The 56425-nt window shown below is 71.9% G+C and carries 49 protein-coding genes and 2 tRNA genes (2 of these 51 cut by a window edge); 18 read left to right on the top strand and 33 right to left on the bottom strand.

Features of this window, described 5'->3' with window-relative positions; translation table 11 throughout:
• The 6 genes from ACF1BN_RS15145 to nirB form a co-directional block, all read right to left on the bottom strand.
• Nucleotides 1-1510, bottom strand: the 5' portion of a protein-coding gene (locus tag ACF1BN_RS15145) for a molybdopterin oxidoreductase family protein (RefSeq protein ID WP_392332069.1). 803 nt of this gene lie to the left of the window's left edge; only the first 1510 of its 2313 coding nucleotides appear in the window; it begins with the start codon at nt 1508-1510; the stop codon falls past the left edge of the window.
• Nucleotides 1511-2635, bottom strand: a complete 1125-nt coding sequence (locus ACF1BN_RS15140; RefSeq protein WP_392332068.1) for an MFS transporter — start codon at nt 2633-2635, stop codon at nt 1511-1513.
• 87 nt (nt 2636-2722) lie between these two features.
• Nucleotides 2723-3544, bottom strand: a complete 822-nt coding sequence (gene pflA, locus ACF1BN_RS15135; RefSeq protein WP_392332067.1) for a pyruvate formate-lyase-activating protein — start codon at nt 3542-3544, stop codon at nt 2723-2725.
• 147 nt (nt 3545-3691) lie between these two features.
• Nucleotides 3692-5962, bottom strand: a complete 2271-nt coding sequence (pflB, locus tag ACF1BN_RS15130) for a formate C-acetyltransferase (RefSeq protein WP_392332066.1) — start codon at nt 5960-5962, stop codon at nt 3692-3694.
• A 175-nt stretch (nt 5963-6137) separates the two neighbouring features.
• A complete protein-coding gene (locus ACF1BN_RS15125; RefSeq protein ID WP_392332065.1) occupies nt 6138-7559 on the bottom strand; it encodes a NarK family nitrate/nitrite MFS transporter in 1422 nt (473 codons plus the stop codon).
• A gap of 417 nt (nt 7560-7976) precedes the next feature.
• Complete coding sequence (gene nirB, locus ACF1BN_RS15120) at nt 7977-10910, bottom strand: nitrite reductase large subunit NirB (RefSeq protein WP_392332064.1); 2934 nt, start codon at nt 10908-10910, stop codon at nt 7977-7979.
• A gap of 267 nt (nt 10911-11177) precedes the next feature.
• On the opposite strand from nirB, the gene ACF1BN_RS15115 reads away from it, so the two are divergent.
• The 4 genes from ACF1BN_RS15115 (at nt 11178) to ACF1BN_RS15100 (ending at nt 15217) form a co-directional block, all read left to right on the top strand.
• Nucleotides 11178-11876, top strand: coding sequence for a sirohydrochlorin chelatase (locus ACF1BN_RS15115; protein WP_392332063.1), 699 nt, complete (start codon nt 11178-11180; stop codon nt 11874-11876).
• Between the two features lie 34 nt (nt 11877-11910).
• Nucleotides 11911-13134 (top strand): low temperature requirement protein A, encoded by a 1224-nt coding sequence (locus tag ACF1BN_RS15110; protein ID WP_392332062.1) that lies wholly within the window; start codon nt 11911-11913, stop codon nt 13132-13134.
• Between the two features lie 77 nt (nt 13135-13211).
• Nucleotides 13212-14297 carry a P1 family peptidase gene (locus ACF1BN_RS15105; protein ID WP_392332061.1) on the top strand — a complete coding sequence of 362 codons (1086 nt, stop codon included), beginning with the start codon at nt 13212-13214 and terminating at the stop codon, nt 14295-14297.
• Nucleotides 14298-14440: 143 nt separating this feature from the next.
• Nucleotides 14441-15217, top strand: coding sequence for a DUF6227 family protein (locus ACF1BN_RS15100; RefSeq protein WP_392332060.1), 777 nt, complete (start codon nt 14441-14443; stop codon nt 15215-15217).
• A gap of 139 nt (nt 15218-15356) precedes the next feature.
• On the opposite strand, the gene ACF1BN_RS15095 is transcribed toward ACF1BN_RS15100, so the two are convergent.
• Nucleotides 15357-16895 (bottom strand): MFS transporter, encoded by a 1539-nt coding sequence (locus ACF1BN_RS15095; RefSeq protein ID WP_392332059.1) that lies wholly within the window; start codon nt 16893-16895, stop codon nt 15357-15359.
• A 61-nt stretch (nt 16896-16956) separates the two neighbouring features.
• On the opposite strand from ACF1BN_RS15095, the gene ACF1BN_RS15090 reads away from it, so the two are divergent.
• Entirely contained in the window at nt 16957-17916 is a 960-nt protein-coding gene (locus tag ACF1BN_RS15090) for a helix-turn-helix transcriptional regulator (protein WP_392332058.1), read from the top strand.
• A gap of 314 nt (nt 17917-18230) precedes the next feature.
• Here ACF1BN_RS15090 and ACF1BN_RS15085 read toward each other — a convergent pair whose 3' ends face one another.
• A complete protein-coding gene (locus tag ACF1BN_RS15085) occupies nt 18231-19235 on the bottom strand; it encodes a sigma-70 family RNA polymerase sigma factor (RefSeq protein ID WP_392332057.1) in 1005 nt (334 codons plus the stop codon).
• Between the two features lie 388 nt (nt 19236-19623).
• Here ACF1BN_RS15085 and ACF1BN_RS15080 point away from each other — a divergent pair, with 388 nt between their 5' ends.
• Nucleotides 19624-20634, top strand: coding sequence for a questin oxidase family protein (locus ACF1BN_RS15080; RefSeq protein WP_392332056.1), 1011 nt, complete (start codon nt 19624-19626; stop codon nt 20632-20634).
• 145 nt (nt 20635-20779) lie between these two features.
• Here the strand turns inward: ACF1BN_RS15080 and ACF1BN_RS15075 are convergent, their stop codons facing one another.
• Nucleotides 20780-21568: a dioxygenase gene (locus ACF1BN_RS15075; protein ID WP_392332055.1), complete on the bottom strand. Its 789-nt coding sequence runs from the start codon at nt 21566-21568 to the stop codon at nt 20780-20782.
• Nucleotides 21569-21673: 105 nt separating this feature from the next.
• On the opposite strand from ACF1BN_RS15075, the gene ACF1BN_RS15070 reads away from it, so the two are divergent.
• Nucleotides 21674-22186 carry a MarR family winged helix-turn-helix transcriptional regulator gene (locus tag ACF1BN_RS15070; RefSeq protein WP_392332054.1) on the top strand — a complete coding sequence of 171 codons (513 nt, stop codon included), beginning with the start codon at nt 21674-21676 and terminating at the stop codon, nt 22184-22186.
• Nucleotides 22187-22377: 191 nt separating this feature from the next.
• Here the strand turns inward: ACF1BN_RS15070 and ACF1BN_RS15065 are convergent, their stop codons facing one another.
• Both ACF1BN_RS15065 and ACF1BN_RS15060 read right to left on the bottom strand, forming a co-directional pair.
• Nucleotides 22378-23919: an MFS transporter gene (locus ACF1BN_RS15065; protein ID WP_392332053.1), complete on the bottom strand. Its 1542-nt coding sequence runs from the start codon at nt 23917-23919 to the stop codon at nt 22378-22380.
• A gap of 280 nt (nt 23920-24199) precedes the next feature.
• Nucleotides 24200-24859: a TetR/AcrR family transcriptional regulator gene (locus ACF1BN_RS15060; protein WP_392332298.1), complete on the bottom strand. Its 660-nt coding sequence runs from the start codon at nt 24857-24859 to the stop codon at nt 24200-24202.
• Nucleotides 24860-25252: 393 nt separating this feature from the next.
• Between ACF1BN_RS15060 and ACF1BN_RS15055 the strand changes: the two genes are divergently transcribed.
• A complete protein-coding gene (locus tag ACF1BN_RS15055) occupies nt 25253-26524 on the top strand; it encodes a M6 family metalloprotease domain-containing protein (RefSeq protein ID WP_392332052.1) in 1272 nt (423 codons plus the stop codon).
• Between the two features lie 9 nt (nt 26525-26533).
• Here the strand turns inward: ACF1BN_RS15055 and ACF1BN_RS15050 are convergent, their stop codons facing one another.
• On the bottom strand, nt 26534-28294 hold the full coding sequence (locus ACF1BN_RS15050; protein ID WP_392332051.1) for a class I adenylate-forming enzyme family protein: 1761 nt from the start codon (nt 28292-28294) through the stop codon (nt 26534-26536).
• A gap of 80 nt (nt 28295-28374) precedes the next feature.
• Here ACF1BN_RS15050 and ACF1BN_RS15045 point away from each other — a divergent pair.
• A tRNA-Arg gene (locus tag ACF1BN_RS15045) sits at nt 28375-28447 on the top strand.
• Nucleotides 28448-28518: 71 nt separating this feature from the next.
• On the opposite strand, the gene ACF1BN_RS15040 is transcribed toward ACF1BN_RS15045, so the two are convergent.
• The 14 genes from ACF1BN_RS15040 to ACF1BN_RS14975 all read right to left on the bottom strand — a co-directional run bounded on the left by ACF1BN_RS15040 (nt 28519) and on the right by ACF1BN_RS14975 (nt 36426).
• Complete coding sequence (locus ACF1BN_RS15040; protein ID WP_392332050.1) at nt 28519-29664, bottom strand: tyrosine-type recombinase/integrase; 1146 nt, start codon at nt 29662-29664, stop codon at nt 28519-28521.
• Nucleotides 29664-29867 carry a helix-turn-helix domain-containing protein gene (locus tag ACF1BN_RS15035; RefSeq protein ID WP_392332049.1) on the bottom strand — a complete coding sequence of 68 codons (204 nt, stop codon included), beginning with the start codon at nt 29865-29867 and terminating at the stop codon, nt 29664-29666. The genes ACF1BN_RS15040 and ACF1BN_RS15035 overlap by 1 nt, the downstream gene beginning before the upstream one ends.
• A gap of 2 nt (nt 29868-29869) precedes the next feature.
• Nucleotides 29870-31273 (bottom strand): replication initiator protein RepSA, encoded by a 1404-nt coding sequence (gene repSA / locus ACF1BN_RS15030; protein ID WP_392332048.1) that lies wholly within the window; start codon nt 31271-31273, stop codon nt 29870-29872.
• Nucleotides 31270-32010 carry a DNA methylase gene (locus tag ACF1BN_RS15025; protein WP_392332047.1) on the bottom strand — a complete coding sequence of 247 codons (741 nt, stop codon included), beginning with the start codon at nt 32008-32010 and terminating at the stop codon, nt 31270-31272. Before ACF1BN_RS15025 ends, repSA begins: the two co-directional genes overlap by 4 nt.
• Nucleotides 31962-32159 carry a hypothetical protein gene (locus ACF1BN_RS15020; protein WP_392332046.1) on the bottom strand — a complete coding sequence of 66 codons (198 nt, stop codon included), beginning with the start codon at nt 32157-32159 and terminating at the stop codon, nt 31962-31964. The genes ACF1BN_RS15025 and ACF1BN_RS15020 overlap by 49 nt, the downstream gene beginning before the upstream one ends.
• On the bottom strand, nt 32152-32394 hold the full coding sequence (locus ACF1BN_RS15015; protein WP_392332045.1) for a hypothetical protein: 243 nt from the start codon (nt 32392-32394) through the stop codon (nt 32152-32154). Before ACF1BN_RS15015 ends, ACF1BN_RS15020 begins: the two co-directional genes overlap by 8 nt.
• Nucleotides 32395-32399: 5 nt before the next feature.
• On the bottom strand, nt 32400-32582 hold the full coding sequence (locus ACF1BN_RS15010; protein ID WP_392332044.1) for a hypothetical protein: 183 nt from the start codon (nt 32580-32582) through the stop codon (nt 32400-32402).
• A 95-nt stretch (nt 32583-32677) separates the two neighbouring features.
• Nucleotides 32678-33226 carry a GGDEF domain-containing protein gene (locus ACF1BN_RS15005; RefSeq protein ID WP_392332043.1) on the bottom strand — a complete coding sequence of 183 codons (549 nt, stop codon included), beginning with the start codon at nt 33224-33226 and terminating at the stop codon, nt 32678-32680.
• A 5-nt stretch (nt 33227-33231) separates the two neighbouring features.
• On the bottom strand, nt 33232-33549 hold the full coding sequence (locus ACF1BN_RS15000) for a SpdD-like protein (RefSeq protein ID WP_392332042.1): 318 nt from the start codon (nt 33547-33549) through the stop codon (nt 33232-33234).
• 12 nt (nt 33550-33561) lie between these two features.
• Nucleotides 33562-33717, bottom strand: coding sequence for a hypothetical protein (locus ACF1BN_RS14995; RefSeq protein ID WP_107645442.1), 156 nt, complete (start codon nt 33715-33717; stop codon nt 33562-33564).
• A gap of 20 nt (nt 33718-33737) precedes the next feature.
• Nucleotides 33738-33926, bottom strand: a complete 189-nt coding sequence (locus ACF1BN_RS14990; protein WP_392332041.1) for a mobile element transfer protein — start codon at nt 33924-33926, stop codon at nt 33738-33740.
• A 21-nt stretch (nt 33927-33947) separates the two neighbouring features.
• Complete coding sequence (locus ACF1BN_RS14985) at nt 33948-34661, bottom strand: DUF2637 domain-containing protein (RefSeq protein WP_392332297.1); 714 nt, start codon at nt 34659-34661, stop codon at nt 33948-33950.
• Nucleotides 34662-34741: 80 nt separating this feature from the next.
• Entirely contained in the window at nt 34742-36091 is a 1350-nt protein-coding gene (locus tag ACF1BN_RS14980; RefSeq protein WP_392332040.1) for an FtsK/SpoIIIE domain-containing protein, read from the bottom strand.
• 2 nt (nt 36092-36093) lie between these two features.
• Nucleotides 36094-36426, bottom strand: a complete 333-nt coding sequence (locus ACF1BN_RS14975; RefSeq protein ID WP_392332039.1) for a hypothetical protein — start codon at nt 36424-36426, stop codon at nt 36094-36096.
• A gap of 186 nt (nt 36427-36612) precedes the next feature.
• Here ACF1BN_RS14975 and ACF1BN_RS14970 point away from each other — a divergent pair, with 186 nt between their 5' ends.
• Both ACF1BN_RS14970 and ACF1BN_RS14965 read left to right on the top strand, forming a co-directional pair.
• A complete protein-coding gene (locus ACF1BN_RS14970; RefSeq protein ID WP_392332038.1) occupies nt 36613-36930 on the top strand; it encodes a putative quinol monooxygenase in 318 nt (105 codons plus the stop codon).
• Entirely contained in the window at nt 36921-38162 is a 1242-nt protein-coding gene (locus tag ACF1BN_RS14965) for a helix-turn-helix domain-containing protein (RefSeq protein WP_392332037.1), read from the top strand. The genes ACF1BN_RS14970 and ACF1BN_RS14965 overlap by 10 nt, the downstream gene beginning before the upstream one ends.
• A 457-nt stretch (nt 38163-38619) precedes the next feature.
• Here the strand turns inward: ACF1BN_RS14965 and ACF1BN_RS14960 are convergent, their stop codons facing one another.
• On the bottom strand, nt 38620-39585 hold the full coding sequence (locus ACF1BN_RS14960; protein ID WP_392332036.1) for a hypothetical protein: 966 nt from the start codon (nt 39583-39585) through the stop codon (nt 38620-38622).
• 1000 nt (nt 39586-40585) lie between these two features.
• Here ACF1BN_RS14960 and ACF1BN_RS14955 point away from each other — a divergent pair.
• Both ACF1BN_RS14955 and ACF1BN_RS14950 read left to right on the top strand, forming a co-directional pair.
• Nucleotides 40586-40651, top strand: a tRNA-Arg gene (locus tag ACF1BN_RS14955).
• A 273-nt stretch (nt 40652-40924) separates the two neighbouring features.
• Nucleotides 40925-41311: a hypothetical protein gene (locus ACF1BN_RS14950; RefSeq protein WP_392332035.1), complete on the top strand. Its 387-nt coding sequence runs from the start codon at nt 40925-40927 to the stop codon at nt 41309-41311.
• 51 nt (nt 41312-41362) lie between these two features.
• Here the strand turns inward: ACF1BN_RS14950 and lepB are convergent, their stop codons facing one another.
• The 3 genes from lepB to ACF1BN_RS14935 form a co-directional block, all read right to left on the bottom strand.
• A complete protein-coding gene (lepB, locus tag ACF1BN_RS14945) occupies nt 41363-42139 on the bottom strand; it encodes a signal peptidase I (RefSeq protein ID WP_392332034.1) in 777 nt (258 codons plus the stop codon).
• Between the two features lie 89 nt (nt 42140-42228).
• A complete protein-coding gene (locus ACF1BN_RS14940) occupies nt 42229-43917 on the bottom strand; it encodes an MFS transporter (protein ID WP_392332033.1) in 1689 nt (562 codons plus the stop codon).
• 744 nt (nt 43918-44661) lie between these two features.
• Nucleotides 44662-47322, bottom strand: coding sequence for a serine hydrolase (locus tag ACF1BN_RS14935; protein ID WP_392332032.1), 2661 nt, complete (start codon nt 47320-47322; stop codon nt 44662-44664).
• A 162-nt stretch (nt 47323-47484) separates the two neighbouring features.
• Here ACF1BN_RS14935 and ACF1BN_RS14930 point away from each other — a divergent pair, with 162 nt between their 5' ends.
• The 3 genes from ACF1BN_RS14930 to ACF1BN_RS14920 all read left to right on the top strand — a co-directional run bounded on the left by ACF1BN_RS14930 (nt 47485) and on the right by ACF1BN_RS14920 (nt 49983).
• Nucleotides 47485-48192 (top strand): GPP34 family phosphoprotein, encoded by a 708-nt coding sequence (locus tag ACF1BN_RS14930; protein ID WP_392332031.1) that lies wholly within the window; start codon nt 47485-47487, stop codon nt 48190-48192.
• A gap of 420 nt (nt 48193-48612) precedes the next feature.
• Nucleotides 48613-49473: a helix-turn-helix domain-containing protein gene (locus ACF1BN_RS14925; RefSeq protein ID WP_392332030.1), complete on the top strand. Its 861-nt coding sequence runs from the start codon at nt 48613-48615 to the stop codon at nt 49471-49473.
• Between the two features lie 309 nt (nt 49474-49782).
• A complete protein-coding gene (locus ACF1BN_RS14920; protein ID WP_392332029.1) occupies nt 49783-49983 on the top strand; it encodes a DUF397 domain-containing protein in 201 nt (66 codons plus the stop codon).
• 196 nt (nt 49984-50179) lie between these two features.
• Here ACF1BN_RS14920 and ACF1BN_RS14915 read toward each other — a convergent pair whose 3' ends face one another.
• Complete coding sequence (locus ACF1BN_RS14915) at nt 50180-51031, bottom strand: hypothetical protein (protein ID WP_392332028.1); 852 nt, start codon at nt 51029-51031, stop codon at nt 50180-50182.
• Nucleotides 51032-51113: 82 nt separating this feature from the next.
• Here ACF1BN_RS14915 and ACF1BN_RS14910 point away from each other — a divergent pair, with 82 nt between their 5' ends.
• Nucleotides 51114-51899: an SDR family oxidoreductase gene (locus ACF1BN_RS14910; RefSeq protein ID WP_392332027.1), complete on the top strand. Its 786-nt coding sequence runs from the start codon at nt 51114-51116 to the stop codon at nt 51897-51899.
• Nucleotides 51900-52089: 190 nt separating this feature from the next.
• On the opposite strand, the gene ACF1BN_RS14905 is transcribed toward ACF1BN_RS14910, so the two are convergent.
• Complete coding sequence (locus ACF1BN_RS14905; protein ID WP_392332026.1) at nt 52090-53184, bottom strand: ADP-ribosylglycohydrolase family protein; 1095 nt, start codon at nt 53182-53184, stop codon at nt 52090-52092.
• A 169-nt stretch (nt 53185-53353) separates the two neighbouring features.
• On the opposite strand from ACF1BN_RS14905, the gene ACF1BN_RS14900 reads away from it, so the two are divergent.
• Nucleotides 53354-54415, top strand: coding sequence for a tyrosine-protein phosphatase (locus ACF1BN_RS14900; protein ID WP_392332025.1), 1062 nt, complete (start codon nt 53354-53356; stop codon nt 54413-54415).
• A gap of 22 nt (nt 54416-54437) precedes the next feature.
• Here the strand turns inward: ACF1BN_RS14900 and ACF1BN_RS14895 are convergent, their stop codons facing one another.
• Nucleotides 54438-56425, bottom strand: partial view of a bifunctional FO biosynthesis protein CofGH gene (locus ACF1BN_RS14895; RefSeq protein WP_392332024.1) — the 3' portion only. The gene runs 634 nt beyond the window's last position; 1988 of the gene's 2622 nt are visible here — the last part of the coding sequence; the start codon falls outside the window, past its right edge — the gene reads right to left on this strand; the stop codon is at nt 54438-54440.

Below are 56425 nucleotides of genomic sequence, written 5' to 3'. Positions count from 1 at the left end.
TGTGCTTGACGACGCGGGCCTCGGCGTTCGCCATCACGCCCTCGTCCTCGGCCCAGACGGTGACGGGGAAGACGACGTGGGCGTTGGCCGCGGTCTCGGAGAGGAAGAAGTCGAACTGGGCGTGGAACTGGAGGGTGTCGTACCCCTCCTTGACCGTGGCGTAGTTCGGCAGGGAGACGAAGGGGTTGTTGCAGATGCCGATGAGGCCGCGGATCTCGGCGCGCTGCATCTGCCAGACCATCTCCATCATGGAGGTTCCGGCGGGCGGGAGCTCGGACTCCTCGATGCCCCAGATCTCGCAGATCTGGCGGCGGTGCTCGGGGTTGGAGATGGAACGCCCGCCGGGGAGGAGGTCGGACTTCTGGCCGTGCTCGCGGCCGCCCTGGCCGTTGCCCTGGCCGGTGATGGTGCCGTAGCCGGCGCCGGGCTTGCCGATGTTCCCGGTGGCGACGCAGAGGTTGATGATGGTGAGGCAGTTCTCGACGCCCTGGGAGTGGTGCTCGACGCCGCGGGCGTGCCAGGCCATCGCCTTCCCCGCCCCGGCGAACATGCGGGCGACCTGGACGATCTGCTCCTCGGGGACGCCGCAGATCTGCGCGGAGCGGGACGGCGGGTATTCGGCGACGGTGGCCCTGACCTCGTCCCAGCCGGTGGTGTGGCCGGCGAGGTAGGCCTCGTCGGTGAGCCCTTCCGCGACGATCACGTGCAGCACCGCGTTGAAGAAGGCGGAGTCGGTGCCGGGCTTGAGGGCGACGTGGACGTCGGCGGTGCGGGCGATGGCGGTCTGCCGGGGGTCCACCACGATCAGGCTCGCGCCCCGGTCGCGGGCGCCCCACAGGTACTGGGTCATCACCGGGAAGCACTCGCCGACGTTGGACCCGGCGATGAGGAGGCAGTCGGTGAGGAGGATGTCGGAGAAGGGGTTGCCGGCCCGGTCGATGCCGAAGGCGAGCTTGTTGGCGCCGGCGGCGGAGACCATGCAGAGGCGGCCGTTGTAGTCGACGTGCTTGGTCTTCAGGGCGACGCGGGCGAACTTGCCGACGAGGTAGGTCTTCTCCGAGTAGAGGCTGGCGCCGCCGAGGAGCCCGAAGGAGTCGTTGCCGTACTCGCCCTGGATCCGGCGGATCTCGGCGACGGTGTGGTCGAGCGCCTCCTCCCAGCTGACCGGCCGGAACTCCTCGTCCCGGTTGCGCCGCATCAGCGGGGAGGTGAGCCGGTCGGGGTGGTTGACCTGCTGATAGGCGTTGATGCCCTTGGGGCAGAGCCGCATCCGGTTGATGTCGTGGTTGCGGGGCTCGACGCCGAAGACCTTGCCCGCGCGGTCGACACGCAGGTACATGCCGCACTGCACGCCGCAGAAGCAGCAGTGGGTGGGGACGAGGGTCTCCCCGTTCTGGTCGGCGTGCCAGCGGTCGGCGGGGATCCCGCCGGCGTCCCGGAAGTTGCGGGTGCCGGGCGGCGCGACGGACGGGTCGAGCGGCAGCGCGCGGGAGGGGTCGGTCGCGGTCACTTACTTGAAGCCCTTCTTGACGTGGGTGAGGTAGGCGTTGCCGCGCAGGACGCGCTTGCAGCGGGGGCAGTACTCGGCCCATTCGTCGAAGTCGAGCTTGAGGTCCTTCATGGTGCCGCGCAGGTTGTCGACGTAGTCGGGGGTGTCGATCGGCTCGTGGCAGCGGCGGCAGGTCTGGAGTTCCTCGTCGGCGCCGTCCTTGCGGCGGGAGGTGTACTTGAAGAGCTGCATGCCGACGGCGGCGGGCCGCTGGACGATGTGGAAGAACTTCCCGAAGGGGATGTAGATGAGGGTGAAGACGACCGAGACCATGTGGAGGATCGCCAGGAACTCGTAGCCGCCGCCGTGCAGGAAGATCGACGAGAAGGTGAGCAGCAGGCCGGTGACCGAGATGACGATGAGGGCGATCAGCGGGATCAGGTCGTAGGCGAAGCGCTGGCCGGTGATGGCGCCCCGGTCCTTCATGCGCCGCCACAGGAAGTAGGAGGCGCCGGCGATGACGAGGACGGCGGCGATGTCCAGGCCGTGGAACATGAGCCAGCCGATGGCGTTGAGCGCGTTGAAGCCGAGGACCTTGAAGCCCCAGATCCGCATCTCGTAGCCGGGGCCGTCACCGCTGTCCGAGGTGAAGGTGAACCAGCCCCAGGTGAGCGGGAAGGTGATGAGCGCGGCGAGGATGCAGCCCCAGAAGAGGAGCTGGTGAGCGGCCCAGCGGGCGTGCGAGCGGGCGCCGAGGAACTTCTGGAAGCCGAGATAGGTGGCGATCATCCTCGGCAGCGCGGTGGGGGCCTTGCGGAAGTTCGCTGCGGAGAAGAAGGAGCGCCAGCCCTGGCGGAAGAGGCGCCGGGCGCCGGGGGCGGAGATCCAGACGGTGTACCGGTAGGCGACGCCGAAGGCGAGGAAGACGGTGGCGACGGCATAGGGCAGCAGCGCCGAGTCGAAGTCGCGGAGCAGCCGGCTGCCGAAGACGATCGCGAGGATCAGGAGGGCGGAGACGACGGTGCCGGCGAGGACGGCGCGGCGGCGGACGGCTGCGGGGGTCTGGCGCGCGCGGCCGTCCGGGACCGGGGCGGACGCCTCCGGCTCGGGGGTGGTGGGCTCGGCGGTCTGCGGTGGCTCGGTCACGGAGCCACGGTAGGACGTATGTGCACTTTGGGCCCGTTTTGAGCCCCTGGGGAGTGAACGCGTCGCGCCCGGCGGAGGCCGGCGGGCTCAGACCGCGTTCAGGCCGTGGGACCGGAAGACCTCACGGACGGCCGCGACCTGCCCGGGGTCGGGCGACGGGGTGTCATGGAGGGTGAACGGCATGTCCAGCGCCTGCCATTTGGCCTCGCCCAGCTTGTGGAAGGGGAGGACGTCGACACGGGACACGTTGCCGAGTCCGCCGGCGAAGGCGGCGACGCCCTCGACGTTGGCGGGGTCGTCGGTGAGACCGGGGACGAGGACGAAGCGGACGTGCACGTCCTGCCCGAGATCGGCGAGACGGCGGGCGAAGTCCAGAGTGGGCTCCAACGGCCGACCGGTGACCTTCCGGTACGTCTCCGGGTCCCAGGACTTGATGTCGAGGAGGACCAGATCGGTGTCGCGAAGCAGGGCGTCGGTGGCGCGGGCACCGAGGAAGCCGGAGGTGTCCAGGGCGGTGTGCAGGCCGAGCTCGTGCTTCATGCGGTGCAGCAGCTCGCCGGTGAACACGGGCTGGAGGAGCGGTTCGCCGCCGGAGACGGTGGCACCACCGCCGGAGGCGGAGATGAAACGGACGTACTTGGCCGCCTCGGCGATCACGTCGTCGGCGGAGGTCCGCTTGCCGTTCCGCATCCTCCAGGTGTCCGGGTTGTGGCAGTAGAGGCAGGTCAGCGGGCAGCCGGAGAGGAAGGTGACGAAGCGGGTGCCGGGCCCGTCGACGCCGGTGGACAGGTCCCAGGAGTGCACCGAGCCCTCGGACGGACGGTGGGTCGCGGCGGCGGCCGGGGTGACCGCCCGGACCGGGGCGGCGACGGGGCGGACGGGGATGTCCGGTCCGAGGAGCGTGACCATGGCAGGGCCTCCTGAGGGAGGAAGAGGTGGGTGGTGGGGTGGGGAGGGGGAGGGGGGAGGGGCCCCCTCCCCCCCCTTCTGCGTTGCGCGCCGCGCCGCGCCGTACCGCGCCGCGCCGTGCCGTACCGCGCCGCGCCGTGCCGTCGCTCAGAGCGAGCCGTGGAAGGTTCGGTTGAGGACGTCGAGCTGCTGGTCGCGGGTGAGGCGGACGAAGTTGACGGCGTAGCCGGAGACGCGGATGGTGAGCTGGGGGTAGTTCTCCGGGTGCTCCATGGCGTCCATCAGCACGTCCCGGTTGAGGACGTTGACGTTCATGTGGAAGCCGTCGCTCGCCATGTAGCCGTCGAGCACGCCGGCCAGGTTCTTGATCCGTTCCTCGGGGGTGCGGCCCAGGCCGTCGGGGGTGACGGTGTTGGTGAGCGAGATGCCGTCCTCGGCGTCCTCGTACGGCAGCTTGGCGACCGACAGGGCGGAGGCCACGTAGCCGTGGGTGTCGCGGCCGTTCATGGGGTTGGCGCCCGGGGAGAACGGCTCGCCGGCCCGGCGGCCGTCGGGGGTGTTGCCGGTCTTCTTGCCGTAGACCACGTTCGAGGTGATGGTCAGGACGGACTGGGTGTGCTCGGCGTTCCGGTAGGTGGGGTGCTTGCGCACCTTCCGCATGAACTCCTCGACCAGCCAGACGGCGATCTCGTCGGCCCGCTCGTCGTTGTTGCCGTAGGCCGGGAAGTCGCCCTCGATCGCGTAGTCGACGGCGAGGCCGGTCTCGTCGCGGACGGGGCTGACCTTGGCGTACTTGATGGCGGCGAGCGAGTCGGCGGCGACCGAGAGGCCGGCGATGCCGCAGGCCATGGTCCGGCGCACGTCACGGTCGTGGAGCGCCATCTCGATGCGCTCGTAGGCGTACTTGTCGTGCATGTAGTGGATGACGTTCAGCGCGTGGACGTAGACGTTCGCGAGCCATTCCATCTGCTCGTCGAACTTTTCCATCACCTCGTCGTGGTCGAGGACCTCGGAGGTGAGGGCGCCGGTGGCGGGGCCGACCTGGGCGCCGGACTTCTCGTCGCGACCGCCGTTGATCGCGTACAGCAGGGTCTTGGCGAGGTTCACGCGGGCGCCGAAGAACTGCATCTGCTTGCCGACGGGCATCGCCGAGACGCAGCAGGCGATCGCGGTGTCGTCGCCGAACCGGGGACGCATCAGCTCGTCCGACTCGTACTGCACGGACGAGGTGTCGATCGAGACGCGGGCGCAGAACTCCTTGAAGCCCTGGGGCAGCCGCGGCGACCAGAAGACGGTCATGTTCGGCTCGGGCGCCGGACCGAGGTTGTAGAGGGTCTGGAGGTAGCGGAAGGAGGTCCTGGTGACGAGCGGGCGGCCGTCCTCGCCCATGCCGGCGAGGGACTCGGTGACCCAGGTCGGGTCGCCGGAGAACAGCTCGTCGTACTCGGGGGTGCGCAGGAAGCGGACGATGCGGAGCTTGATGATGAAGTCGTCGACGAGTTCCTGGGCCTGCTCCTCGGTGAGGAGTCCGGCCTCGATGTCCCGCTGGAGGTAGACGTCGACGAAGGTGGAGGTGCGGCCCAGCGACATCGCGGCGCCGTTCTGCTCCTTCACGGCGGCCAGGTAGGCGAAGTACAGCCACTGGATCGCCTCGCGGCCGGTGGTGGCGGGGCCGGAGATGTCCTGGCCGTACGAGGCGGCCATGGCCTTCAGCTCGCCGAGGGCGCGCAGCTGCTCGGAGAGCTCCTCGCGGAGCCGGATGGTCTCCTCCAGGGAGCGGTTGCCGGCCGGGAGGACGTCGAGCTCGGCCTTCTCCTCCTTCTTGACGGCGATGAGGCGGTCGACGCCGTAGAGGGCGACCCGGCGGTAGTCGCCGATGATGCGGCCGCGGCCGTAGGCGTCGGGGAGTCCGGTGACGATGCCGGCCTTGCGGGCGGCGCGGATCTCGGGGGTGTAGGCGTCGAAGACGCCGGCGTTGTGGGTCTTGCGGTACTCGGTGAAGACCTTCTCCAGCTCTTCGGAGACGGGGTAGCCGTAGGTCTCCAGGGCGCCGGCGACCATCCGCCAGCCGCCGTTGGGCATGATCGCCCGCTTCAGCGGGGCGTCGGTCTGGAGGCCGACGATCAGGTCCTTGTCGCGGTCGATGTACCCGGGGGCGTGGGCGGTGATGGTGGAGGGGATGTCGTGGGCGACGTCGTAGACGCCCTTGGCGCGCTCCTCCGGGAACTTGTCCGTGATCGCCTTCCAGACGGCGGTGGTCCGCTCGGTGGGGCCGGCGAGGAAGGAGTCGTCGCCCGCGTACGGGGTGTAGTTCTGCTGGATGAAGTCGCGGACGTCGATGGCGTCGCGCCAGAGTCCGCCCTTGAAGCCGTTCCAGGCCCGCTCGGTCGCCGTCGCTTCCGCAGGAGTCGCAGTCACTGCCCGCACCGCCTTCTTCGAGTCATTCGATCGCGTCGTTGCTTACTTTCATTTCACTCCTTTTGATCGATCATTTCGGGCGGCATTGGTCACCAGCCGGGGGTCCTAGGTCCTTTTCCCCGGCATGCGGAAAGGCCCCGCCGGGGCGGGACCTTTCTCGGTGTGACGCGGGGGCTCAGCTGGGGGCCTCGGCGCCCTTGCGGGCGTAGAACCACCAGGTCACGACCATGCAGCTGACGTAGAAGGCGACGAATCCCCACATCGCGCTGGTGACGGCGACCGAGCCGAAGAGCGCCGGGATGAAGAAGAATCCGTAGGCGGCTATCGCGGAGGTGAAGCCGGTGACGGCGCCCGATTCCATCTCGGCCTGCTTGAGGGCCTTGGTGTGTTCGGGGGTGCCTTCGGTGAGGCCCTTGAGGTGGGTGCCGCGGAAGATGACCGGGATCTGGCGGAAGGTCGAGCCGTTGCCGATGCCGGAGAAGAAGAACGCGGCGAGGAAGCAGAAGAAGAAGCCGTAGAAATTGCCGCCGTCGCCGCCCGCGGGCAGGAAGTTGATCACGCCGATGATCGCGACGGCCATGCCGACGAAGGACAGGATGGTGACCCGGGCGCCGCCCCACTTGTCGGCGATCCAGCCGCCGGCCCAGCGGGCGAGGGCGCCCACGGCCGGTCCCATCCAGGCGTAGGTGGCGACGGAGTAGTCCGGGAAGGTGGTCTTGATCAGCATCGGCAGGGCCGCGGCGAAGCCGATGAAGGAGCCGAAGGTGCCGACGTACAGCCAGGTCATCAGCCAGTTGTGCTTGCGCTTGAAGATGATCTTCTGCTGCTTGAACGGGGTGGAGGCGACCTTCAGGTCGTTCTGGCCGAACCAGGCGACGGCGGCCAGGACCAGCACGACGGGGACCCAGACGAAGGCCGCGTTCTGGAGGTACACGGGGGTGCCGTCGGCCTTGTGCTGGGCGGAGCCGATCGCGATCGTCGACCACGTGATGACGATCGGGGTCAGCAGCTGCACGACGGAGACGCCGAGGTTGCCGAGACCGCCGTTGATGCCGGTCGCGCTGCCCTTCTTCGCCTTGGGGAAGAAGAAGCCGATGTTGGCGAGGGAGGAGGCGAAGTTCGCGCCGCCGATGCCGCAGAGGGCGGCGATGACGACCATCACGGTGTACGGGGTCGTCGGGTCCTGGATCGCGATGCCCAGCCAGATCAGCGGCACCACGAGGACGACGGTCGACAGGGCGGTGAACCGCCGCTGGCCGATCATCGGGCCGAGGAAGGTGTAGAGGATGCGGGCCGTTCCGCCGGTCAGACCCGGGATGGCCGTCAGCCAGAACAGCTGCGAGGTCGAGAAGCCGAAGCCGACGTCCTTCAGGTTGGTCGCCGTGACCGACCAGACCTGCCAGACGACGAAGGCGACGAGGAGCGCGGGCACCGCGATCCACAGGTTGCGGTTGGCGACCCTCTTGCCGATCGACTTCCAGAAGAGCTCGTTCTCCGGCTCCCAGTCGTTGACGGTCCGGCCGGGGCGGTACTGCTCCGTGTCGTACGAGGCGGGCGACCCGCCCGTCGTTCTGCTGTCCTGGACTACGGAACTCATGGCGCTTCCCTGACTTCCCTGACGTTTACGAGCCCTTTCGAGGCCTCTTCCTTGCCTTTCCAGGCTGCGCCTCGGTGGAGGGGCGCCGTCAGTGCCGATGGTCGCGACCGGGGGCGGGCCTAGGTCGGGTCCCGGAGCGGGCCCTAGGTCCCGTCGGGGGCGGGCCTGACGGGCCATCGGGGGCGGGAGAGGGGGTGCCCCCGGGCCGTGCGACGGCCCCTGGAAGGGGTGTGGGGCCGTCGGGGGCGGGCCGGGGGCAGTTCAGGGGGGTGCTGCGGGTGAGGGATCAGGGTGAGGGGATCCGGTGACGGCCCGCGGGGTGAGGGGATCGGGTGACGGGTCGCGGGGTACGTGGGGAGGTCGTACGGCTCCTGTACGGCGACGGCGACGGCGGCGCGGGGTGCGCGGCCGTACGGCTCAGCCGCGGCCGGCGCCGGGCACCTCCGGCGCCTCCGGCACCGGGAGGAGCGGCAGGGCGACCTGCGGGTCGTCCAGGCTCGCGCCGGTGCGCAGGTCGAACTCCTGCTTGTGCATCGGGGAGGCCACCACCGGCACGCCGTCGCGGCTGCCCATGATGCCGTCGGCGATGACGTCGGCGCCCGAGTACGGGTCCCGGTTGCCCACCGCGTACACCGCGCCCTCCGCGTCCTTGAAGAGCGCCGCCTCCGTCCCGTCCGGCAGCACCGCCGCGCGTCCCCGCCCCGGCTCCAGGAACTCCACGCCGGGCACGTGCGGGGCGAAGCGGGCGAGCGCCTCGGGGTCGTCCAGGACGGCCCGCCACTCGTCGCGGTACGCGGCCACGTGCCGCCGCATCTGCGCCTCCAGCTCGGCGCCGATGCCGAGGGAGTCCTCGATCAGCACCTCCTTGAGGTGGGCGATGCCCGCGCCGGAGCCGCCGAGGCGTTCGAGCCAGGCCGAGGTGCGCTCCAGGCGCTCGCCGGTCCGGAGGTAGTACATGAGGAAGCGGTCGATCAGGGCGAGGAGTTCGGCCGCCGACAGGTCGGAGGCGAGCAGGTCGGCGTGGCGGGGGGTGGCGCCGCCGTTGCCGCAGACGTACAGGTTCCAGCCGCCGGCGGTGGCGATGACGCCGAGGTCCTTGCCGCGGGCCTCCGCGCACTCGCGCAGGCAGCCGGAGACCCCGCCCTTGATCTTGTGCGGGGCGCGCAGGCCCCGGTAGCGGAGCTCCAGGTCGATGGCGAGCTGCACCGAGTCGCCCTGCCCGAAGCGGCAGAACTTCGCGCCCACGCAGGACTTCACGGTCCGCAGCGACTTGCCGTACGCCTGCCCGGACTCGAAGCCGGCCGCGAGGAGCCGGCGCCAGATCGCCGGCAGGTCCTCCTTGCGGGCGCCGAAGAGGTCGATCCGCTGGCCACCGGTGATCTTGCTGTAGAGGCCGTGGTCGCGGGCCGTCTCGCCGATGGCGATGAGCTGTTCGGCGGTGATCTCGCCGCCGGGGACGCGGGGGACGACGGAGTAGGTGCCGTCCTTCTGGAGGTTGGCGAGGAAGAGGTCGTTGGAGTCCTGGAGCGCGGCCTGTTCGCCCTCCAGGACGTGCCGCAGGCCCAGTTCGGGGGCGAGGGTGCCGAGGACGTTGGCGACGACGGGCTTGCAGACGGTGCAGCCCGCGCCTCCCGCCCCGTACCGCTCCGTCAGTTCGGTGAAGGAGCGGATGTGCTCGGTGCGGATCAGTTCGTACAGCTCGGGCCGGGTGAGCTCGGGGAAGTGCTCGCACAGGCCCCGGCGCTTCGCGACCCCGGCGGCGTCGAGGACGGCCTGGAGGGTGGTGACGCAGCCGCCGCAGCCCGTGCCCGCCTTGGTGCAGCGCTTGATCCCGCCGATGTCGGTGAGGCCGTGCTCGGCGATCGCCGCGCCGACCGCGCCCTTGGTGACGTTGTGGCAGGAGCAGACGACCGCGTCGTCGGGGAGGGAGCCCGCGCCCGGGAGTTCGGCGCCACCGGAGGCCGCGGGCAGGAGGAAGGCCTCGGGCGGGGCGGGCAGCCGCCGCCCGGCGTGCGGCTTCAGCGAGCCGTACGCCTCGGCGTCGCCGACCAGGATGCCGCCGAGCAGCCGCCCGTCCGGGCCCAGGAGCAGCTTCTTGTAGACGCCCTCGCGGCCGTCCGAGAAGACGAGCTCGGTGGCCTCCGCGCCGCCCGCGAAGGGGTCGCCGAAGGAGGCCACGTCCGCGCCCATCAGCTTCAGCTTGGTGGAGGTGTCCGCGCCGGTGAACTCCGTCGTACCGTCGCCGGCGAGCTGGTCGGCGACGGTCTCGGCCATCTGGTAGCCGGGGGCGACCAGGCCGTAGACGCGCCCGTCGGAGGTCTGGGCGCACTCGCCGATCGCGTACACGTACGGGTCGGTGGTGCGGCAGTGCGGGTCGACGGCGACGCCGCCGCGGTCACCGACGGCGAGCCCGGCCTCGCGGGCGAGCCGGTCGCGGGGGCGCACCCCGGCGGAGAAGACGACGAGGTCGGCGGGGATCCGTTCGCCGTCCGAGAGGGTGAGGGCGGTGGTCCGGCCGTCGGCGTCCGTCTCGACCCGGGCGGCTCCGACGCCGGTGTGCACGGCCACGCCCATCGACTCGATGGTGGCCCGCAGGGCGGCCGCGCCGCCGTCGTCGACCTGGAGGGGCATCAGGCGGGGCGCGAACTCGACCACGTGGGTGGCGAGTCCGAGGGTGCGCAGGGCGCCCGCCGCTTCCAGGCCGAGCAGTCCGCCGCCGATGACGACGCCGGTCCTGGCGTGTTCGGCGTAGGCGGTGAGGGCGTCCACGTCGTAGAGGGTGCGGTACGTGAAGCAGCCGGGGGCGTCGGCGCCGGGGATCGGCGGGACGAAGGGGTACGAGCCGGTGGCGAGCACCAGCGCGTCGTAGGGCACGACGGCGCCGGAGGTGGTGGTGACGGTGCGGGCGGCGGTGTCGATGTGTTCGGCCGGGTCGCCGAGCCGCAGGTCGACGCCGTGGTCGGTGAGGAAGCCGGGGTCCGTGAGGCCGAGGTGTTCGGGGGCGGTGCCGGCGAAGACGGAGGAGAGGTGGACGCGGTCGTACGCGGGCACGTCCTCCTCGGCCAGGACGGTGACGCGCCAGCCGGGCGCGGCCGCGGGGGCGGTCGGGGCGGTCCGGTCGGCCGCCGTGGGGTCTGTCGGGGCGGTCCGGTCGGTGGGAGCGTCGAGGGCGGCGATCCCGTGCCCGTCGGGGAGCTCGGCCCCGTCGAGGAGCCCGACCCCGTCAGGGAGCCCGACCCCGTCGAGGAGCGCGTTCCCGCCCGCGAGTGCCTTTCGCTCCGCGAGTGCCTCCAGGAGCCGGTGGCCGACCATGCCGTGGCCGACGAGGACGAGGGACGGGCTGGAGGACATGGTGGCTCCGGGTGGTGGGGGATCCGTGTCTTCGACCGTAGGGCGGCGCGGGGCGCCCGCCGGCCCGGGAAAGGCCCGAGGAGAAGGGACTTGCGGCCCTCGCGGCGGGGCCGAACGGCGGGGGTGGGGGCGTCGTGCGCGGGTCTAGCGTGGGGGTCACGGGTCCGGGCGGCGTACGACACCGCCGGGCCGGCCCCGCCCGCCGACGACTCCCGGGGACGGTGCACCCCCGGGAGCCGTGGCGACCGGAGCGGAAGGAGCGGCAGGATGCGTGAGCTCGTCCTCGCGGCGCACGGGAGCGCCGTCCCCGAGGCGGCGGCGACCACGGCCCGGCTGGCGGCTGCCGTACGGCACCTGACGGGGGCGCCGGTCACCGTGGCGCACCTCGACCACCAGCTCCCCTCGCTTCCGTCGGTGCTGGCCGGCCGTCCGGGGGCGGTCGTCGTGCCGCTGCTGCTGGGCGACGGCTACCACCGCAGGGTGGACGTGCCGGCCGTGGCCCGGCGGTTCGTGTGCGCGGTGACGCCGGGGCTGCGGGGCGAGCACGCGGTGGCGCTGGCGCTGTACGAGCGGCTGCGCGCCGCCGAGCGGGCGGCGGGCGGTCCGGCGGACGCGGTCGTCGTCGCGGGGGCCGGCTCGTCCCGTCCGGGCGGGAACGACGGGACCCTGGTGGCGGCGGAGCAGCTGGGGCGGCTCCTTCCGGTGCCGGTGACGGTGGCGTACTGCTCGGCGGCTTCGCCGGCCCCGGCGGACGCGGTGGCACGCGCGCGTGGCGACGGCTTCCGGCGGGTGGCGGTCGCGGCGCACCTGCTGGCGCCGGGACGGTTCTCCCGCGCCCTGGAGGATGTGCCGGAGGCGTACGCCGTGTCGGCTCCGCTGGCGGATCATCCTCGGCTGGCGCGGCTGGTGGCGGCCCGTTACGAGGCGGCGGTGCTCCCGGAGGCCGTACCGCTCCGCGTGGCTTGAGAGCGGCGGGGGGTGTCTCTGCTGTGCTGGCCGCATGACGCAACCCTTCCTGCCGCTGACCGCGCGCTCCCGTGAGGAGTCGCACCGGACCGCCACACCGCTGGAGCTCTTCTTCGACCTGTGCTTCGTGGTCGCCGTCGCCCAGGCGGGCGCGGCGCTCGTGCACGCCGTGGCGGAGGGGCACGCGGGCGAGGGCGTGGTGAGCTACGCGATGGTCTTCTTCGCCATCTGGTGGGCGTGGATGAACTTCTCGTGGTTCGCCTCTGCGTACGACAACGACGACGTGCTGTACCGGGTCGTGACGCTCGTGCAGATCGCGGGTGTGCTGATCCTGGCCGCGGGCGTGTCGCGCGCGTTCGAGGAGCACGACTTCCTCGTCGTCTACCTGGGCTATCTGGTGATGCGGGTGGCGCTCGCCTCGCAGTGGCTGCGGGCCGCGCACCACGCCGCGTCGGCGGAGGAGCGGGCGATGTGCCGGCGGTACGCGGGCGGGGTGCTCACGGTGCAGCTGGGCTGGCTGGCGCTGCTGTTCGTGCCGGACGGGGCGGTGCCGTGGGTGTTCCTGGCGCTGGCGCTGGCGGAGCTCTCGGTGCCGGTGTACGCGGAGAGGGTCGCGCCGAGCACCTGGCATCCGCACCACATCGCGGAGCGGTACGGCCTGTTCACGATCATCGTGCTGGGCGAGTCGGTGGCCGCGGCGACGGTGGCGGTGAGATCGGGGGTGCTGGAGCACGACGCCCTGAACGAGCTGCTGCCGATCGCGGCGGGCGGGCTGCTCATCGTCTTCGCGGCCTGGTGGATCTACTTCGTGGTCCCGGCGCACGACCGGCTGACGGACAGCCGGCAGGGCTTCCTGTGGGGGTACGGCCACTTCGTGATCTTCATGTCGGCGGCGGCGATCGGCGCCGGTCTGGAGATCGCGGTGGAGCAGGCCGTCGGCAAGGCGCACATCAGCACGCTCGCCGCCTCGGCGTCGGTGACGATCCCGACGGCGGTCTTCCTGCTGTCGGTGTGGCTGCTGCACGCGCGCTACTTCAAGGTGGGCATCGCCCAGCAGGCGGTTCTGCCGGGGTCGGCGTTCGTGATCCTGATGTGTTCGTTCGCGGGCCGCTGGGCGGTGCTCGCGGCGGGTCTGGTGGCGGCGGCCACGGTCGCGCTCGGCGTGACGCTCACCGCGCGGAACCCGGCGGGCCGGAACCCGGGCGACGGGAAGCAGGCCGACGGGAATCCGGGCGCCGGGACGGCCCGCGCCTCGTGAGGTGGCCCCCGCTCCCCCGGGAGGGAGGGGCCGCTCTTCCTGAGGTGGGTCCGCTCGTCCTGAGGTAGGAAGGGGACATGACAGCTGAGTGGCGCTCGACCGACGGACTGACCGACGTGCCCGGCATCCGGGTGGGCCACGCGCGCGTGGCGGGGCCCCGGGCGCTGTCGGGGACCACGGTCGTGCTCGCCTCGGAGGGCGGGGCGGTGGCCGCCGTGGACGTACGTGGCGGGGGCCCCGGCACCCGCGAGACGGACGCCCTCGACCCGAGGAACGTGGTCCAGCGGATCGACGCCCTCGTGCTGACCGGCGGCAGCGCCTACGGCCTGGAGTCGGCCGCGGGGGTGATGGCCTGGCTGGAGGAGCGGCGGCGCGGGGTCAGGGTCGGGCCCGACCCGGCGCACGTGGTGCCGGTGGTGCCGGCCGCGTGCGTCTTCGACCTGGGCCGGGGCGGCGACTTCGCGGCCCGCCCGGACGCCTCGACAGGCCGGGCCGCCGTGGAGGCGGCGGAGGCGTCCGGGGACCACGCGCGCGTGGTGACGGGCGCGGTCGGCGCCGGTACGGGGGCGGTCGTCGGCGGGATGCGGGGCGGGGTCGGCACGGCGAGCCTGCGGCTGGAGTCCGGCATCACCGTGGCCGCTCTGGCGGTGGTGAACGCGGTCGGCTCGGCGGTCGATCCGGCGACCGGCGTGCTGTACGGCAGTCTCTTCGAGGAGGGTCCCGCCGGTGTCGACGGGCCCGCCCGCCCGTCGCGCGCGGTGCACGAGGCGGCGGTGCGGCGGCTCGCCGAGGCCCACTCGGCCTCGGTCCGGCCGCCGCTGAACACCACCCTCGCGGTGGTCGCCACGGACGCGGTCCTGACCCGCGCCCAGGCCCAGAAGGTGGCGGGGACGGCGCACGACGGCATCGCGCGGGCGATCCGGCCGGTGCACCTGATGAACGACGGCGACACGGTCTTCGCGCTCGCCACCTGCGCCCGCGAGCTGCCGGCCGCGCCGGGGCCGCTCGCCCTGAACGAGGTCCTGGCCGCCGGCGCGGACCTGGTGACCCGGGCGATCGTCCGCGCGGTGCTGGCCGCCCCCGGAGGGCAGCGCGGCCCGGGCGGCGACTTCCCCTCGTACGGGGAGCTCTACGACCTCCCCCAGAGCTCGTACTCCCGGTAACGACAAGGGAGTTGGAGGGATCGGCGAGGTCGGGAACTTCCGTCGCCCACCACTCGTTTTCCCGTAACCCCGACCCGTTGTCGGACCCAGGGACTACGTTAAGCAAGCACCAAGTGACATGCGGCGACGGCCTGGAGACCCTCTTGAACGATCCGCGGGATCACCACGATCCGTACGAGACGACCGAGACGCACGTCGAGCGGCTTCTCGGCCGGGCGCTCAACTCCTTCGACCTGCCCGACGCGATGGTGGAGCGCCTGGAGTCGGCGCTCGCCCACTCCACCGCGCTGCACTCCTCGCACCACAGTTCCTCGCTCCACCGCACCACCTACCGCCACGCCTACCTGCTGGCCGACGGCAGCGCCCTCACCCTGTGGGAGCTCGTGCACAACGCCGGGCGGGACGGCACCGAGCAGCACGAGCTGTACACGGAGGAGGCGGAGGCGCGGCTCGCCGCCTCCCGGCTGCCCGCGGGCCCGCTGCCGGGGTGGACCGTGGAGCGGGCCGACGGGCGTCCCCTCGGTGACGACGACGACCTGGCGGCGCTGAGCGCGCTCCTGGCTCGCCCGATACCCGCCCAGCCCCGGATGTACGTGCCGGACAACTCGGCGGACCACGCCCGCCGCGTCCTGCGCCGCGCGGAGAACCCGGACCGGCCCACCGAGCGGACCGCCCGCCGGCTGCGCATCGCCTTCGCCCACCACATCACCCAGGTCTTCGGCCGGAACTGCCCCGTCGAGGGCGGCCGGGACGCCGGCTTCACCCTGTACGAGCACCAGTTCCTGCTCCTCGACGGCAGCGAGCTGAGCCTCTGGGAGGTCGAGCACACGGCCACCCCCGACGGCCGGCACATGTGCGAGGTGTACGAGTCGGAGGCCGCGGCCCGCGGCGCGATGGAGGCCCGCTCCCGCGTCGTCTGAACCCTCCGCCCGCCGGGGACACGGCGAAGGGCCCCGGTCGGGAGACCGGGGCCCTTCGTCGTACGTGCGGCGGGTCTTCGCCACGCGTGCGGCGGGTCTTGCCGCGCCTGTGGCGGGTCTTCGCCTTACGTGCGGCGGGTCAGGAGACGAGCGCGGGCTCCTTCTCGACCGCGCCGGGCTCGTCCTCGCCCGCGCCGCCCTCCAGGTGCTGCTTGGGCCGGGCCGGCAGGGCGAACATCACCAGGAAGATGCCGGCGAGGACCACCGCCGCCCAGCCGAGGGAGTTGCGGAAGGCGTCCGTGAAGGCCGTCGTGATCTCCTGCGGGGCCGTCTTCAGCCGCTCCTCGTCGAAGGTGCCGAAGAAGACGACGGACACCAGGCCGAGTCCGATCGCGTTGCCCATCTGGCCCGTCATGTTGATCAGGCCCGAGGCCGAGCCCGCGTGCTCCTTGGGGACCTCCGACAGCACCGCGTCGGTCAGCGGCGCCACGATCAGGCCCATGCCGAGGCCCATCACCACCAGCGCCGGGATCATCTGCCAGGACGCGATCTCCGCCCCGTACCGCCCGGCGGCGAAGAAGTACAGCAGGATGCCCGCGGCCATCGTCAGCGCGCCGGCCTGGAGCACCTTGCGGCCGAAGCGCGGGACGAGCAGCTGCACCGACAGGCCCGCCGCCGCGGAGACCGCGATCGAGAACGGCACCCCGGTGAGGCCTGCGTGGAGGGCGGTCCAGCCGAGGCCGAGCTGCATGTAGAGCGTCCACACCAGGAAGAAGATGCCGAGCACGATGCCGAAGGTCAGCTGCACGGCGATGCCGGCCGCGAACGACTTGACCCTGAACAGCGACAGCTCGATGAGCGGCGAGCCGTCCTTCTTCGTCTTGTACCGCTCGTACCCGACGAGGACGGCGAAGACCACCGGGCTGGCGGCCATCATCAGGTGGCCCCAGAGCGGCCAGTCGAGCTCACGGCCGCGGGTCAGCGGGTAGATCAGCAGGAGCAGCGCGGCGGTGACGAGGACGACGCCGACGAGGTCGAGGCGGAGCGCCTTCGGCGCCTTCGACTCGGTGATGAACTTGCGCCCGAGGATGAGGGCGGCGACGCCCACCGGCAGGTTGATGAGGAAGATCGGGCGCCATTCCAGGCCGGCGATGTTCCACTCGGTGAGCAGCGCGCCCAGCAGGGGTCCCGAGACCGCGCCCAGGCCGACGATGGCGCCGAAGAGGCCGAAGACCTTGCCGCGCTCGTGCGCGGGGAAGGTGACGTGGACGATCGACAGCACCTGCGGCACCATCATGGCCGCCATCGCGCCCTGGAGGAGGCGGGAGGCGACGAGCATCTCGGGGCTGGCGGCGAGGCCGCACAGCGCGGACGCGACGGTGAAGCCGGCCGTGCCGAGGAGGAAGAGCCGCTTGCGGCCGTAGATGTCGCCGAGGCGGCCGCCGGTGATGAGGCCGGCGGCGAAGGCCAGCGCGTAGCCGGCGGTGATCCACTGGATCGCGGTGGTCGTGGTGCCGAGGTCCTGCTCGATGCTGGGGATCGCGATGTTCACGATCGTGGCGTCGACCAGGTCCATGAAGGCGGCCGTCATGACGATGGCCAGGGCGATCCAGCGCTTGCTGTCCCCCGTGGTGGTGCTGTCCGCCCCCGTGGCGGCTTCGGTCTCGTGTGCGCTCATAGGAGGACCATAAGAGTGATGTAGGCCAGATGACGTCCTAATTGCCGAGCATGATGCTCGCATGACGGATTCCCCGGCACGACTCCTCAATCTGCTCTCGCTCCTCCAGACCCCGCGCGAGTGGCCCGGCAGCGAGCTCGCCGACCGGCTCTCGGTCTCTCCGCGCACGATCCGCCGCGACATCGACCGGCTCCGCGACCTCGGCTATCCCGTCGAGGCGACCAAGGGGGCGATCGGCGGCTACCGGCTCGTCGCCGGTACGGCCATGCCTCCGCTGCTCCTCGACGACGAGGAGGCCGTCGCCATCGCCGTCGGCCTCCGGGCCGGCGCGGGGCACGCCATCGAGGGCGTCGACGAGGCGTCGGTACGCGCCCTGGCCAAGCTGGAGCAGGTGCTTCCGGCGCGGCTGCGGCACCGGGTCTCGACGCTCCAGAACGCGACCCTGCCGCTGACGCGGGGCGACGGCGCCACCGTCGCGCCCTCGACGCTGACGGCGCTCGCTGGCGCGGTCACCGGCCGCGAGCGGCTCCGGTTCGCCTACCGCGCGGCCGACGGCGCCGAGACGAAGCGGCTCGTCGAGCCGTACCGGCTGGTGTCGACGGGCTGGCGCTGGTACCTCGTCGCGTACGACCTCGGGCGCGAGGACTGGCGCGTCTTCCGCGTCGACCGCGTCACCGACCCGCTGGCGACCGGTGCGCGCTTCACGCCGCGCGAGCTGCCGGAGGGCGACGAGGCGGCGTACCTGATGCGGTCGATGACGCGGGCGCTGGGGGAGGAGCTGGAGCTGGACGTCACCTTCGAGGCGCCCGCGGAGACGGTCGCGGGGCGGCTGCCGGCGCATCTGGCGCCCGTGGCGACGGGGCCCGACACGTGCCGGCTGCGCGCCCGCGTCACCGACTCGGTCAACTGGCTGGCGATCCGCCTGGCCCTGACGGACGTCCCCTTCAAGGTCCAGGCCCCCGACTCCCTGCGCACCCACCTCCACCACCTCACGACCCGCCTGACGGCCTCCCTCACCTGACCCCCGCGGGGGCCCGGCGCGGCCGTCCCGTCGCGGGCGTGCGCTCCCCTGGGGCGGAACGCATGCCGGCACGGAGGTGTGCGGCGGCGGCCCGGCCCCGCCCCCCACGGAAGCACGCGAAAGCGCCGCGGCCCCTCCGCCCGCCCCCACGGAGGGGGTACGCGGAAGTGTCGCGGCCCCTCCGCCCGCCCCCACGGGGACACGCGGAAGCGCCGCAGCCCTTCCGCCCGCCCCTCAAGGGGGTACGCGGAAGGGCCGCGGCGCCGCCGCCGCCGGCGCGCGCGGCCGGGGCCGGTCGCGCGTCGCCGGCCGCGCTAGGCCACCGCGTCGAAGCCCGTGTCGCGCGCCATCTTCTTCAGTTCGACCAGCGCGTGCTTCTCGATCTGGCGGATCCGCTCGCGGGTGAGGCCGTGCTGCTTGCCGACCTCCGTCAGCGTCCGCTCGCGCCCGTCCTCGATGCCGTACCGCATCCGGATGATGGACGCCGTGCGGTGGTCGAGCTTGTCGATGAGGTCGTCGAGCTCCTCGCTGCGCAGCAGCGTGAGGACGGACTGCTCCGGCGAGATCGCCGACGTGTCCTCCAGGAGGTCGCCGAACTGCGTCTCGCCCTCGTCGTCGACCGACATGTTCAGCGAGACCGGGTCCCGCGCCCAGTCCAGGACGTCCGTGACCCGCTCCGGGGTCGAGCCCAGCTCCTCCGCGACCTCCGCGGGCTCCGGCTCGCGCCCGTGCTCGCGGTTGAACTCGCGCTGGACCCGGCGGATGCGGCCCAGCTCCTCCACGAGGTGGACGGGGAGGCGGATGGTGCGGGACTGGTCGGCGATGGACCGGGTGATGGCCTGGCGGATCCACCACGTGGCGTACGTGGAGAACTTGAAGCCCTTCGCGTAGTCGAACTTCTCGACCGCGCGCACCAGGCCCGCGTTCCCCTCCTGGATCAGGTCGAGCAGGGGCAGTCCGCTGCGCGGGTAGCGCCGGGCCACGGCGACGACGAGCCGCAGGTTGGACTTGATGAAGAGGTCCTTGGCGCGCTCGCCCTCGGCGGCCAGCGCCTCCAGCTCCTCGCGGGTCGCCCCGCCCGCCTCGGAGTCCTCCACCTCGCCGTCGAGGATCTGCTGGGCGTACACGCCCGCCTCGATGGTCTGGGAGAGCTCGACCTCCTTGGCGGCGTCGAGCAGGGGCGTACGCGCGATCTCGTCGAGGTACATGCCGACCAGGTCGCGGTCGGCGATCTCCCCGCCCACGGCGCGAACGCTGCTTGCCCGGCCGTCCCCGCTCTTGGCGGTGGACTGACGACGGGCGACGGCACGGGTTGCCATGCGTGCTCCCTTGCTGAGTAGGTCGCGACACCCTTCCGGGTGCCCTGCATCCGACGGAAACAACGACCGGAATCGGGACAGAATTCCCAGGAGGCTCAGGATTTTCGCGATCATGCAGTATCCTGCGCGGCCCGCGCCCTGCCCCGCGGCTCGCGATCGGCACGGATCCGCAGGTCAGAGGCGACGGAACGACCCTCCGGGCCTTCTCCGACCGCACTGCCGGTGAGACGGCCGTCACATCACTGGTCGTCTGCCCTTCCCTCTCCATACGACGCCGGAAAGCGGCCGAAAGTTGCCTCACCGACCTGCGACCGAGCCCGGGTCCGCCCGCCGGTGTAGGTCCCCAGCCCGTTACGAACCGCCACCGCCCCGCCCTACCGTCCCGTCCATGGACACCACCGGCATCCTCGACGAGGCCCTCGAACGGCTCCACACCACCGGACCCGAGCGGAACGGCTGGCTCACCAACCACGCGCCGATGGCGGTGGAGGCGCTGGCCCGGAACGGGCACGCCGCCTCCGTGCACCGCTGGCTGGACGTGTACGCGCCCAAACTGGAGGAGGCGCCCGCCCCGTACGCCCCGGTCACCGCCGGGAACTGGCGGGAGGCGCTGGGCGATCCGCGGCGGATCACCGACTGGACCCGGTACTTCGCCCGCGAGTCGGCCGACCGGCCGTGGCGGGAGGTGCTGGCCGAGTGGTGGCCGCGCCTGCTGCCCGGCATCGCGGGCGGCGCCACGCACCCGGTGATCCGCACCGGGCACGCCGTACGGACCCTGCTGGCGCCGGGCGGGGACACGGCGCCCCGGCGGGCCGAGCTGGCGCACGCGCTCGGCTACTGGGCCGCCCGCCACCTGCCGCTGCCGCCACTCGCCGCGCTGCCCGCCGTGCCGGACGCGGCCAGCGCGCTCGCCGCCGTACCGCCGGTGCCCGGGCAGGAGGGCGGGTTCAGGGACCGGTTCGCGCGGCTGACGGCCGTGCCCGTCTGGGGCACGGAGACCGAGCCGGGGGCGGTACGGGCGCGGCTGGCGGAGCTGGTGGCGGCGGCCGTGCACCGGTACGCGACGCACGGGCACGGCGAGCCGATCATGCTGGTGCACGCGGCGACCGCGCCCAACGCCGTCCTGCGGACCCTGCCGGCCCTCCCCCGTGAGCTGTGGGCGCCGAGCCTGGCGGCGGCCTGGTCGGCCTCGGCGGTGGTCACGGCCGCGTACACGCCGCGCGAGGCCGCCGCGTACAGGCCGACCGGCCTCACCGCGGAGGAGGTCTTCGCGCGGGCGGCGGCGCACGGCGACGACCACACGATCAAGTTCACCGACACCGCGCTGGACGTCGGCGGCGCCCTCGCGACGGCCGCCGCCCTCCGCTCGGTGGAGCTGAACCCGCCCGCGTACGGATAGCGCCGCTCTCCAGACGCTCCGCCCTGCGCAGCCGACCCCACCCGCTTACGGATAGCGCCGCTCTCCAGATACTCCGTCCGGCCGCACTGCACGGATCGCTCGGCCGCACTGCACGGACGCGGCTCAACCGCACTCCATGGACCGCTCAGCCGAACTGCACGGACCGCTTCGCCAGGCCCATCCAGAAGCCGTCGATGACCGACCGCTCGGCGTCGAGGTCGCCGGACGCGTCCGCCGCGCCCATCGTGACGAAGAGCGGGGCGAAGTGTTCCGTACGGGGGTGGGCGAGGCGGCCGGCGGGGGACTTGTGCTCGAAGTCGAGCAGGGCGTCCACGTCCTGGGCGGCGAGGGCCTCGTGCCCCCAGGCGTCGAACTCGGCGGACCACCCCGGCACGCCGCCGCCGGTGTGGCGGAGGGCGGCGAGGTTGTGGGTGAAGAAGCCGCTGCCGACGATCAGCACGCCCTCGTCGCGCAGCGGGGCGAGCCTGCGGCCGATGTCCATGAGCCTGCGCGGGTCCAGGGTCGGCATGGAGATCTGGAGGACCGGGATGTCCGCGCCGGGGTACATCTCGACGAGCGGCACGTACGCGCCGTGGTCGAGACCCCGGTCGGGGATGTCCTGCACGGGCGTGCCGGGGGCGCGCAGCAGCTTGCGGACGGACTCGGCGAGCGCGGGCGCGCCGGGGGCGTCGTACCGGACGCGGTAGTAGTGCTCGGGGAAGCCCCAGAAGTCGTACACGAGGGGGATCGTCTCGGTGGCGCCGAGGGCGAGCGGGGCCTCCTCCCAGTGGGCGGAGACCATGAGGATCGCCTTGGGACGGGGCAGTCCGGCGGACCAGGCGGCGAGCTCACCGGGCCAGACGGGGTCGTCGGCGAGCGGCGGGGCGCCGTGGGACAGGTAGAGCGCGGGCATCCGTTCCTGCGTGGCGACCATGGTGACGCCTCCTCCTCCGACAGACACGCGAGAAGTTATTGAAACTTCAAGCTGATGCATGCAGCGTAAACCCACATAGTTCAACTTTCAAGAACGGGTCGTACGATGGGTGACATGGGAGACAGGACCGAACCCGGACCGCGCTGGCTCAGCGACGGCGAACAGCGCGTCTGGCGCTCGTACCTCCACGCCACCACGCTCCTGGAGGATCACCTCGACCGCCAGTTGCAGCGCGACGCGGGGATGCCGCACGTCTACTACGGGCTGCTCGTCCAGCTCTCCCAGGCCCCGCGCCGCCGGCTCCGCATGACCGAGCTGGCGAAGAGCGCCAAGATCACCCGCTCCCGGCTCTCGCACGCCGTCGCCCGCCTGGAGAAGAACGGCTGGGTGCGACGCGAGGACTGCCCCTCCGACAAGCGCGGCCAGTTCGCCCAGCTCACCGACGAGGGCATGGAGGTGCTGCGGCGGACCGCTCCCGGGCACGTGGCGGCGGTGCGGCAGGCGCTGTTCGACCGGCTCAGCCCCGAGCAGGTCGAACAGCTCGGCACGATCATGCGGGTGATGGCGGAGGGCCTGGAGCCGACGGACCCGGACGCGGACCTGCCCTGGCTCCGCTGAGCGGAACCAGGGCAGGAGGGGCAAGCGGGGTGGGCGGGCGTCCTGGCCGGGGTCGGTGCGCGATGACCGCGGCCACTGCGCCCTGACCAGGTCAGCTCGCGGTGACCGGGGTCAGCGCACCTCGACCGGGGTCAGCTCGCGGTGACCGGGGTCAGCGCACCTCGACCGGGGTCAGCGCCCCTTGACCAGGGTCAGTGCGCGATGACCGGCACCTTCACCTCGTCCTCGGCCCCCGCGCCCGAGCCGGCGACCACGCCCGTGTCCGGCTTCCCGGTGGTGATCATCACGGCGGCGATGGCCGCGGAGACGACCAGGATGCCGACCGCCCACCAGATCGCGGCGGTGTAGCCCTCGACCATGCCCTGGAGCTGGAGCAGCTTCTGGGCGGCCGGGGTGGTCGCGCCGGCGGCGTGGTCGACGAGGTACGCGGTCGTCGCCGAGGCGGCGATCGTGTTCAGCAGGGCCGTACCGATGGCGCCGCCGACCTGCTGCGAGGTGTTCACCATCGCGGAGGCCACACCGGCGTCCTTCGGGTCCACGCCGTGCGTGGCGAGCGACATGGCCGGCATGAACGCGGTGCCCATGCCGAGGCCGAGCAGCAGCTGCGCGGGCAGGATGAGACCGGCGTACGAGGTGCCGACCTCCAGCTGCGTCAGCAGCAGCATGCCGACGGCGGCGGTCAGGAATCCGGGGGCCATGAGCAGCCGCGGCGGGACCCGGGTCATCAGCCGCGTGCCGATCTGGGTCGAGCCGATGATCATGCCCGCGATCATGGGCAGGAACGCGAAGCCCGTCTTGACCGGCGAGTACCCCTGCACGATCTGGAGGTAGTAGGTCAGGAAGAGGAAGAGGCCGAACATCGCGATGACGGCGAGGCCGAGCGAGAGGTAGACGCCGCCGCGGTTGCGCTCGGTGAGGACGCGGAGCGGCAGCAGCGGGCTCTTGACCCTGGCCTCGACGAGCACGAAGGCCCCGAGCAGCAGCACCGATCCGACGAACATGCCCACCGTGCCGGCGTCGCTCCAGCCCTCGGACTCGGCGCGGGTGAAGCCGTAGACGAGCGCGACCAGGCCCAGGGTCGAGAGGATCACGCCGGGGATGTCGAGCGCGGAGCGGTTGCGGCCGCCGGCCGGCTCGCGGATCACGAAGTACGCGCCGACGGCGGCGACGATCGCGAACGGGATGTTGACGAAGAAGGTCCAGCGCCAGTTCAGGTACTCGGTGAGGAAGCCGCCGAGGATCAGGCCGACGGCGCCGCCGCCACCGGCGATCGCGCCGTAGATGCCGAAGGCCTTGGCGCGCTCCTTGGCGTCGGTGAAGGTCACCGCGAGCAGCGAGAGCGCGGCGGGCGCGAGCAGCGCGCCGAAGGCGCCCTGGAGCGCGCGGGCCCCGAGCATCATGACCTCGCCGGTCGCGGCACCGCCGAGGGCGGAGGCGGCGGCGAAGCCGATCAGACCGACGACGAAGGTGCGCTTGCGGCCCCAGAGGTCGGCGATGCGGCCACCGAAGAGCAGCAGACCGCCGAAGGCGAGGGCGTAGGCCGTGATGACCCACTGCCGGTTGCCGTCCGAGATGCCGAGGTCCTGCTGGGCGGAGGGGAGGGCGATGTTCACGATGGTCGCGTCGAGCACGACCATCAGCTGGGCGAGGGCGATGAAGACGAGGGCCTTCCAGCGACCGGGGTCGGGCTGGGGGGCGGCCGTCGACCGGGCGGTCTCGGCGGTTTTGGGCATGGGGGTAGCCACCTCTTGGTGCGTGAGCGGAGAAAAGGACGTTCTGGGTTACGAAGCTCTGGTTCTGAAGCTGTGGTTCTTGAAGTCCTGGGTTCTGGTTCTGAAGTCCTGGGGTTCTACGAGGGATCCGGAGGAACGAGCCGGAGGAGCGGCCCGGGTGGGGCGGGCCGGGCGGAGCGGCCCGGAGAAGGGACGCGGGTGGAGCGGCCCGGAGAAGGGACGCGGGTGGAGCGGCCCGGGAAGGCGGCCCGGCCGGGGCGGGCCGCGGGCGCGGACCGGATCAGCCGTCGCGCCTCAGGTCCCCCAAGGTCGCCGCCGCCCCCGGCAGCTCGGAGCGGGCGGGCGCCTCCAGGCCGTCGAGGAAGAGCTGGAGGTGCCGGTGGACGAAGGGGGCGAAGTCCTCGCAGCCGGTGCCCGGCAGCGGCCGGGTGAGCTGCGAGACACCGACCATCAGATCGCCGACGCCCACGTCGGGACGGAGCCGGCCGGCCTCCTGCGCCCGCCGGACGAGGCCTTCCACGGCCCCTTCCAGGCGCTCGCGCTCGACGACGAGATCGGGGTGGTCCTTGTCGAAGGTGCCGTCGAGCATCGGGCAGAGCGCACCGACCCGCTCGTCGGCGGCGGCGTGCGCGAAGCGGCTGAGCGCGGCGAAGGTGTCGGCCTCCTCAGCAGCCGCGCGCTCGGCCCGCTCGGTGAGCCGGGCGAGGATCGAGAGCACGACCTCGTGGACGAGCTCGGGCCGCTCGGGGAAGTTCCGATAGAGAGTGGCGTTACCTACTCCGGCCCGGCGCGCGATCTCGTCGTACGGCACGGAGCAGCCGAACTCCACGAACATCTCGCGGGCCGCCGCCACCAGCCGCTCCCGATTGCGCACGGCGTCGGCACGCGGGCGCGGAACGCGGCGCGCCGGGGTAGCACCCGCCGGAGCCTCGCTTGCCAGGACCTCGCCCGCGGGAGCTTCTGCGTCGGTGCGGATCACGCCACGACCTCCTCGTCATTCCGTCGCTCCACCGGCCTTCTCGGCCGAGAGGAGCTGCCTGAACCATTCATCCGAATCCGACGGGATCCAACGGGACCCATCCGGACCCATCCGGACCCATCCGAACCCATCCGAACCCATCCGGGGAGAGACTCCCCACTTCGCCGAACTCTCTCCTAAACGGGGAGTAGCTCCCCGGTTATTTCGAAGCTGCATGTGACCTGGCTCACACACCACGCTCCGTCGCCGGATACCCACGATCGGTCCACCCGGCGCGCGCCCCCGCACCGCTCCGCACAGGCTGATCGCACGGCACCACGCCGCTGACCTGGCCCCGACCGGAGAGGCGACCGCATGCAGCACACCCGCCGGCGGATACGCAGACCGGTCGCCCTCGCGGCGACCGCGGCCCTTCTGCTCACCGTGCTCGTCTCGGCGAGCACCACGTTCCCCGGGCCCGCCCCGGCCTCGGCCGGCCCGGTGGCCGCCGCGCCGGACACCACCCGGCTCGGACCGTGCCGCATCGCCACCACCATGGGTGTGCAGATGTCGGAAGGGCTGCCGACCGCCCCCGGGTTCGCCCGCTCCACCGGTCAGGTCCGCGCCCTCACGCTCATGGTCGACTTCCCCGACGTCCGGGGCGAGGGCACGGCGATGGCCCGCTTCCGCGAGTTCTTCCCGCAGACCGCGGACTGGTTCCACGTCAGCTCCTACGGCCGGCTCCAGTACCACGCCGACGCGCCGATAGCGGACTGGCTGCGGATGCCCCGGCCGTTCTCCTCGTACGGGATCGAGCGCGGCGCCCCGTACGAGCCGGGCTACCGCTCCTTCGTCGAGGACATCGTGAAGGCCGCCGACCCGAAGGTCGACTTCAGCGCCTACGACCTGGTCAACGTCCTGGTCACGCCGAACGCCGGCCCTTCCGCCCTGGACACGGTCCTCTCCGTCACCTTCTCCGGCAACGACGACGCGCCCTACGCCGACGGCGTGCCGCTCGCCAACACGTCCTTCGTCTACAGCCGCCAGGACGACGGCTCGGGCAGCTTCGCGGAGACCGGCTACCGCGTCCTCCCGCACGAGAACGGGCACGTCTTCGGCCTCCCCGACCTCTACACCGCCGACGGCGGCGGCACGGTCGGCCACTGGGACATCATGTCCGAGGACTGGGGGGCCAACAACGACCTGCTCGGCTGGCACAAGTGGAAGCTCGGCTGGCTCGACAACGACCAGATCCGCTGCGCCTCCGCCACCGGCACCAGCGAGCACCTGCTCACCCCGCTGGCCCTCGCCGGCGGCCCCAAGCTCGTCTTCGTCCCGCTCTCCGACACCACCGGCTACGCCGTCGAGGTGCGCACCCGCGAGGGCAACGACGAGGCCGTCTGCGAACCGGGCGTCCTCGTCTACCGCGTCGAGTCCGACGTGGACACCGGCCACGGCCCGGTGACGGTCGCCGACAGCGACCACACCAGCGGCGGCTGCACCCGCCGCCCCAACGTCCACGCCGAACTCTCCGACGCCCCGTTCCGCCCCGGCGAGACCTTCACCGACCGCACCCACGGCGTCCGGATAGGCATCCTGGACGAGGACCCGGACGGCAACTTCCGCGTCAGAATCAGCAGAGACTGACGAACCGGGTCACGGCGCCCCGACAGCGCCGTCGCCCCCTGCCCCCGCCCCGGCCCCGGCCCCGAACCCTGCCCCCGCCGCCCCGGCCCCGGCCCCGGCGTGGTCCCCTGCCCCCGCCCCTACCCCTGCCAGCAACTCCCGAAGCGGCCCCTTGAGCAGCTTCCCGGCCTGGTTCCGGGGCAGCTCCCCTTCCCGTACGAGGACGTGCGCGGGCACCTTGAAGGCGGCGAGGCGGGCGGCGACGTGCGCGCGCAGCTCCTCCGCGCCGGCGGCGGCACCGGCCCGGAGCCGTACGACCGCCCCGACCTCCTCCCCCAGCAGGGGATGCGGCACCCCGACGACAGCCGCGTCGAGCACGTCGGCGTGCGCCTGGAGGACCTGCTCGACCTCCACGCAGTACACGTTCTCGCCGCCGCGGATCACCATGTCGGTGAGCCGGTCGACGATCGAGACCCGCCCCTCCTCGTCCACCCGGGCGAGATCGCCGGTACGGAACCACCCGCCCGGCGCGAACGCGGCGCGCGTGGCCTCGGCGTCCCCCCAGTACCCCCGGAACAGCGACTGCCCCCGCACCCACAACTCCCCGACCGCACCATCCCCGACCCCACCGTCGCCGCCGACCCCACCCCGGCGGCTCTCGATCCGGACCTCGGTGGCGGGCGAGGGCCGCCCGACGCTGCCCGGATGGTCCCGGTACTCGGCCCCCACGTTGGCGAGCACGCCGCCGCAGGTCTCGGTGAGGCCGTACCCGTTCCGCGGCTGGATCCTCTCCCCGTACCCCTCGGCCAGCTCCCGGGTGATCCCGGGCGGCGCCGCGGCCCCGCCCGTACTGACGAGCACCACGCTCTCCAGCGGATCACCGGTCTCCCGCGCGAGCGCGAGCAGCTGGAGCGCGGTGGTGGGCACCCCCGCGTAGTGGGTCACGCGGTGCTCCCGGATCAGTTCGAGAGCGCGGGCGGGATCCCACTTCCGCATCATGACGAGCGTCCCGCCGCCCGCCATGACGGCGTAGAGCGAGGTGAAGGCGGCCACGTGGAAGAACGGGAACGTCGTCAGCGACACCACGGGCGCGCCGCCCCCCGGCAGCTCCCCGCGCGCCAGCGCGGCCGCGGCGGCGAAGTACCGCGGATGGACGGCGGCCCCGGCCTGCGCGAGCTGCGTGGCGACTGCCCCCTTGGGCCGCCCGGTGGTCCCCGAGGTGTAGAAGATCGTCGCGTCGTCCTCTGCGGCCACCTCCACGTCCGGCGGCCCGAGCAGCGGATCGTCGTCGACCTCGTACGCGGCGAACCCGTCCTCCGGCTCGCCCCGGAACACGATCCCCGGCACCCCGGCGCGCCGGGCCCACGCCCGCACCCGCGGCACCCGCTCCCCGTCGACGAGCAGCACGCCCGGCGCGCAGTCGTCGAGCGCGTACGCGAACTCCTCCTCGGTCCACCAGGCGTTCAGCGGCACGGCGACGAGCCCGGCGAGCTGCACCGCCCAGAACGCCACCTGCCACTCCGGCACGTTCCGCATGGCGACGACGACCCGGTCCCCCCGCCGCAGCCCGTACTCCCCCACAAGCCGCCGAGCGAGCCCGCAAGCACGGTCGAAGAACTCCCGATACGAGAGAACCTCCCCCTCGTCCACCAGAAAATCCCGGTCCCCGAACGCCCACACCGCCTCGACGAACTCCCGCAGCGTCCGAGGCCCCCCGACGTACACCCCGTCCCGCACCTCGAACGGCGCCCCCGCCCCGCTCAGCCGCCCCACACCACCACTCCGAGCCACGACCCCTCCTCCATCCGGCCCCCAGTCTGACCCACACCCCCACCCCCCAACCCCCCATCCGCTAGGCTGTCCCCGGCCCCGCCTCCGTAGCTCAGGGGATAGAGCACCGCTCTCCTAAAGCGGGTGTCGCAGGTTCGAATCCTGCCGGGGGCACAAGCCGAAGGGCCAGCTCACAGGGGTTTTTCCCCGGAGCTGGCCCTTTCGCATGATCGCGTCCGTGCCACCTACGTGCCAGAAGACGGCGGATTACCCTCTCCCCGGGCCTGCCGGATCATCTCCCCGAGCTTCCCCGCGATGTGCTGATCACGGTCACTTGTCATGTGCTGGTAGATCAGCGCGGCCCGGGTCGTGCTGTGCCCCATCCGCGTCATCAGCTCACGCGTGCTCGCGCCGGCGCTGGAGGCGAGCGTGTTCCCGGTATGGCGGAGGTCGTGGAAGTGCACGTCACCGGAGACGCCGGCCTCTGCGCGTGCGGTGGTCCAGTCGTCGCGGAAGTTGCTCCGCCGAAGCAGCCCGCCGCGGGGCCCCTGGAAGAGGTGGCCGTCCTGCCCGGCGGCGGCGAAGCGTTCCAGGTGGTGAGTCAGCTCGGGGACGAGTTCGGCGGGGAAGGCGACCGGCCGGACGCCGGCGGCAGACTTCGGTGCCTTGTCGGCGAGCTTCCCGTTCTGGAGCTCGGACTGGGCCCGGCGGACCAGGACCACGCAGCGGCTCAGGTCGAGGTCCCGGCGCCGGAGCGAGGCCAGCTCACCGAAGCGGAGCGTGGTGAAGGCCGCGAGGAGGACGAGCGCCCGGTAGCGGGGTTGGATGGCGTCGGCCACGGCGTACACCTCGGCGACGGTGAGGACCGGCCGCTCTGGGACGTCGTAATGGTCGGCGCCCTTGATGCGGCACGGGTTGCGGCGGATCAGTTCGTCGTCCACCGCCGTGTTCAGGATCGCCCGCAGGAGCTGGTACGCCTTGACCACGGTGGGCTCACCCACGCCGGAGTCGAGCAGGGCAGTGCGCCAGGCACGGACACGAGGCGTGGTGATCGCGGCCAGAGTGCCGGCGCCGAAGGCCGGCTTGATGTGCAACCGGAGCACACCCTCGTTCCGCTCCCGGGAACGGTCCTCCAGCTTCCGGTGCCTCAGCCAGTCATCGGCGAACGGACCGAAGGCGACCTTGCCCGCGTCCGGTGCCTGGTAGGTGCCGCGGATGATCTCCGCCTCGATGGTGGTCAGCCACACGTCGGCGTCGGTCTTGGTGGCGAAGGTCTGCGGCGCGGACTTCGTCTCGCCTGACAGCGGGTCGCGGTAACGGGCCTGCCAGCGCCCCGAAGCGAGCTGCCGAACCGTCCCGAACCGACGACGCCGGCCTTTGCTGTTCGCCATCACGCCACCTTCCCGAAGCGCCGCACGACGGGCTCCACGGTGTGGGTCTCGATGTACGCCTCCACAGCAGGCTCCGGGATGCGGACGTGCCGACCGACCTTGACGAAGGTGATGCGCCGCTCCTCGATCAGTCGGCGCGGGAACCGGACCGAGGTGCCGAGGAGTTCGGCGACCTGAGCGACGGTGAGCAGACGAACGGACATGGTCACCACTCCTGTTCGGGGGACGCTTCGAGCTGGGCGCGGAGTTCGCGGGCGTGTTCGCGGTTGTGCTGGATGTCGCGGCGGATGTTGGCGGCGAGCCAGGACTCGCCGGGGGTGGCTCCGTGGCCGGCGTAGGCCCAGTGCGCGACGACGAGGAGGGTGGACTCCGGGTGTTCGTCCGGGTCGGGCAGGCCGAGGGCGGTGCGCTGTTGGTGGGCGCGGTAGTCGGCGCGGACCTGGCGTAAGGCGCCGAGGGTGGTGGAGTAGGCGCGGGATTTGGTGGAGAAGTGGCCGCGGAAGCCGAGCATGTGGGCCCAGGCTCGGAGTCGCCGGTCTGGGTATGCGGCGTCGAGGTCCATGCAGGCTTCCATCAGGCGTCGGGGGTGGTCGGGGACGTCGAGGAGGACGAGGGCTTCCTTGTTGCCGACGGGGTGGTCGACAGTGCCGGTGGTCTCGGCGGCTTTGGTGGCGTACTTGGCGACGTAGGCGGCCACGGCCTGTTCGGTCAGTTCCTCGCCCTGGCCGAAGGCGCCGATGGGCTGGACGTCGAGCTGGGTGCCCCAGGTGAGGGTGAGGTCCTGGGCGATGCCGTGGGCTGGGGCGGCGTCGACGGTGACGCAGGCGCGGGTGGCGGCTGCGTGGATGGCGTCGGTGAGGAGTTCGAGGGTGGCCCAGTGCGGGGGCGGGGTGTGTGGTCCGTCGGGGCCGTCGAAGCGGATGACGGCGTGGAAGTGGACGGCGCCGCGCTTTTGGTACTCGGCGACCTTGCCGAAGGAGACGCGGGACTGTTCGCGGGCGGCTTTCTGGGTGAGGCCGGCGCGGGCGGCGATCTCGCGGCGGAGGTAGATCGTGAAGTACCGCCACAGCTCGGAAGCGTGGTTGTTCCAGAGCACGGCGCCCGCGTAGTCGTACGTGTCCGGGTCGAGCGGGGTACCGAGCTCCGGGGCGTCCTCGGCGTGCTGAATCCCGCAGCGGCAGGGGCGGGTGCCGGGGCGGTTGTGGACGGGGCCGAACGACGGGGCGGTGAGGGTGGCGAAGACCCGGGGGTGATCGCGGATCGTCTCCGGGGTGCCCTTGGCGGGGTCGCCGGTGAGTCCGGCGCGGATGAGGTGGTAGGTGTCGCCGGCGTAGGTCCAGGCGCAGGCCGGGCAGCGGGAGGCGCGGCGGTTGCCGCAGGCGACGCGGAGGACGCCGCCGGGTTCGGCGTCGGTGGTGTAGGCGTGGATCACGGTGCGGGTGGCGGGGTCGAGGAGCTTGGTGCCGCCGGTCAGGCGGATGGGGGCCGTGCAGCCGCCGGTGCGGCGGAGTTGTTCGGTGAGGCGGTCGAAGCCGGGAGACCCGGCCACCCGGAGCAGGTCGCTCAGGGTGGCCGGGTCCAGGCCCGCCGCGAGGGCGGGGTTGGTCACGCCAGGACCTCCTGTCGGACGGTGAGGAAGGCGGTGGCGATCCAGCGGGTGTAGGCCGGGGGGATCGCTTCGGTCAGCTCGGCGTGGACGTCGGTCCAGGTGATGCCCATGGCCTGCTGCATCTCGGGCACGGTGGCTTTGCCGCCGCCCTTGCCGTACGCGGCGACGTAGGGGCCCTCGCGGCGGATGCCGTGGCGGTGTCCGCGTACGTAGCCGCGGTGGCGGGGGTGGGCGGGCTTGGGGGTGGACCAGCGGCCGAGTTCGAAGTTGCGGTGCCGCAGGACGCCGAGGCCGAACATCTCGCCGCACAGGGTGAGGTCCTTGCGGATCGCGGCTCGTCCGTTGGGCTGCTCGATCACGTACGGCAGGCCGGTGGCGTCGAGGAGTTCGCGGGTCGGGGCGACCAGGTCGGTGTGGGCGTTGCCCCAGCCCTGGGAGGCGTTGGTGCCGACGGTGATGGCGCAGCCGGCCTGGCAGGGTGGGGAGGTGTGGACGAGGGTGTAGCGCTCGATCTCACCGGTGGTGATCAGGTGGGTGAGGTGGTCGAGGGCGTCGCCGTGGTGGTAGGCGAAGGGGTAGTTGGGGCGGTGGGCGATGTCGCAGCCGTCGACCGCGAATCCGGCGAGGTGGTAGCCCATGGCGGCACCGCCGGCGCAGGAGAACAGGTCCAGGACCCGGGGCGAGGTGTTCACGCAGCGTCTCCCCGGCTGTGGGCAGGGCCGTGGTTCGTGTTCCATCCGGCGACCAGGGCGCCGACCTGGGCGTCGCCCTTGGCGGTGGCGGAGGCGCCGCAGTGGCAGACGGCGGACGCGGTGGCCGGCTCGGAGGGGGACGGCTTGCTGACGTGCAGGCCGGGGCTGGAGGAGGTCGGGTTCAGATCACTCACGTCCGGTCTCCTCCTTCGCGTCGACGGTCAGGGCGTCGAGGGCGGCGGCGGCTTCGGTCGCGGCGGTCGCGAGGGTGCGCAGGGCATCGGCCGAGCCGTGGGAGCACAGGAGCACGATCTCGATGGCGTCGCCCTCGATGCGGAGGCTGACGAAGGGGCGGGCGTGGTCGGGGTACGAGGTGACGCGGGTTCGGGTGTCCGCCCTGAGGTGGCTGCTGACCGAGATGTTGTCCATGTCGGTCACCGCCCGGCCGGGGCGAGGGCGGCGCGGTTGGCGCGGGTGCCGGTGCCCTTGCAGGCGGGGCAGGTGGCGGCGAGGGTGTGGCGCCGGCCGTCGGGGGTGACGTCGCCGGTGGTGATGTGGACGACGGGGAAGCCGTCGCAGTCGCGGCAGACGCGCCGGGCGGGGGTGTTCTCGGGCATGATGAGTGCTCCCTTTCGGGTCCGGTGGATCTGGAATGGGGTGAAGGCGCCCGGGGCGGCGGAAGTTTGGCGACCGAGGCCGCCCCGGGGGCCGCTTAGCGTGTGTTGCGCCTGCCGTGTCCCTTGACCGCGTACATCGACGCGTCGGCGGCCGAGAGAGCGTCGGTGAGGACCGGGACCGGCAGCTGGTCGCGGTGGCAGTGGCCGACCGAAGCCGAGACCGGCAGGACGTGCCCGCGGTGGGTGACCGGTGCGTCCAGCGCGGCCCGGAGTTCGGTGAGGCCGGGGGTGCGGGCGGGGTCGGTGACGATGGCGGCGAACTCGTCTCCGCCGAGGCGGGCGGCGATGCCGTGACGGCCGCACCAGGCGGTGAGCCTGTCGGCGGTGGTGGTGAGGACGGTGTCGCCGGCGGCGTGGCCGTGGGTGTCGTTGATGGCCTTGAAGTCGTCCAGGTCGACCAGGATCACGAGCGCGTTCGGGTGCTTGCTCATGAGGTGGTCGGCGCGGGTGGTCCATCCGGCGCGGGTGTGCAGGCCGGTGAGGGGGTCGCGGCGGGCGGTGGCCAGGCGGCGCCAGAGCAGTCCGCCGTGGAGGGCCCACCCGAGGGCCGGTAAGGCCGCAGCTGCGATCGTCTGCGTGTCCATGAGGGCTACCGGCCCTTCTGCATGTCGCGGACCAGGAGCCGGAGCACGATCGCGACGACGGCGATGGACGCGGCGCTGATGGCGACGGCGAGGAGCATGGAGACCAGGACGGCGCCGACGACCAGGACGACGGCGCCACCGCCGGCGGCGAGGGCGACCGCGCTGCCCGGGGTGAGCTGCACCGAGGTCCGGGGCGCCTTGGCCGGGGCGGGCACGGGGGCCGGGACCACGACCGGGGTGGGGGTGGTCGCGGGCTGGATGTCGGTGAGGGGGATGGGGTGGCCGGGCGGGAGCGGGTTGACCGGGATGCGGGGCTGGAGCATGACGGGTTCTCCCTACTTGGCGATGGGGTCGATGAGCGGGGTGAGGAGGCTGTCGGCGAGGAGGTAGCCGCCGAGGAGGAGGACGGCGACGAGCCACCAGGGCGGGCGGATGAGCTTGATTCCGAGGCCGCCGACGACGATCAGCGCGAGCCAGAGCGGAACGTCCATGACGCGGAACTCCTCTGTTTTCAGCGGGGGTTGCAGCGGTGGGTGCGGGCGGCGAGTTCGGCGGCGGCGCGGGTGTTGTAGTCGGCGGAGAAGTCGCAGCCGGGGGCCGTGCACACGGCGGTGTGCTTGGTCCGGCCCCGGCCGTCGTGGTGGGTGCCGACCTGCACCGGGCCGATCTTGATGACGTGGTGGAAGCGGTTGGGTCGCACGGGCTTACCTCCTTCCTTGGGTCAGGCGAGCTGGAGGGCGATGGAGTCGGCGAGGGCCGGGGGCATGCCGTGGCGGGTGCGGAGGGTTTCCGCGTCGATCGGCCGGCCGGTCTGAGCCCGGTGGGCGTCAGCGATCTTCTGGGCGTGAGCCATCAGCGCGGGCGGCACCGCCACGGCAGGCACCACGACCGGAGCGGGCTCGGGCTCGGAGGCGAGTTCGGGCTGTTCTTCCTGCGGTGCTGGCTCCGGCGTGATCTCTGCCGGGGCGGGTTCGGCCGGCGGGAGTTCGGGCGCCGGTTCCGGGGCGCGTTCGACGGTCACCTCGGCGATGGGTTCCGGCGCCGGTACGGGCTCAGAGGTGTGGGCGGGTTCGGGGGTCGGGTGGGCGTGGGCGAGGAGGGTGCCACCGAGGAAGGCGATGGCGGGCCATCCGGCGACGAGGATGCGCAGCCAGGCGGGGACGTTGTTCATGTCGAGGAGTCCGGCGGTGGCGACGTTGGCGCCGAGGGACGCGATCAGGGCGATGGCGAACCAGAGCCAGGCGTCCCGGTTGTCGTTGTCGGTGCGCATCCGGCGCCAGGCGGCGACGAGGAGGAGGTCGACGGAGACCGGGTAGGCCCACGCCTTCCATCCGTCCTGTCCGGCTGCTTCGGCCAGGTCGTGCAGGTGGGCGAAGGACAGGGCGCCGGCGATGACGGCCTGGATCAGGACGGCGTCCAGGCGGAGGGTTCGCAGCACGGTTCACCTCCTTTCGGGCATGGGTCGGGTAGGGACCTGGCGTGAGACGGTCACGCCGACCGAGGGGTGGGGTGCTGCTAGGCGGTGGCCGGGTTCGGCTTCACCAGCGGGGCCGTATCCGGCTCCTCCACGTGCACCGGCATAGCGGGGCGGTGGGCGGCGAGGGCGGGAAGGTGCGGGGTGAGGTGGGCGTGGGCGGCGCAGATCTCGGCCGCTTCGGCGGCGGTCAGGACGGGGGTGCGGATGCGGGACCAGCCCCCGGAGGTGTCCCCGGCGACCGCGATGCCGGGCCGGTCGGGCGGGATCGTCAGGACCGTGACGACTGCGTCCGGGGCGATGTCGCCGACGCCCATCTCGGCGGTCTGCTTGTCGTTGACGCGGTGGACGACGCGGCCGGTGAGCTGGGCGCGCAGGGCGGTGGCGCCCTTGCCGAGGTCGGAGCCGAAGCGCTGGCCGCAGACCTCGAGGTAGATGCCGGCGGCGCGGGCGAGCTGGCCGAGGCGGATCAACTGCGTGACCATCCGGTCCCGGCGTTCCTCGTCCTTCTTCGTCGCGGTCAGGAAGAGCTCCGCGACCTCGTCCACCAGGACCACCACCGGTGCCGGACGGACGTCCTCGGGCAGGGCCCAGATGTCGGCGACCCCGCGATCGCTGAGGAGGTCGAAGCGGTCCTCCATCTCGCCCACCAGGGCGTCCAGGAGACCGTCGGCTTCCTCCGGGGTGGTGGCGAGGGCGGACAGCCGGGGCGCGTAGGCGCGGTGCTCGACCCCGCGCTTGCAGTCGATGCCGACCAGGGCCACGGGCAGCCGGGCGAGCTGGGCGATGAGGTTGCGCTGGTACATCGACTTGCCGGTCTGGTTCGCACCCAGGGTCAGCGCGTGCGGGACCGTCAGGTAGTCCCGGACGAACGCCGTCCCGTCCTCCCGCAGCGCGACCGGCACCACCAGCAGCCCAGCGGGGCGCCGGCGCGGCATCCGCACCCGGTTCAGGACGTCGTAACCGGTCATCCGCAGTTCCACGAAGCCGGGCTTGGTGACGGTGACGTTGACCGAGTGGACGCCCCAGGCGTGCCGCAGCCGCTCGGAGGCCGCCATCACGTCGGCGGGCTCCAGACCGGCCGGGAGGCGCAGGGTGACCCGCAGGCCGGTCGAGGTGCCCCGCACCCGGCGGATCCTCGGCGGGACGGGCTGGACGTCGGGGCGGCGGGCGATGTTGCGGACCATGAATGCCCTCAGGCGGGACGGCTGGACCGTCAGCCCGCACACGTCCATCGTCGCGTGGTACGTCATAGTGAACCGCACCCGCGTGACCGGCAGGCCCACCACCGACCAGAACACTCGGGGCGCTCGGAACTTGGCGTATCCGAGGCCGCCGGCGGCTCCGGCGAGCGGGAGACCGACCTCCCATAAGGTCGCAACGTCGGTCATGATCAGCCGCCCATCGAGGTGACCGCGACGGCGCGGAACGAGATGCCGTGACGGGTCTGCCCGTTGAACGTGTTCTCCCAGTCCCGCGCCTTGAGCCCGATCACCGACACCGGCATACCCGGCGCGAGCCCGTCCGGGAGACCGGTCTCCGGCACGGTCACCTGGTAGAGGTTGCCCTCCCCCTCGTCCGAGATCAGCAGACCCACCGTCGAGAGACCGGCACCGGTCTCCCGGTCCACCGCCCTCTCACCGGTCTGCTTGCTGACGAGCTTCGGGACGGGAGCCGTGGCAACGAACACCATGGCGGTCGACGTGTCCACCTTGAACGAGGGCATAGCAGCACTCCTTGAGTCAGGTCCGGCGATGACCACCGGCTCGCAGCTTCCCTATGAAGGTAGGCACAGAAAAACTGCGAGTCAAGAAGTTCTGCGAGTAGTAGTGAAGCTGCATCTCTGCGACTCTGGGCTTAGGTGTTGCGCTCGCAACACGTAAGTACCCGCCCATGACTTGAGGAGGACTTCATGACCAGCGGTTTTGGCCTCGTCGTTCGGTTCAACCTGCGCGACGCTGAGGCAGCCGAGGCCTTCGATGCTCTTGTCGAGGAAACGTTGAAGGGCATTCAGGCCAACGAGCCAGGCACCCTCTCGTATGTCGTGCACACCGTGACCGACAAGCCCAACACTCGACTGTTCTACGAGCTGTACGCCGACCGCGAGGCGTTCGAGCAGCACGAGCAGCAGCCGCACACCCGCCACTTCCTGGCGGAGCGGGAGAAGTACGTAGCGGACTTCGACGTCACCTTCGTGCAGAGCCAGGGCGTAGCCGGGGCGTGGAAGTGACCCCAGAAGAACGCCGTGTCTTCGGCGCGCGGGTCGCAGACCTTCGCGAGCAGCGCGGCCTCACGCAGAAGCAGTTGGCCGCCGAGATCGGTCGCACTGCAAGTTGGCTGTCCCAGGTAGAACGAGGCATCCAGCCGGTCAACCGCCTTGACGTGCTGCGGCTACTCGCGGACGGCCTAGGAGTCTCCGTACAGGAGCTGCGGGCAGACGCGCCGACTCAGGCTCCGGTGGAAGAGCCGGCCATTGAGCTCCCCAATGACCTCGACCAAGCGCGATTGGTCATCTCGGGCCACCCCGTCCCGGAGGTCGTTCTCGATCCGGCTGGCCCTGGCCCCGCCAATATGGAGGAGCTGCAACGCTCGGTGGACCGGGTGTGGGAACTGACCCACGCCAATGAGTTCGCAGAGCTGAGTTCCACCCTGGGGCCGCTGGTGCCCCGGATCGAGCGCGCGGCGAGGACGGCACCGTCAGAGGAGCGGGGAAGGCTGTGGGGTCTGCTCAGCCGCACCTACCAGGCTCTCGCCGCCGCCTTCGTGCGACAGGACGAGGCGGACGCCGCATGGGTGGCAGCAGACCGCGCCATCCGCGCGGCGGAGGAGTCGGGCAGCACCCTGGAGGTGTTCGCCAGCGTCTTTCGACTGTCCCAGGCCTTCGTACGGCTCAAGCATCTTGATCAAGCCGAGCACTCCGCGACCACGGCCCTGAACGCGCTGGAACGGCACTACCGGGAAACTGCGGACGAACCCGAGGCATTGTCGGTCATCGGAGCCCTGCACCTGGCACTGGCCCTCATCCATGCACGGGCGGGCGATCGTACCCGAGCGCGGCAGGAGATGAAGCGAGCCCGCGAGGTCGCGGCACGACTTGGCGAGGACCGCAACGACTTCAACCTGGAGTTCGGACCGACCAACGTGGAGATCCAGGCCGTCTCGATCGCGGTCGAGCTGGGAGACGCCGGCGAAGCCATCGAGGTCGGCACCGAGTTGGACACGTCCTCGCTATCGCTGGAGCGTCGAGCACGCCTGAAGATGGACCTCGGTCGGGCCTACGCGCAACGACGCCAAGTAGGCGAAGCACTGGAAGCACTGTTGGACGCGGAGGACCTGTCCCCGGACTTGATCCACACGCACGTCGCCGCCAGGGAAACGATCCGGGACCTCCTTCTCTTCGCCGGACGTACGACGCCCCCGGAGCTGAAGGAGCTTGCCGACCGGGCAGATGCGCGGCCTTGAGCTGTTACAAGTTTCTCTACCTCATCAAGGCACCCGCCGCGCACGGCGCGGCGCGCGCGGCCCGTCGCCCGGGCCTGCGCTCCTGTCTGCGCCCCGCTCCAGCCCGGCCGCCGGCCGCACGCCTGACAGCTTGGGTTGATGGGTGACGAAACCACGATGTGGCCGAGGCGGTACGCGAGCGCGGCTCAAGACAATGCCTCCGGCGGGGGCGCTCAGGCTCCGGGATGGAGGGGGCCGGTCTGCGGGTGCCGGCCGTGGGTGTGGCGGTGGGGGCTCCCATCCCGTCTGCCGTCGACCCAGGCAGAGCCGAGCAGACACGGCACCGGGCGTCCAGGTCGTTCGTCCAGTTGGGCGCTCCACCTGGACGCCCGGCACCGCGCCTGCTCCACGGTGTGTGGGTCGACGGCAGACGGGATGGGAGTTGGGGCGGTACATGCTGAGCGCGCGTGACGGAGGCTTAGCGGAGCACGGGCGTGAATCCACCCCGCCTAGGAATGGATCGATACACCGCGAACGGGATCAAGGAAAATCCCGGGTACTGAGGAAGGTCGATAAAGCCAATCCTGCCGAGACTACGCATCTGCGAGTTCATTACCTCTGCGAAAAGGCCACGACTCATCACGCCATCATCGTTCATGAAGTTCTGATCGGGTAGCTCCTTTTCCTCCGTCCCGTAACTTCCGATGCTTCCCATGATCGTAAATTCTTGCGGCTCTGCACCGTAGCGAGCAAGCAGAATATCGGCCTCGCTGTCTAGGTACTGCCGACCCTCTTGGAGGCGTGCGCTAATCAGTACGTCTTTTGCTGGAGTCAGGTTAATGTGCAGCCCGGGAGTGAACACTCCTCTGGAAATCTGAACGAAGGATCGCAGGGTGGTTCTGTCGACCCCATTGATAGAGGGAAATTCGGGAATCAGATCCTCAAGTTCGGCCGACGCTCCATTGGGTGCACTCTTTGGCGCGCGAGGCTGGTTGCCTGACCTGCCCTTCGCCTGCCCCTGCTTCCCTCTTGCACCAGAAGGGGCGGAGGGCGCGTCGCCGGGAGAAAAGCCCAAACCCGCCAGCCCGGCATTCACGGAGGCGAAAGCAGAGAAGGCGGAGGCGACGTATCGCGCGTCGAAAAGCGACCCTACTGCCGAAACCCTGACCAGCGAACCGGGCGGCACGGATTGCTTGATCTTACCAGAGGTCCACTTCTCCATCTCGGAAACTTCTGCCGAAATATCACTAAGGAGGCCTTCCGACTCCAGAGCGTCTTCAAGCATAGGGAACAAGGCGTCCCCCAAGGACTTGTTTGTGTACTCCTCTCCGGAAGATCCCTGGAAGTGCTGGGCGGCCACGCGAGGCCCGACAGTAGTTCTTTTTTCCGTGCGTTGAGTCAGACGGGATTCTTCCGCAACTCCGCCGTCGAGCTGGGCAAGCATTGCGCGCACTTTATCCGTGTCGACGTACAGGAATTCTCGGAGAATCACAGGGGCCTCCAACTCGGTGGGTGAGGCAAGGGTATGCGTCGAACCGCTCCGCGTATGCCGTTTCGGAGGGTTCGTGAGAGTCGAGACAGCAAGACGACTGGCGTCAGCCCACCCGCTGCTTTGGTCAGGCCCTGACCAGCGGATGACATCCACAGCTGGCCTCAACAGGGGTAGAGGCAGCAGGCCACAGACGGTCGCCAGCAGCAAGGGAGCCCTCAGCCGTGGATGAGTAAGGGCAGTCCGAGCGAACTCCTGAAGAGGTGCTTGCTCGCTCATGCCTAACGGCACCTTGGTTCCCATACACGGCATGTCTCGAACCCAGGGCCAGCGATGCAGGCCGACCCCATACTGAGCACAGCCAAGGGGAGGGGTGTGATGCCGATGCTGAGACGGTGGGCACAGCGACGCCACGACAGAGCGCAAGCCGAGTACTGGCAAAGCATGGAGCCGGTACTTGATCCAAAGGAACGGAAAGTCGCTACTGCGCCCGCGTTGAACCTGTGGGATGGCCCTCAGCAGGGCGTTCTCTTCCTCACAGACCGTGCCATCTACTGGGGTGCCTGGATGGGGCAGGGGAGGCAGACCAGACCTACGTTCGCCCAGGATCTCCAAGAGTGTCCGAGTGCCCGGATCGGGGAGCAAGGCACTCTGGATGTAGCAGTCAGCGGTGATCACGTTGGGTCGTTCGCATCGTTTGCGCCGGCCCCCGGTGCTCAGTGGAGCTTCGCCGAGTTCTGTAAGAGCTTCGGCCAGGTCATGGAGAGTAGGGGAGCACCGCCACAGGCTGAAGAGACGCCCTCTGGGGACTCGGCAGCGTAAGTAGTGTGGCTGGTGCGGGCCGAAGAGGCCCCGTGCCACATCCGTGCCAGATCGTGCGGGGACTCACGGGGAACCAGGGGTGTCTGCGGAGCCTGCGTGGTGGACCAGTCAGCTCAACAACCGTGCAGGTCAGGCCCGGGGCCACCCTCCCGCTCTCCTAAAGCGGGTGTCGCAGGTTCGAATCCTGCCGGGGGCACCAGCGCGAAGACCCCCTACCGATCTCGGTAGGGGGTCTTCGCCATCCTCGGCTGACATCGGCGGCGGCGGTCGGGGACGGCCGCCCTCCGGGCCAGGGCGCCAAGGGAGCGCCGCCGGGCAGGTGTACGACAGCGCCCACTTCCACTGCCGCCGCCTGCGAGCATCACGCCCCGAATCGTTTCGCTGCCGACAGCAACAGACTTCGCAAACCGCGCACTTTATTTCCTTGATCCTCATAAACTCCTCACCCGATGTCACACCAGGGGAGGGCGTAGTGGCCGATCTTCAGGAGACCGCCGAGGCGTGTGAGGACGAGGGCGGACTGATGCAGGAGAGCTTGGGGCACCTTCGGGCCACGCTGGGGTTCGACAGGCTCGGGAAGCACGTTCTGGGCTCCATAGCTCGCAAGCTCGAGGCTTCCGGTCTCGGGTATTTCCCGCTCGCCGTCCTCGATCCTCAGTGCAACACAGAACCGCGCAAGGAACAGCAGGTGTGGCTGTACACCCGTGACGGCAGCGAGCGTGCCCGTGTCCTGGACGCCGTGCTGCGCCCCGACTTCCACAACGTCCGCGGCGCCCTGGACGGGCTGGTGGGTGGCGACTACTCGGTGCTGACCGCGGAGGAGAAGCTTCGCGAGGTTCAGAAGATCATCAACGCCTGAAGCCACGAGGGCACCCGCCGGTTCGGTGGGTGCCCTTTTGTGTGGGTGGGGTCAGTTGTCGGGGGTGAAGGTGTCGGGGACCGGGAGGGTGGACCAGTGGGGGACGGGCCAGGCCACGACGATGGCTCGGCCCACCACGTCGGTGAGGGGGACCATGCCGCCTCGGCCGTCGTTCTGGTGGTAGCGGGAGTCCTGGGAGTGCTGGCGGTGGTCGCCCATGACCCAGAGGTGGCCGGCGGGGACGGTGACCTTGAACTGGCCTCCCGCGTCGTTGCTGCACGGGGTGTTGCCCTCGAAGACGTACGGCTCGTCGAGCGGGCGGCCGTTGAGCTTGAGCGGGCCCGTGCCCTGGCATTCGACGGTGTCGCCCGCGACGCCGATCACGCGCTTGATCAGGTGCTGCTCGCCGGCCGCGGGCATCAGGCCGACGAAGCCGAGGACCTTCTGGGTGGTGGTGGGGGGCTTCATCTCCAGGCCGGCCAGCCAGTCCGCGGGGTCGCGGAAGACGACCACCTCGCCCCGTTCGGACTCCGAGCCGAACCAGGGGGTGAGCTTGTCGACCAGGACCCGGTCGTCCTCCTGCAGGGTGTTCTGCATGGAGCCCGAGGGGATCAGGAACGCCTGCACCAGGAAGGTCTTGATCAGGAAGGCCAGGACCAGCGCGACCGCGGCCAGGAGCGGGTACTCCACCCACGGGGAGATGCGGCGGCGCCTCGGAGGGCGGGCGGGCGCCGGGGCCTCGCCCGCGGGTTCGGGCCTCTGCTCCGTCGCCACGTCTCCCGCGTCCGTCACGTCCGCCGTCCCCGATTCAGTTGGTTCCTGCCGCATGGGTCGACCCTAGGCCCCCGGGCCGTGCCTCCGCAGTCCCGAGGCCGGTTCACCCTCCTTATGAGTGACCGTCAGGGCCCGCGGGCGCGTCAGCGGAGTTCCTGCGGGCAGGCCGTGCCGCGCGGGAAGAGCTTGTAGGGGGCCGCCAGGCGGTACGTACCCGCCTCGGGGGCGATCAGCTCCGTCCACTCGTCGCCCTCCTCGTCCGGCTCCGCCTTCACCAGGCAGCCGTTCTCGTTGGCGAAGACCTTCGGGAGCTCCGTCTCGGACTCCTCCCGCGCCAGCTTCGACTCCTCCGTCTCCTGCGGGGGCTCCACCTTGCCGCCGTTCTCGTCCATCAGCGCCAGCCACGGCGAGTACGGGACGCGGATCTTGACCCGGGCCGGGCGGTCGAGGTGGAGGACGACCTCGTTCTCCGCGGCCCGCTCGACCACCGCCGGGGCGTCGGCGAGCGGGGTGGCGTCGGCGACCTCGTACAGCCGCCAGTTCGCGTCGGCCCACACCTGGTTCAGGTACGGCAGGCCCTCGGCGACGAGCTCCGCCTCCTGCTCGGCGCCCGAGTCGGGGGCGCCGGTCGGGAGGACGACGTACCGGACCGACCAGCGGTGCAGCCACTCGCGGTAGTTCACGGCGTTGAGGGTGTCGTCGTAGAAGAGCGGGTTGCGCTCCATGTCCGCCTGCCGGTTCCAGCCGCGCGCCAGGTTGATGTACGGGCTGAGCGCGGAGGACTCGCGGTGGCTGGAGGCCGGGACGACCTCGACCCGCGCCTTCCGCGCCTCCCGCACCTGGAGCTGGTTGATCAGCGGCGCCACCTCGAAGGCCCAGGACGCGTCGGGGCGGGTGCGGATCACGTCGTCGACGCCCTTGAAGCCGATCCAGAAGTTCAGCCCGAGGAAGGCGACGACCAGCGCGTACCAGCGGCGCGAGCGCGGGCGGGTGTACGGCAGGGCGGCGAGCAGCGCCACGCCCGCGAAGAGCATCGGGAGCCGCGAGATGTTCGAGCCGATCTGCGAGTCGATCAGCCAGGTCAGGAAGGTGCCGACGGTGTAGCAGGCGGCGGCGGTGCGGACCGTCCGCCAGTCCCTCGGTACGAGGAGAAGGACGAGCAGTCCGAAGAGCAGCGGCAGCGCCGTCGAGCCGAAGGCCATCGGCTGCGTGCCGGAGAAGGGGAAGAGCCAGGAGGAGAGCGCGACGACCACGACCGGGGCGAGGCCGATCGCGTACGCGCCAGGGCGCCGCTTGTTGAGGAAGAGCGCCGCCGCGACCACCCCGAGGAACAGGCCGGCGACCGGGCTGCACGCCGTCGCGAGCCCGGCGAGCGGCGCCGCCACGACGGCCTTCGCCCACCGCTTGCGGCGCCAGCGGTGCGGCCAGCAGAAGACGGCCGCGACCGCGCCCACCGCGAACATCATGCCGAGCCCGAAGGTGACCCGGCCCGACAGCGCGTTGCAGAGGAAGGCGAAGACGCCCGCGAGGGAGCACGCCATGGGGTTGCGGACCGCCGGCACCCGCACGAGGATCAGCGCGGTCAGGGCGGCGGAGAGCGTCCCCGCGATCATCATCGTCGTGCGCACGCCGAGCAGCGACATCACGTACGGCGAGACCACGCTGTACGAGACCGGGTGCATGCCCCCGTACCAGGCCAGGTTGTACGCGGAGTCCGGGTGCCGTCCGACGAACTCGGCCCAGGCGTCCTGGGCCGCGAGGTCGCCGCCGCTGTTCGCGAAGTAGAAGAACCACAGGATGTGGAGGAGCGCGGCGACGCCCGTCGCCACCATCACGGGGTAGCGGCGCTTACGGCGTCGCGGTGGAGGTGGGGACGGGGGTGCGGACGTGAGTGCGGTGGCCGGCGTGGGTGCGGATGCGGACGTGGGTGTGGGTGCGGGTGTGCTTGACGGCGAGGTCCGGGCCGGGGTCTGGGCCTGGGCCGGGGCCTGAGTCGGGGGCGGGGTGCGCTCGGCGGCGGAGCGCTGGTTCGGGAGCACTATTCGCGAAAGTGAACCGGGAGTGAGTGGCTCGGTGGGGGGTTCGGCGGCGGGTTCCGCGGGTTGTCCTGCGAGTGGTCCCGCGGGCGGTCCGGTGGGGGAATTGTGCTCGGAAAGGGGCGCGTCGGCCGGGTTGCGGCCCGCGCGTGTCGGCTCGGCGGTGGTCACTGCGGCCCTTTCCCGTGCTGCTTCCCTCTGCCCGTCTCGCGCCCGCGGCTCCGCGTGTCGCGTCTCGTCCCCCGAAGACGCTAACAGCAGCGCGCCCCGGACGTCCGGGGCGCCCACGGATCGGTGCACCCGCCGACGCACCCGTCGATCGGCGGGCGACCGGGCGACCGGGCCGTTGCGCTTGGCATGTGCCTGGCGGTCTTGGCGTGCGTCTGACGGTCTTGGCGTGCGTCTGACGGTCTCGGCGTGCGCCTGGCGGTCTTGGCGTGCGTCTGACGGTCGGGAGCGGCGGCCGGCTCTCGGTCCGTCGCTCCGGCCGGGGGCCTGTCGCCCCGGTCAGGGTGGTCCTGACCGGGGCGGGCAGCCGCGTCAGCTCACCCGCGTGAGCTTCTTGTCGAAGCCGGGCTCCACCAGGTCGGAGCCGAGCGCCACGGGGGCGCTGACCTTGCCGGTGCCCTCGCCGATCGAGACCGTGCCGATGACGTCCCCGGCCTTGCCGGAGTGCGGGACGGCCTTGCCGCCGTCGGTCAGCGCCAGCTTGACCTTGAGGCCCGGCCAGCCGACCGCCTTGATCTCCTTCGTCGCCACGACCGGAGTCCGGCCGCCCAGGCCGTCGTCGACGTGGCCGACGACCTGGCCCTTCTTCACCACGACGGCCGAGGTCACGCCCTCCTGCGCCTTCTTGATCAGCTCGTAGCTGTAGTCCAGCGACAGCTCCAGCTTCTGGCCGAGCCGCTCGGCGTTCTGCGCGCCCATCACGATGCCGAGGATGCGACGGTTCTTGCCGTCGACGATCGTGTTGGCGGACCAGAGCAGGTTGCCGCCGGCGGGGGTGGAGGAGCCGGTCTTGATGCCGCTCACACCCGACTTGAGCAGGAGCCGGCTGTTGTTGTTCTCGATGTAGCCGACGCCCTCGATGGTCGCGTTCGGCATGTCCACGATCTCGCGGAACACCTCGAACTGCATGACCGCCTTCGCCAGCTTCAGCTGGTCCTTCGGGGTCGAGACGGTCGAGTCGAGCAGGCCGGACGGGTCGGTGTAGCGGGTCTGGGTCATGCCCAGGTCCTTGGCGGCCGCGTTCATCTTGTCGACGAACGCCTGCTCCGAACCCGCGTCCCAGCGCGCGAGGAGCCGGGCCACGTTGTTGGCCGACGGGATCATCAGGAGCTGGAGCAGCTCCTTCTCCGTGTAGACCTGGTTCTCCTTGACGGCCGCCGTCGACTCGTGGGCCGCCTTCGCCTGGTCGGCGGCCTTCTTGTCGATGGTGATCTCGGGACCCCCCTGCTTCCCCTTGATCGGGTGGTCGCGGAGGATCACGTACGCGGTCATCGTCTTCGTCACGGAGGCGATCGGGGCCGGCTTCTGCGCCCCGTACGTACCCATGGAACCGACGCCCTCGACCTCCACCGCGCCCTGGCCCTCGCCGGGCCACGGCATCTGGAGCGCGCCGCCGTCGAAGGTGTACGTCGGTGAGCCGGAGAGCTGCAGCGCGGGTGCCGGAAGCGGCCGGACCATCTGCACGATCGCAAAGACGATCAGGAGGAGCAGGACCAGCGGGGTCCAGATCCGGATCCGGCGCATGGTCGTGCGCATGGCGTTCGGCGGCGGGGGCGGGGTGTTCGTCAGCTCGGCCAGCAGGTCGAGCGGGGGCAGCGGCGGAAGCGGCTGCTGCCGCGTCCGCTCCGGCTCCCCGAGCGAGGGGAGGGGCGCGGGCGTGGGGGCGGTGACGGGGCCCTCCGCCTTCGCCGAGGCCGGAGCGGTCGGGGTGGTCGAGGTGGTCGGGGTGGCCCGGGTGCCCGGCTTGGCCTGGGTGCCCGGCTTCGCCTGCGTGGCCGACTTGGACTGGCTGCCCGGCTCGGTCTGCGCGGCAGGCGTGCCCTGAGCGGCCGGCCTGGTGGCGGCCGGCGCCCGGTCGGCCTTGGACGCGTCGGCGCCGGTCGGCTTGCGGTCGGCCGGGATGTCCGGGCGCAGCGGTACGAAGGTGCTCGTCCGCTCGCTGTCGGAGTCGGGGCCTTCGAGGCGGGCCGGGGCGGCCGGGTCGACCGGCAGCTTGAGCGCGGTCGTCGGCTGGTCCACGGCGGGCGCGGCCGGCGGGCGGACGGCCCGGAACATGGTGGTGGGCTGGTCGACCGGCTCCTCGGCCGCCCTGGGCTTCGGCGTGGCGGCCTTCGGCTCGGATGCCGGGGCGGAATCGGACGCCGGGGCGGGGGTGGACGCCGGGGCGGGGGTGGACGCCGGGGCGGGGGTGGACGCCGGGGCGGGGGTGGACGCGGGCCGGGGGGTGTCGGTCTCGGGCTTCGAGGGGCCCGTCTCCGGCTCCGCCGCCTTCTTGGCGGCGAACCAGGACGGCTCCTGCGCCTTCGGGGCCTCCACGGGCGCCGCAGGGGCCGCCGAGGGCTCGTCGGCGGGCTCGGTGGCCGCCACGGGCTTCTCGGCCGCCTCGCGGGCCCCAGTCGTCTCGCGTGCCTCAGCCGCCTCGTGCGCCGCGACAGCCTCGCGCGTCTCGCGCGTCCCGGATGCCCCAGAAGCCTCAGCGCCCTCGTCACCGGAGGCGTCGGAGGCCTCGGAGGAGTCAGACGCGTCCCCGGAGGCGTCCCCGGCGTCGGTCCTGCCGTAGGCCCTGCCGTCGGCCTCGGCCTCAGCCCCGGCCTCGTCCGCCGCCGACGTCGCGACCCACGCCGCCACGGCCTGCTTCAGACGGTCGCCCTCCGGCTCGGACGCGGAGTCGCCCGACTCCTCCTCCGGCCCCCCGGCCGAACGTTCCTCCCCGGCCGGCTTCCCGGACGTCCCGACGGACTTCCCCGCGGACGACCCCGCGGGCTTCTCCGCGTCGTCCTCGGGGGTGCGCGGCGCCAGGGTCTTGAAGACCGCCGTCGGCTGGTCCACCCGATCCGGCGCGGACACCGCGGACGCCGGGGAGTCGGGGGACGCAACCGACGGCGTCGCCGCTGTCGTCTTCCCCTCCGACGACCCCTGCTGCTCCGCCCTGTCGGGGGACTCGCCCGCCACCGTGCCTCCTCCATGCGTCATACGTACGTCCGAACCGTCTACCAGTGTCCTGTGTGAACCCCTTGGCTCCCGTGCTAGACGAGAACGACATACCTACTGGTTCCCGGACGAACCACCCAGGCACTCTCGACAGATGAATGTGAGAGGGGTCACCCTGTCATTCATCCACGCGGGGAGGCATGGATGGGCAGGAGCCGCAGAACCATTCCGGAGGAGCTTCTGCTGCTCGCTCTGGACCCGGCCACGGGTACCACAGCGCAGCCGCAGTCGCTCGATCTGGGCCTTGCCGGAGCACAGCTAGTGGAGCTGGCTCTGGCAGGACGGATAGCCCCTGACGGGGATCGTATCGCCGTGGTGATGCCACGGCCGACCGGAGATCCGACTCTGGACTCCGCACTGGAACTGCTGCGCAGGCGCGGCAGTCCGGTCCGGGCCGTCCACTGGATAGGCGGACCCCGACTGGGGCTTCGCCAGACATATCTCTCGCATCTGGAGCGATGCGGCATGGTGCATGCCGTGGAGGGCCAGATGTGCGGGGTGCTGCCGACGACTCGCTACCAGGCGACGGAGACGGCGATCAGCCGGGAGATCAGGGCCCGGCTGGACAGTGCGATCCGCACCGGCGTACCGCCGGACCCGCGGACCGCGGCGCTCGCCGCGCTGGCCCACGCGGTCGGTCTCGGCAAGCACCTGTACCCCGGCAACGAAGGTCGGTCGTCGCGGTCCCGGCTGCGCGACCTGATCCGGCACGACCCGATGGGCGGCCTCGTGGCGCACGCCGTGATGGACGTCCAGAACGGCGCGGCGGCACAGCCGCGCCGAAGCGGTCCGGGCGGTCCGGGCGTTCCCGCCCAGCCGCGCGGCAACATGGCCCGCGCCGCCGCCCACTGAGGCGGACGCGCGGAACCGTACGACCGCGTCACGCAACACCCGCAGCACGCACGACCCGTACCGCCGCACCACGGGCACCCACGTACCGATCCGGGAGCCGCACGTGGGTGTGCGGGGCGCCACCGCGCGTCCCGCACACCCACGGCACACCCCGAACGCCCAGAACACCCCGGACGTCCACGACACCCCGGACCCCGAAGACCCTGATCACCCCTGATCACCCTGATCACCCCTCAGGGTCCCCCCGGGGATCCCGGGCGGCGCGGCCCCGGGCATGGGCGGCACAAGCGCACCACATTCGCGCGCCCGCACGAGCGTTGTCGGGTTTTCCCAGCGCACGCCACACCTTTGGTGGCAGTCTGCCAAGCAGTAGATACTCACAGCTACGCATCGCAGACAGCAGCCGGAGGTGCAGTTTCCGTGGCGTCCAGTGTCAACCCCACCGTCAGGCGACGCCGATTGGGCCAGGAGCTGCGCAAGCTCCGCGAGGGCAAGGGCATGACGGCCGAGCAGGTCGCCGAGCGCCTCCTCGTCTCCCAGTCCAAGATCAGCCGCCTCGAGAACGGCCGCCGCTCCATCAGCCAGCGCGATGTGCGCGACCTGTGCGGGGTGTACGAGGTCGAGGACGAGGCCATGGTCAACTCCCTCATGCAGATGGCCAAGGACTCCCGGCAGCAGGGCTGGTGGCACGCCTTCGGGGACATCCCGTACAGCGTCTACATCGGGCTGGAGACCGACGCGCAGAGCCTGCGCGTCTACGAGCCGCAGATCATCCCCGGCCTGCTCCAGACCCGCGCGTACGCCACCGCCGTCATCTCCGGCGCGCTCCCCGAGTCGACGCCGGCCGACATCGAGAAGCGCGCCACCGTCCGCACCCGCCGCCAGGACCGGATCCGCGACGACGAGCGCCCGCTGCGCCTGTGGGCGGTCATCGACGAGGCCGCGCTGCGCCGGGTCGTCGGCAACCGGCAGGTGATGATCGAGCAGTTGGAGCACCTGGTCGAGCAGTCGCACCTGCCGCACGTCACCGTGCAGGTGCTGCCCTTCGACACGGGCGCGCACCCGGGCATCAGCGGCCAGTACTCGATCCTGGAGTTCCCCGACGCCTCCGACTCCAGCGTCGTCTACATCGAGGGCGTGACGAGCGACCTGTACCTGGAGAAGGGGCCGGACGTGTCGAAGTACAGCTTCATGTACGAGCACCTGCGGGCGCAGGCGCTGGGCGTGGAGCAGACGCGGGAGTTCGTGGCCGACATCGCGAAGACGTACACCCGGGGCTGACGGCCCCGGCACCCGGGGCGGACGGACGGGCCAGGCCGTTCCGGCGGGCCGCTCGGGCTGGTCAGGCCAGCCGCTCCGGCCGGCCAGGGACCGGTCGGGCGGGTCGGGCCGGACAGGTCTGAACCACTGGGGGCGGATACCGTACACCCCCGACTCAGCCTGACGGAAGCTCAGTTGGAATATGCCACCCGGTCGTGTGAACGCCGGTCCCGTCGCTCGGGACCGGCGAGTAGCGTCGATCAGGCCGGTGGAGATCACGCCGGCACCGACTCTCACGCCCCAGCGGGCAGAACCGGAGCTGACCACATCATGGCCATCATCCAGGGTGCCAACGACAACTGGACCAAGTCCTCCTACTCCGGCGGCAACGGCGCGTGCGTCGAGGTGAAGTCCCCGGTCCTCGCCGCCATCGCGGTCCGCGACTCCAAGGCTCCCGAGGGTCCGTCGCTCTCTTTCGGACCGGGCTCGTGGAACGCCTTCGTCGGCCAGGTGAGCAACGAGGCCCTCTGAGCCTCGCAGCCCCGCACGAACCACGCGTAGCGCCGCCCTCTCGTCCGGTCCGCCGTCCTGGCCGAGAGGGCTCGCTCATGTCCGGGACCGGGACGCGGACCCAGGCGCGAACCCGCACCACGGCCCGGACGCGAACCCGCACCACGGCCCGGGACCGACCCGGAGTCGACCCGGGGCCGAGGCCGCGGCGGGTCCGTCACCTCAGCCGGTCCACGTACAGGTCCGTCCCCGGGACCGTGGGGACGAACGGCGCCACCAGCTCCACCCGCCCCGCGTCGCCCGCGAGACCGCCGAGCCCGCCGAGGTCGCCGAGGTCCGCGAAGTGTCCGGCCCAGCAGTCGCGCGGGTCCCGCTCCAGGAACCAGAGCAGGGTGAGCCGGGTGTCGATGCCCTCCACCTGCTTCACGTACGTCATGCGGTCGCCGGGCAGCGGCGTCGGACGGAAGACGGTCACCATCGCCGCCGGGGAGCCGGCGAGCCGGCGCGGGAGCTCACGGGCGGCGAGGCGCTCCAGGAGGGCGGCGCGCTCGGCCGGGCCGGCGCAGTCCACGACCTGGAGGATCAGGCCCGCGTAGGGGTGGTCCAGCGCGTGGAAGTCGCGCGGGCCGGCCGCGCCGTCCCGGTACACGGTCGTCTCGTGGTCCTGGAACGACGTGAAGACGTGGGTGCGGTCGTGGTAGACGCGGGCGTCGCGGTTGAGCCGCTTGTTGATGGCGACGGTCCACTTCATGTGCTCGTCGTAGCGGCCGTCGGTGATCCAGTACGTGGAGAGGTAGCAGCCGGCGGTCACCGGCTGCGCGACGGCGGACTTCTCGGGCGTCCGCAGCTCCTGGAGGTCACGGGTGGCGACCCAGCGGCGGCCCGCGAACATCCAGGGCATCGCCATCGCACCGGCGTAGTAGTGGTCGTCCTCGTACCAGCGGTTGTACGCGTACTCGTGGCCCGGATGCGGCTCCACCATCGTGATCAGGGCGTGGCCGGGGCGGATCCCGTACGGGCCGGTGGCGGCCAACTCCCCGTACGCGTCGGCCGGTCGTTCACTGCTCATCGCCGTCTCCCTTCCCAGTGCGGCTCGGGGCACCTACTCTGACGGACCGTCAGATATGTGGCCAGAGGCGGGAGGCACTCGGATGCTGCTCCAGGGGAAGACGGTCGTCGTGTCGGGCGTCGGGACCGGACTCGGTCACCGGGTCGCGGAGGCGGTGGTACGCGACGGGGGCAACGCGGTCCTCGGCGCCCGCACCGGGGCGAACCTGGTGAAGACCGCGGCGGCGATCGACCCGGGCGGGACGCGCACCGCGCACCTCGCCACCGACATCACCGACGAGGCGCGGTGCGCGGCGCTGGCCGCGCTCGCCGTCGAGCGCTTCGGTGGCATCGACGCGGTCGTGCAGGTCGCGGCCTGGGACTCGTACTTCGGCGGGCTCGCCGACGCGGACTTCGCCACCTGGCAAGGGGTCCTGGACGTCAACCTGCTCGGCACGCTGCGGATGACCCGGGCGTGCCTGCCGGCGCTGCGGGCGGGGGGCGGCGGGTCCGTCGTCTTCATCGGCACACAGTCGGCCGTCGCCGCGCCGACACAGGTGCAGCAGGCCGCGTACGCCGCGTCGAAGGGGGCTCTGACCTCAGCGATGTACTCGCTGGCGCGGGAGCTGGGGCCCGAGCGGATCCGGGTCAACACGGTGCTGCCGGGGTGGATGTGGGGGCCGCCGGTCGAGGCCTTCGTCCGCTTCACCGCCCAGGCGGAGGGGGTGGACGAGGCGGAGGTGCTCGCCCGGCTCACCTCGCGGACGGCGCTGCCGGACCTGGCGACGGACGGGGACGTCGCCGACGCGGTCGCCTTCCTCGCGTCTCCGCGGGCGCGGGCGATCACGGGGCAGTCGCTGCTGGTCAACGCGGGCGAACTGATGCGCTGACCCCTCGGGGCGGGGCGGTGGGACTGTACGAGCGCCCGCGCCCCGGTACGCAGACCCCTCGCCCCGGTACACACACCCGCGCCCCGGTACACAGACCCCTCGCCCCGGTACGCAGACCCATGCCCCGGTACACACACCCGCCCTGGTACGCAGACCCACGCCCCTCCCCCTCCCCCTCCCCTCCCCCGCGTCAGGGGGTCGGGTACCGGGCGTGCCAGGTAGGGGTGTGGAGGGTGGCGGCCTGGGTGAGTTCGAGGGCCAGGTCGTCGGAGAGTTCGAGGATCGTGCCGCGGCCTTCGAGCGCCGCCAGCCAGGACGGCGGGAGGGCCGTCTCGCCGTGCTGGGCGCCGAGGAGCGCGCCGGTGACGGCGGCGGTGACGGCGGAGGGGCCGTCGTGGTGGGCGGCGAGGCGCAGCCCGTGGCGGACGTCCTCGCCGACGAGGGCGCAGTAGAGGGCGGCGGCCAGCTGGCCCTCCGCGCGGTCCTCGTCGGCGCCGAGGGCCGTGACGCGGTCCGCGTCCGGCACGCCCTCGCGTACGGCGGCGAGCGCGCGGGTGACGGCCTCGGTGACCGGCTCGTGGCCGGGGCGGGCGGCCAGCAGGCCCAGGGCCGTACCGGCGGCGGCCTCGACGGAGGCGCCGCGGGCGACGCCGTGGACGGTGACGGCGAGCGCGCCGGCGGCGAGCGTGGCGGCCGGGGCGCCGTGTGTCTGGGCGGCGCACTCGACGGCCAGCTGGCAGACGAGCGCGGGCTCCCAGCCGACGAGCAGGCCGAAGGGGGCGGAGCGGGCGAGCGCGCCGGAGTCGCCGGCGTCCGGGTTCTTCGGCCGGTCCAGGGTGCCGAGGCGCTCGTCGCCGAGTCCGGTGAGGCAGGCGCGGGGCGGTCGCCGGCGGGCGTACAGCCACTCCTCGCGGCCCAGCCAGCCGTTGTCGTGGCGCCGCTCGTCCGGGCCCCAGTCGCGCTGGGTGGCGGCCCAGCGCAGCTGGGCGCGGTGGACCTCGGTGGGCGGGTGCCAGACGCCGCTGTCGCGGCGGACGTGGGCGCGGATGAGGCCGTCGACGGTGAAGAGGCTCATCTGGGTGGCGGCGGTGACGGGCAGGGCGCCGTCCGGGGGTTCCAGGAGGCCCGCCTCGCCGTGCGCCGTACGGATCTCGTCCAGTGTCCGCTCGTGCACGCCCGCGCCGAACGCGTCGCCGACGGCGGCGCCGAGCAGACACCCGCGCACGCGCGAGCGGAAGTCCTGCTGTTCGGTGCGGCCCCACACGGCCGCGGCAGTGGTGGTCACGACGTGCCCTCCCCCGTCCGAGGTCCCGTTCTCTCACCGGTCTCCGCAGCACTGTAATCGACCGGGTGTGTGCGTTCGGGGGTCGGAACCTTATGTGATCGGACGCCCTTCAGGCCGCTTTTGACCACAGTTCACCCGCGGTTCGCGGTTGGCCTGAACCATCCGCCGCATGACCCCCGTGACACGAGTCAAGTACTCCTCCGCGGCCCTCGCCGCCGCCCTCCTCCTGGGCCTCGGCACCCCCGCCGCCGCCGCGCACGCCCCCGGGCGCGACGCCCACCGGGTGCCCTTCACCGCCGCGACCGTCACCGACCACGCCGACGGCACCTCCACCGTCACCTGGACCGCGCCCGGCACCCGTACCGTCACCATCCGCTCCGAGGGCCGCACCGTCGCCCGCGGCGGCGCGACCGGCACGGTCACCGTCCCGACCCGGGCGGCGGCCGACCGGCACTGGTTCGACCTGGTGCCCGACCGCGGCACGCCGCTCCGCCTCGCCGACCGGCTGATCCGGCTCCAGGGCACGGCCAACCTCCGCGACGCGGGCGGCTACCGCACCCGCGACGGGCAGTGGGTCCGGATGGGCGAGGTCTACCGCTCCGACGCCCTCGACAAGCTCACCGACGCCGACCTCGCCACGCTCCGCCGTCTCGGCGTCCGTACCGTCCTCGACCTGCGCATGGAGTCCGAGCGGACCGCCGCACCGGACCGCGTCCCGGCCGGCGCGCGGCACGTCGTCGCCGACGTCCTCGCCGGCAGCGGCACCTTCACCGCGATGCCGAGGACCCCGGCGGAGGCGGAGGCGATGATGGTGGAGGGCAACCGCTTCATGGTGAGCGGGGACACGGCGAGGACCGCGTACGCCACCGTCCTCGACGAACTGTCCGACAGGGACGGCGTCCTCTTCCACTGCACCGCCGGCAAGGACCGCACCGGCTGGGCCGAGGCCGCGCTGCTCACCGCCCTCGGCGTCCCCGAGGAGACGGTCATGGCCGACTACCTCGCCAGCAACACCTACCGGGCCGCCGCCAACGAGGCCGTCCTCTCCCACCTCCCGCCGGCGCAGGCCGCCGTCTACAAGCCGCTCCTCGACGTGCGCCCGCAGTACCTCAACGCCTCCCTCGACGAGGTCGAGCGGGAGTTCGGCTCCTTCCGCGCCTACCTGCGCAAGGGCGTCGACCTCGACGCCCACGAGCTGAGGACGCTCCAGCGCCGCCTGCTCGTGGGCTGAGGCCCGCGCCGGGTGACGCCCCTCAGCCCTCGATCACCGGCAGCAGCTCCGGCAGGTGACCGTCCGAGGCGCGGGCGGCCGCCTGGCGCTCGGCCGGGACCTCGCCGTAGAGGGTGGTGCGGGGGCGGGAGGGGCGGCCGGCGGCCTCGGCGATCGCCTCCAGGTCCCGGATCGAGCGGTACGAGCCGTAACTCGACCCCGCCATGCGCGAGATGGTCTCCTCCATCAGCGTCCCGCCGAGGTCGTTCGCGCCCGAGCGCAGCATCTCCGCCGCGCCCTCCGCGCCCAGCTTCACCCAGCTGGTCTGGATGTTGGGGATGTGGGGGTGGAGCAGGAGCCGGGCCATCGCCGTCACCGCGCGGTTGTCCCGGACGGTCGGGCCCGGGCGGGCGATGCCCGCGAGGTAGACGGGCGCGTTGGTGTGGATGAAGGGGAGCGTCACGAACTCCGTGAAGCCACCGGTCCGCCGCTGGATCGAGGCCAGGGTGCGCAGGTGCCCGAGCCAGTGCCGGGGCTGGTCCACGTGCCCGTACATCATCGTCGAGGACGAGCGGATGCCCAGCTCGTGCGCGGTGGTGACCACCTCGATCCAGGTGGCGGTGGGCAGCTTGCCCTTCGTCAGCACCCAGCGGACCTCGTCGTCGAGGATCTCGGCGGCGGTGCCGGGGATCGAGTCGAGGCCCGCCTCCTTCGCCGCCGTCAGCCACTCGCGGATCGACAGGCCGGTGCGGGTGGCGCCGTTGACGACCTCCATGGGCGAGAAGGCGTGCACGTGCATGCCGGGGACGCGCTCCTTCACCGCCCGTGCGATGTCGAAGTAGGCGGTGCCGGGCAGGTCGGGGTGGATGCCGCCCTGCATGCAGACCTCGACCGCGCCGACGTCCCACGCCTGCCGGGCGCGGTCGGCGACCTGGTCGAGGGAGAGGGTGTACGCGTCGGCGTCGGTGCGGCGCTGGGCGAAGGCGCAGAAGCGGCAGCCGGTGTAGCAGACGTTGGTGAAGTTGATGTTCCGGGTGACGATGTACGTCACCTCGTCGCCGGAGACCGACTTCCGCACGTCGTCCGCGACCGCGCAGAGCGCGTCGAGCGCCGGTCCCTCGGCGTGGAGGAGGGCGAGGGCCTGCGGGTCGGTGAGCCGCTCCGGGTCGTCGGCGGCGACCCGGAGCGCCTCGCGGACGTCGGCGTCGATCCGCTCCGGGACCATGCCGGGGGCGGCGGCCTCCCGCAGCGCCTCCCAGTCGCCGTACACCTCGTCGAAGTCGGCCCGCCGGTCGCCGGTGCGGCCCTCGGTGTCGACGGCCGTGTGGAGGTCGGTGCGGCCGGTGGACGTGAACGCCTCGTCCGGCTCCTGCCACGGCAGGCCGCAGACCACCGCGTCCGGGTTCGCGAGGCCGGTCTCCGGGTCGGCGAGGGCGCGGACGTGCGGCACGATCCGCGGGTCCAGCCACGGCTCGCCCCGCAGGACGAACTCCGGGTAGACGCAGAGCCGTTCGCGCAGCTCGAAGCCGGCGGCGGCGGAGCGCTCGGCGAGCTCGTCGATCCGGGGCCAGGGCCGCTCGGGGTTGACGTGGTCGATGGTGAGCGGGGAGACCCCGCCCCAGTCGTCGACGCCGGCGGCGATCAGCCGCTCGTACTCGGCGTCCACCAGGTTCGGCGGCGCCTGGAGGCAGGCGGACGGGCCCATGATGAGGCGGGCGACGGCGACGGCCGCGACCAGGTCGTCGAGTTCGGCGTCCGGCATCGAGCGCATCGCCGTGTCCGGCTTGGCCCGGAAGTTCTGGATGATCAGTTCCTGGATGCCGTGGTACGCCCGCGCGACGCGCCGCAGCGCGAACAGCGACTCCGCCCGCTCCTCGTAGGTCTCCCCGATGCCGAGGAGCAGCCCCGAGGTGAAGGGGACGGAGGAGCGGCCCGCGTCCTCCAGGACCCGCAGCCGGACGGCCGGCTCCTTGTCCGGGGAGCCGAAGTGCGGGCCGCCGGGCTCGGACCAGAGCCGGGTGGCGGTGGTCT

This window comes from Streptomyces sp. NPDC014861, from assembly GCF_043081625.1.
GTDB lineage: Bacteria > Actinomycetota > Actinomycetes > Streptomycetales > Streptomycetaceae > Streptomyces.
The sequence above is the reverse complement of the archived record's forward strand: the minus strand, read 5'-3'. Positions and strand labels throughout refer to the sequence as shown.

What these genes read in the sequence shown, in the direction of transcription:
- ACF1BN_RS14980 (WP_392332040.1), bottom strand. Translation starts at nt 36,091, where the DNA reads ATGACCGACGTTGCGACCTTATGGGAGGTCGGTCTCCCGCTCGCCGGA.
- ACF1BN_RS14935 (WP_392332032.1), bottom strand. Translation starts at nt 47,322, where the DNA reads ATGACGCATGGAGGAGGCACGGTGGCGGGCGAGTCCCCCGACAGGGCG.
- ACF1BN_RS15110 (WP_392332062.1), top strand. Translation starts at nt 11,911, where the DNA reads ATGACGCAACCCTTCCTGCCGCTGACCGCGCGCTCCCGTGAGGAGTCG.
- ACF1BN_RS15115 (WP_392332063.1), top strand. Translation starts at nt 11,178, where the DNA reads ATGCGTGAGCTCGTCCTCGCGGCGCACGGGAGCGCCGTCCCCGAGGCG.
- ACF1BN_RS15025 (WP_392332047.1), bottom strand. Translation starts at nt 32,010, where the DNA reads ATGGAACACGAACCACGGCCCTGCCCACAGCCGGGGAGACGCTGCGTG.
- ACF1BN_RS14940 (WP_392332033.1), bottom strand. Translation starts at nt 43,917, where the DNA reads ATGGTGGCGACGGGCGTCGCCGCGCTCCTCCACATCCTGTGGTTCTTC.
- pflA (WP_392332067.1), bottom strand. Translation starts at nt 3,544, where the DNA reads ATGGTCACGCTCCTCGGACCGGACATCCCCGTCCGCCCCGTCGCCGCC.
- ACF1BN_RS15085 (WP_392332057.1), bottom strand. Translation starts at nt 19,235, where the DNA reads ATGGCAACCCGTGCCGTCGCCCGTCGTCAGTCCACCGCCAAGAGCGGG.
- ACF1BN_RS15090 (WP_392332058.1), top strand. Translation starts at nt 16,957, where the DNA reads ATGACGGATTCCCCGGCACGACTCCTCAATCTGCTCTCGCTCCTCCAG.
- ACF1BN_RS14900 (WP_392332025.1), top strand. Translation starts at nt 53,354, where the DNA reads ATGACCCCCGTGACACGAGTCAAGTACTCCTCCGCGGCCCTCGCCGCC.
- ACF1BN_RS15080 (WP_392332056.1), top strand. Translation starts at nt 19,624, where the DNA reads ATGGACACCACCGGCATCCTCGACGAGGCCCTCGAACGGCTCCACACC.
- ACF1BN_RS14975 (WP_392332039.1), bottom strand. Translation starts at nt 36,426, where the DNA reads ATGCCCTCGTTCAAGGTGGACACGTCGACCGCCATGGTGTTCGTTGCC.
- ACF1BN_RS15035 (WP_392332049.1), bottom strand. Translation starts at nt 29,867, where the DNA reads ATGTCCGTTCGTCTGCTCACCGTCGCTCAGGTCGCCGAACTCCTCGGC.
- ACF1BN_RS14910 (WP_392332027.1), top strand. Translation starts at nt 51,114, where the DNA reads ATGCTGCTCCAGGGGAAGACGGTCGTCGTGTCGGGCGTCGGGACCGGA.
- ACF1BN_RS15070 (WP_392332054.1), top strand. Translation starts at nt 21,674, where the DNA reads ATGGGTGACATGGGAGACAGGACCGAACCCGGACCGCGCTGGCTCAGC.
- lepB (WP_392332034.1), bottom strand. Translation starts at nt 42,139, where the DNA reads ATGCGGCAGGAACCAACTGAATCGGGGACGGCGGACGTGACGGACGCG.
- ACF1BN_RS15010 (WP_392332044.1), bottom strand. Translation starts at nt 32,582, where the DNA reads ATGCCCGAGAACACCCCCGCCCGGCGCGTCTGCCGCGACTGCGACGGC.
- ACF1BN_RS15105 (WP_392332061.1), top strand. Translation starts at nt 13,212, where the DNA reads ATGACAGCTGAGTGGCGCTCGACCGACGGACTGACCGACGTGCCCGGC.
- ACF1BN_RS15125 (WP_392332065.1), bottom strand. Translation starts at nt 7,559, where the DNA reads ATGAGTTCCGTAGTCCAGGACAGCAGAACGACGGGCGGGTCGCCCGCC.
- ACF1BN_RS14960 (WP_392332036.1), bottom strand. Translation starts at nt 39,585, where the DNA reads ATGCTTGCCCAGCTCGACGGCGGAGTTGCGGAAGAATCCCGTCTGACT.
- ACF1BN_RS15055 (WP_392332052.1), top strand. Translation starts at nt 25,253, where the DNA reads ATGCAGCACACCCGCCGGCGGATACGCAGACCGGTCGCCCTCGCGGCG.
- ACF1BN_RS15005 (WP_392332043.1), bottom strand. Translation starts at nt 33,226, where the DNA reads ATGGACACGCAGACGATCGCAGCTGCGGCCTTACCGGCCCTCGGGTGG.
- ACF1BN_RS15095 (WP_392332059.1), bottom strand. Translation starts at nt 16,895, where the DNA reads ATGAGCGCACACGAGACCGAAGCCGCCACGGGGGCGGACAGCACCACC.
- ACF1BN_RS14915 (WP_392332028.1), bottom strand. Translation starts at nt 51,031, where the DNA reads ATGAGCAGTGAACGACCGGCCGACGCGTACGGGGAGTTGGCCGCCACC.
- ACF1BN_RS15075 (WP_392332055.1), bottom strand. Translation starts at nt 21,568, where the DNA reads ATGGTCGCCACGCAGGAACGGATGCCCGCGCTCTACCTGTCCCACGGC.
- ACF1BN_RS15040 (WP_392332050.1), bottom strand. Translation starts at nt 29,664, where the DNA reads ATGGCGAACAGCAAAGGCCGGCGTCGTCGGTTCGGGACGGTTCGGCAG.
- ACF1BN_RS15015 (WP_392332045.1), bottom strand. Translation starts at nt 32,394, where the DNA reads ATGGACAACATCTCGGTCAGCAGCCACCTCAGGGCGGACACCCGAACC.
- ACF1BN_RS14930 (WP_392332031.1), top strand. Translation starts at nt 47,485, where the DNA reads ATGGGCAGGAGCCGCAGAACCATTCCGGAGGAGCTTCTGCTGCTCGCT.
- ACF1BN_RS15000 (WP_392332042.1), bottom strand. Translation starts at nt 33,549, where the DNA reads ATGCTCCAGCCCCGCATCCCGGTCAACCCGCTCCCGCCCGGCCACCCC.
- ACF1BN_RS14995 (WP_107645442.1), bottom strand. Translation starts at nt 33,717, where the DNA reads ATGGACGTTCCGCTCTGGCTCGCGCTGATCGTCGTCGGCGGCCTCGGA.
- nirB (WP_392332064.1), bottom strand. Translation starts at nt 10,910, where the DNA reads ATGTCCTCCAGCCCGTCCCTCGTCCTCGTCGGCCACGGCATGGTCGGC.
- ACF1BN_RS14920 (WP_392332029.1), top strand. Translation starts at nt 49,783, where the DNA reads ATGGCCATCATCCAGGGTGCCAACGACAACTGGACCAAGTCCTCCTAC.
- ACF1BN_RS14970 (WP_392332038.1), top strand. Translation starts at nt 36,613, where the DNA reads ATGACCAGCGGTTTTGGCCTCGTCGTTCGGTTCAACCTGCGCGACGCT.
- ACF1BN_RS15065 (WP_392332053.1), bottom strand. Translation starts at nt 23,919, where the DNA reads ATGCCCAAAACCGCCGAGACCGCCCGGTCGACGGCCGCCCCCCAGCCC.